The 57,671-nt window shown below is 73.5% G+C and carries 48 protein-coding genes (2 of these 48 only partly in view); 21 read left to right on the top strand and 27 right to left on the bottom strand.

Translation table 11 applies throughout. From position 1 onward, the window contains the following. The 3 genes from ACGFRB_RS03580 to ACGFRB_RS03570 all read right to left on the bottom strand — a co-directional run. Positions 1-1,363, bottom strand: partial view of a germacradienol/geosmin synthase gene (locus ACGFRB_RS03580; protein ID WP_393238457.1) — the 5' portion only. The gene continues 836 nt to the left of window position 1, outside the view; 1,363 of the gene's 2,199 nt are visible here — the first part of the coding sequence; its start codon is at positions 1,361-1,363; its stop codon lies beyond the left edge, outside the window. Between the two features lie 197 nt (positions 1,364-1,560). After that, a complete protein-coding gene (locus ACGFRB_RS03575; RefSeq protein ID WP_393238454.1) occupies positions 1,561-3,438 on the bottom strand; it encodes an N-acetylmuramoyl-L-alanine amidase in 1,878 nt (625 codons plus the stop codon). Between the two features lie 422 nt (positions 3,439-3,860). Further along, positions 3,861-4,994, bottom strand: a complete 1,134-nt coding sequence (locus ACGFRB_RS03570; protein WP_363008120.1) for an aminoglycoside phosphotransferase family protein — start codon at positions 4,992-4,994, stop codon at positions 3,861-3,863. Positions 4,995-5,232: 238 nt separating this feature from the next. Between ACGFRB_RS03570 and ACGFRB_RS03565 the strand changes: the two genes are divergently transcribed. Continuing rightward, positions 5,233-6,723, top strand: a complete 1,491-nt coding sequence (locus ACGFRB_RS03565; protein ID WP_363008279.1) for a hypothetical protein — start codon at positions 5,233-5,235, stop codon at positions 6,721-6,723. A 145-nt stretch (positions 6,724-6,868) separates the two neighbouring features. Here the strand turns inward: ACGFRB_RS03565 and ACGFRB_RS03560 are convergent, their stop codons facing one another. Next, complete coding sequence (locus ACGFRB_RS03560) at positions 6,869-8,317, bottom strand: PP2C family protein-serine/threonine phosphatase (protein ID WP_393238451.1); 1,449 nt, start codon at positions 8,315-8,317, stop codon at positions 6,869-6,871. 205 nt (positions 8,318-8,522) lie between these two features. Between ACGFRB_RS03560 and ACGFRB_RS03555 the strand changes: the two genes are divergently transcribed. Together ACGFRB_RS03555 and ACGFRB_RS03550 are read left to right on the top strand one after the other, a co-directional pair. Next, on the top strand, positions 8,523-10,367 hold the full coding sequence (locus ACGFRB_RS03555; RefSeq protein ID WP_393238448.1) for a hypothetical protein: 1,845 nt from the start codon (positions 8,523-8,525) through the stop codon (positions 10,365-10,367). Between the two features lie 110 nt (positions 10,368-10,477). After that, positions 10,478-10,993 (top strand): GNAT family N-acetyltransferase, encoded by a 516-nt coding sequence (locus ACGFRB_RS03550; RefSeq protein WP_393238445.1) that lies wholly within the window; start codon positions 10,478-10,480, stop codon positions 10,991-10,993. A gap of 76 nt (positions 10,994-11,069) precedes the next feature. Here the strand turns inward: ACGFRB_RS03550 and ACGFRB_RS03545 are convergent, their stop codons facing one another. The 4 genes from ACGFRB_RS03545 to ACGFRB_RS03530 form a co-directional block, all read right to left on the bottom strand. Beyond that, entirely contained in the window at positions 11,070-11,429 is a 360-nt protein-coding gene (locus tag ACGFRB_RS03545; RefSeq protein ID WP_363008128.1) for an SPW repeat protein, read from the bottom strand. A gap of 304 nt (positions 11,430-11,733) precedes the next feature. Next, positions 11,734-12,111, bottom strand: coding sequence for a VOC family protein (locus ACGFRB_RS03540; protein WP_393238442.1), 378 nt, complete (start codon positions 12,109-12,111; stop codon positions 11,734-11,736). A 393-nt stretch (positions 12,112-12,504) separates the two neighbouring features. Next, complete coding sequence (locus tag ACGFRB_RS03535) at positions 12,505-12,879, bottom strand: hypothetical protein (protein ID WP_363008132.1); 375 nt, start codon at positions 12,877-12,879, stop codon at positions 12,505-12,507. An 88-nt stretch (positions 12,880-12,967) separates the two neighbouring features. Beyond that, a complete protein-coding gene (locus ACGFRB_RS03530) occupies positions 12,968-13,414 on the bottom strand; it encodes an OsmC family protein (protein ID WP_393238439.1) in 447 nt (148 codons plus the stop codon). A gap of 152 nt (positions 13,415-13,566) precedes the next feature. Here ACGFRB_RS03530 and ACGFRB_RS03525 point away from each other — a divergent pair, with 152 nt between their 5' ends. From ACGFRB_RS03525 to ACGFRB_RS03485, 9 genes are all read left to right on the top strand, one after another. Beyond that, positions 13,567-14,337: a methyltransferase domain-containing protein gene (locus ACGFRB_RS03525; protein ID WP_393238436.1), complete on the top strand. Its 771-nt coding sequence runs from the start codon at positions 13,567-13,569 to the stop codon at positions 14,335-14,337. A 133-nt stretch (positions 14,338-14,470) separates the two neighbouring features. Continuing rightward, positions 14,471-14,878 carry a hypothetical protein gene (locus ACGFRB_RS03520; RefSeq protein WP_393238433.1) on the top strand — a complete coding sequence of 136 codons (408 nt, stop codon included), beginning with the start codon at positions 14,471-14,473 and terminating at the stop codon, positions 14,876-14,878. Between the two features lie 274 nt (positions 14,879-15,152). Beyond that, a complete protein-coding gene (locus ACGFRB_RS03515; RefSeq protein ID WP_393238430.1) occupies positions 15,153-17,558 on the top strand; it encodes a molybdopterin cofactor-binding domain-containing protein in 2,406 nt (801 codons plus the stop codon). Between the two features lie 55 nt (positions 17,559-17,613). After that, positions 17,614-18,093 carry a (2Fe-2S)-binding protein gene (locus tag ACGFRB_RS03510; protein ID WP_363008142.1) on the top strand — a complete coding sequence of 160 codons (480 nt, stop codon included), beginning with the start codon at positions 17,614-17,616 and terminating at the stop codon, positions 18,091-18,093. Positions 18,094-18,141: 48 nt separating this feature from the next. Next, the gene (locus ACGFRB_RS03505) at positions 18,142-18,735 is read left to right on the top strand and encodes a dihydrofolate reductase family protein (RefSeq protein WP_393238427.1); all 594 of its coding nucleotides are present in this window, start codon (positions 18,142-18,144) and stop codon (positions 18,733-18,735) included. Between the two features lie 243 nt (positions 18,736-18,978). Further along, positions 18,979-19,977 (top strand): alpha/beta hydrolase, encoded by a 999-nt coding sequence (locus ACGFRB_RS03500; RefSeq protein ID WP_393238424.1) that lies wholly within the window; start codon positions 18,979-18,981, stop codon positions 19,975-19,977. Continuing rightward, complete coding sequence (locus ACGFRB_RS03495; RefSeq protein ID WP_393238421.1) at positions 19,970-21,202, top strand: acyltransferase; 1,233 nt, start codon at positions 19,970-19,972, stop codon at positions 21,200-21,202. Before ACGFRB_RS03500 ends, ACGFRB_RS03495 begins: the two co-directional genes overlap by 8 nt. 40 nt (positions 21,203-21,242) lie before the next feature. After that, positions 21,243-22,565 carry a sensor histidine kinase gene (locus tag ACGFRB_RS03490; protein ID WP_393238418.1) on the top strand — a complete coding sequence of 441 codons (1,323 nt, stop codon included), beginning with the start codon at positions 21,243-21,245 and terminating at the stop codon, positions 22,563-22,565. Further along, positions 22,562-23,239, top strand: a complete 678-nt coding sequence (locus tag ACGFRB_RS03485; protein ID WP_393238415.1) for a response regulator — start codon at positions 22,562-22,564, stop codon at positions 23,237-23,239. The genes ACGFRB_RS03490 and ACGFRB_RS03485 overlap by 4 nt, the downstream gene beginning before the upstream one ends. 271 nt (positions 23,240-23,510) lie before the next feature. Here ACGFRB_RS03485 and ACGFRB_RS03480 read toward each other — a convergent pair whose 3' ends face one another. Continuing rightward, positions 23,511-24,362, bottom strand: a complete 852-nt coding sequence (locus ACGFRB_RS03480) for a hypothetical protein (RefSeq protein ID WP_393239418.1) — start codon at positions 24,360-24,362, stop codon at positions 23,511-23,513. Positions 24,363-24,397: 35 nt separating this feature from the next. Next, complete coding sequence (locus tag ACGFRB_RS03475) at positions 24,398-25,696, bottom strand: VWA domain-containing protein (protein ID WP_393238412.1); 1,299 nt, start codon at positions 25,694-25,696, stop codon at positions 24,398-24,400. A gap of 332 nt (positions 25,697-26,028) precedes the next feature. On the opposite strand from ACGFRB_RS03475, the gene ACGFRB_RS03470 reads away from it, so the two are divergent. Further along, entirely contained in the window at positions 26,029-26,703 is a 675-nt protein-coding gene (locus tag ACGFRB_RS03470; protein ID WP_393238410.1) for a GntR family transcriptional regulator, read from the top strand. A 124-nt stretch (positions 26,704-26,827) separates the two neighbouring features. Here the strand turns inward: ACGFRB_RS03470 and ACGFRB_RS03465 are convergent, their stop codons facing one another. The 3 genes from ACGFRB_RS03465 to ACGFRB_RS03455 form a co-directional block, all read right to left on the bottom strand. After that, entirely contained in the window at positions 26,828-27,544 is a 717-nt protein-coding gene (locus ACGFRB_RS03465; protein WP_393238407.1) for a flavodoxin family protein, read from the bottom strand. A gap of 249 nt (positions 27,545-27,793) precedes the next feature. Beyond that, entirely contained in the window at positions 27,794-29,302 is a 1,509-nt protein-coding gene (locus tag ACGFRB_RS03460) for a hydrolase (protein ID WP_393238404.1), read from the bottom strand. A 356-nt stretch (positions 29,303-29,658) separates the two neighbouring features. Further along, the gene (locus tag ACGFRB_RS03455) at positions 29,659-30,114 is read right to left on the bottom strand and encodes an Lrp/AsnC family transcriptional regulator (RefSeq protein WP_363008281.1); all 456 of its coding nucleotides are present in this window, start codon (positions 30,112-30,114) and stop codon (positions 29,659-29,661) included. Positions 30,115-30,223: 109 nt separating this feature from the next. Between ACGFRB_RS03455 and ACGFRB_RS03450 the strand changes: the two genes are divergently transcribed. The 4 genes from ACGFRB_RS03450 (at position 30,224) to ACGFRB_RS03435 (ending at position 34,809) form a co-directional block, all read left to right on the top strand. Further along, entirely contained in the window at positions 30,224-31,267 is a 1,044-nt protein-coding gene (locus ACGFRB_RS03450; RefSeq protein WP_393238401.1) for an asparaginase, read from the top strand. 85 nt (positions 31,268-31,352) lie between these two features. After that, complete coding sequence (locus tag ACGFRB_RS03445; RefSeq protein WP_393238398.1) at positions 31,353-32,096, top strand: hypothetical protein; 744 nt, start codon at positions 31,353-31,355, stop codon at positions 32,094-32,096. 140 nt (positions 32,097-32,236) lie between these two features. Next, entirely contained in the window at positions 32,237-33,367 is a 1,131-nt protein-coding gene (locus ACGFRB_RS03440) for a CapA family protein (protein WP_393238395.1), read from the top strand. Between the two features lie 158 nt (positions 33,368-33,525). Further along, a complete protein-coding gene (locus ACGFRB_RS03435; protein WP_393238392.1) occupies positions 33,526-34,809 on the top strand; it encodes a phosphoribosyltransferase family protein in 1,284 nt (427 codons plus the stop codon). A 93-nt stretch (positions 34,810-34,902) separates the two neighbouring features. Here ACGFRB_RS03435 and ACGFRB_RS03430 read toward each other — a convergent pair whose 3' ends face one another. Then, positions 34,903-35,553 (bottom strand): TetR/AcrR family transcriptional regulator, encoded by a 651-nt coding sequence (locus ACGFRB_RS03430; RefSeq protein ID WP_393238389.1) that lies wholly within the window; start codon positions 35,551-35,553, stop codon positions 34,903-34,905. 406 nt (positions 35,554-35,959) lie between these two features. Here ACGFRB_RS03430 and ACGFRB_RS03425 point away from each other — a divergent pair, with 406 nt between their 5' ends. Then, positions 35,960-38,395, top strand: coding sequence for a glycosyl hydrolase family 18 protein (locus tag ACGFRB_RS03425; RefSeq protein ID WP_393238386.1), 2,436 nt, complete (start codon positions 35,960-35,962; stop codon positions 38,393-38,395). A 20-nt stretch (positions 38,396-38,415) separates the two neighbouring features. Here the strand turns inward: ACGFRB_RS03425 and ACGFRB_RS03420 are convergent, their stop codons facing one another. The 6 genes from ACGFRB_RS03420 to ACGFRB_RS03395 form a co-directional block, all read right to left on the bottom strand. Beyond that, entirely contained in the window at positions 38,416-38,826 is a 411-nt protein-coding gene (locus ACGFRB_RS03420) for a VOC family protein (protein WP_363008176.1), read from the bottom strand. Positions 38,827-38,942: 116 nt separating this feature from the next. Further along, entirely contained in the window at positions 38,943-39,305 is a 363-nt protein-coding gene (locus tag ACGFRB_RS03415) for a hypothetical protein (RefSeq protein WP_393238383.1), read from the bottom strand. Between the two features lie 193 nt (positions 39,306-39,498). Continuing rightward, positions 39,499-40,857, bottom strand: a complete 1,359-nt coding sequence (locus ACGFRB_RS03410) for a rhodanese-like domain-containing protein (RefSeq protein WP_393238380.1) — start codon at positions 40,855-40,857, stop codon at positions 39,499-39,501. A gap of 140 nt (positions 40,858-40,997) precedes the next feature. Then, positions 40,998-41,294, bottom strand: a complete 297-nt coding sequence (locus ACGFRB_RS03405) for a metal-sensitive transcriptional regulator (protein ID WP_363008182.1) — start codon at positions 41,292-41,294, stop codon at positions 40,998-41,000. A gap of 96 nt (positions 41,295-41,390) precedes the next feature. Then, positions 41,391-44,462 carry a SpoIIE family protein phosphatase gene (locus tag ACGFRB_RS03400; RefSeq protein ID WP_393238377.1) on the bottom strand — a complete coding sequence of 1,024 codons (3,072 nt, stop codon included), beginning with the start codon at positions 44,460-44,462 and terminating at the stop codon, positions 41,391-41,393. A 174-nt stretch (positions 44,463-44,636) separates the two neighbouring features. Then, positions 44,637-45,260 carry an SRPBCC family protein gene (locus ACGFRB_RS03395; protein ID WP_393238374.1) on the bottom strand — a complete coding sequence of 208 codons (624 nt, stop codon included), beginning with the start codon at positions 45,258-45,260 and terminating at the stop codon, positions 44,637-44,639. A 139-nt stretch (positions 45,261-45,399) separates the two neighbouring features. On the opposite strand from ACGFRB_RS03395, the gene ACGFRB_RS03390 reads away from it, so the two are divergent. Continuing rightward, positions 45,400-46,482: an enoyl-CoA hydratase/isomerase family protein gene (locus ACGFRB_RS03390; RefSeq protein ID WP_393238371.1), complete on the top strand. Its 1,083-nt coding sequence runs from the start codon at positions 45,400-45,402 to the stop codon at positions 46,480-46,482. A 150-nt stretch (positions 46,483-46,632) separates the two neighbouring features. Here the strand turns inward: ACGFRB_RS03390 and ACGFRB_RS03385 are convergent, their stop codons facing one another. Next, positions 46,633-47,430, bottom strand: a complete 798-nt coding sequence (locus ACGFRB_RS03385; protein ID WP_393238368.1) for a VOC family protein — start codon at positions 47,428-47,430, stop codon at positions 46,633-46,635. A 254-nt stretch (positions 47,431-47,684) separates the two neighbouring features. On the opposite strand from ACGFRB_RS03385, the gene ACGFRB_RS03380 reads away from it, so the two are divergent. After that, entirely contained in the window at positions 47,685-48,608 is a 924-nt protein-coding gene (locus ACGFRB_RS03380) for a glutaminase (protein WP_363008192.1), read from the top strand. 141 nt (positions 48,609-48,749) lie between these two features. On the opposite strand, the gene ACGFRB_RS03375 is transcribed toward ACGFRB_RS03380, so the two are convergent. From ACGFRB_RS03375 to ACGFRB_RS03355, 5 genes are all read right to left on the bottom strand, one after another. Beyond that, the gene (locus ACGFRB_RS03375) at positions 48,750-49,454 is read right to left on the bottom strand and encodes a 1,4-alpha-glucan branching protein (RefSeq protein WP_393238364.1); all 705 of its coding nucleotides are present in this window, start codon (positions 49,452-49,454) and stop codon (positions 48,750-48,752) included. Positions 49,455-49,571: 117 nt separating this feature from the next. Next, entirely contained in the window at positions 49,572-51,011 is a 1,440-nt protein-coding gene (locus ACGFRB_RS03370; RefSeq protein WP_393238361.1) for a GH1 family beta-glucosidase, read from the bottom strand. A gap of 61 nt (positions 51,012-51,072) precedes the next feature. After that, a complete protein-coding gene (locus ACGFRB_RS03365) occupies positions 51,073-51,930 on the bottom strand; it encodes a carbohydrate ABC transporter permease (protein WP_363008198.1) in 858 nt (285 codons plus the stop codon). A gap of 3 nt (positions 51,931-51,933) precedes the next feature. Next, positions 51,934-52,935 (bottom strand): carbohydrate ABC transporter permease, encoded by a 1,002-nt coding sequence (locus ACGFRB_RS03360; RefSeq protein ID WP_393238358.1) that lies wholly within the window; start codon positions 52,933-52,935, stop codon positions 51,934-51,936. 121 nt (positions 52,936-53,056) lie between these two features. Then, positions 53,057-54,376: an ABC transporter substrate-binding protein gene (locus tag ACGFRB_RS03355; RefSeq protein ID WP_393238355.1), complete on the bottom strand. Its 1,320-nt coding sequence runs from the start codon at positions 54,374-54,376 to the stop codon at positions 53,057-53,059. 273 nt (positions 54,377-54,649) lie between these two features. Between ACGFRB_RS03355 and ACGFRB_RS03350 the strand changes: the two genes are divergently transcribed. Beyond that, positions 54,650-55,717: a LacI family DNA-binding transcriptional regulator gene (locus tag ACGFRB_RS03350; RefSeq protein WP_363008283.1), complete on the top strand. Its 1,068-nt coding sequence runs from the start codon at positions 54,650-54,652 to the stop codon at positions 55,715-55,717. Between the two features lie 237 nt (positions 55,718-55,954). Here the strand turns inward: ACGFRB_RS03350 and ACGFRB_RS03345 are convergent, their stop codons facing one another. Continuing rightward, on the bottom strand, positions 55,955-57,671 hold the 3' portion of the coding sequence (locus ACGFRB_RS03345) for a glycoside hydrolase family 6 protein (RefSeq protein WP_393238352.1). It continues 32 nt past the right edge of the window; only the last 1,717 of its 1,749 coding nucleotides appear in the window; its start codon lies off the right edge, out of view; the stop codon is at positions 55,955-55,957.

The following is a 57,671-nucleotide window of genomic DNA, read 5'->3' as shown; positions in this document are numbered from 1 at the left end:
AGTCGTCCGCGTAGGTGCCCCAGGTCAGCCAGGTGGCGCTCGATTCCAGCTCCTCCACGGTGGCGTCCGGATCCAGCCCGGCGGCGCACAGCGCGAAGTCGAAGCCCTCCAGCATCGGCCGGTCCCAGATGTCGCGGAGCAGTCCCATCCGCTCGGCCCACTCCACCGAACGGCGCTTGGCCTCCTCATGGTGGGGGCTGAGGTGGAGCGGATAGGGCAGGTCGAACTCCGGCAGCAGTGACGGGCCCACCTTCTCGTGTGGTGTGTGGGTGAGCGTGCGCAGCCGGACGGCGGCGGGGCGCCCGAACAGGGTGCGGATGTCGAGCGCGGAAGTCCCGATCGCCCTGTCGGGGAGTGAACTCCCCTTCACCAGGCCCTCGTTCATATAGCGGCTGGAGCGCAGATGCCACTCGTGGCCGCCGGACTGCCAGTCCTGGAGGCCCTTGGTGTACGCGGCGACGGCCGCCGCCTCGGCCGGGCCGAGGCCCTGCTCCAGGCAGAGCGGCGGAACCTCGGTCAGGGCCGTGTTCTCGAACTGCTGGAGCCGTGAGGTCAGCAGGTCGTTGACGGTGTCCGCGGCCTCCTGCGGGGTGCAGTCGAGGAACCGCTCCAGGACGAGGACACCATTGCTGTTCTCGCCCTCGTCCTCCACCTCGCGCTGGTAGGAGAAGAGGTCGTTGCGCAGATGGACGGCGTCGGAGAAGGAGTCCCGCAGGACGCGCAGCGGCCGTGCGGCGGCCACCCGCTCCGGCACCTCGGCGCCCGCCGCGAACTCGACGAGCCCCGCCGACCAGGGCGCTCCGCCCACCTTGCGGCGCATCTCGATGTACTCGACCGGGTTGGCCACCCGGCCCTCGTCGATGTTGTCGAGCTCCCACAGGGACGCGTACAGCAGATGCCGGGTCGCTTCCGCGAACCTGACCCGCCATGCCTCCGACATCGAGGGCACGGTCCGCCGCCACAGATCGGCGAGCCCCGCCTCGACCGGGTTGACCGGACCGGGCAGGTCGGCCGCCGGATCGGCCGGCATGAACGGCGGCAGCCGGTCCAGGTACGCCTTCCCGCCCGCCCGGTCCTGGGAGCGCTTGAAGGTCTCCAGGAAGTGGTCGTCGAAGAAGAACACCCAGGTGTACCAGTCGGTGACGAGGTTCAGCGTCTCCGCGTCGCAGTCCGGATGGGTGTACGCGCACAGCAGCGCGTAGTCGTGGGCCTGGAGGTCCGCCTCCTCCCAGATGCCGGAGCCCTCCAGCATGCCCATGGCCCGTGCCCAGTCGCGGGTGTGGCCGCGGGCCGTCTCCACATGGGGATTGAGCCGTGCCGGGTACGGAACGTAGAAGTCCGGCAGAACGAAGGGCTGAGCCATGCCTGGGTGGCCTCTCGGTGAGTGTGGCGGAAGGTCGGACGGCCAGCATGACCTGCCGGACCCCGGATCCACCGGAACCCTGAAATAGTCATATGGAATGACGAAAGGTGCCGCGAGGCCGGGGAGTTCACCCCGGTCCCGCGACACCTCCGTCCCGCACCCGGGGCCCGGCCGCGAAGGCAGGCCCCCAATCCGCCTCAGGACTCGGAGACTCGCACGTCGGCGGCCTTCACGAAGGCCACCCGATGCCCGAACTGGATCTCGTAGTACTCCTCCTGGCCCCGGACCACCGTGTGACCCGTGACGTCGAACGTCGGAGAGTAGAAGTACTCACCGGGCGTGTGCCCGCCCACCACGTACCGCTGCCCGGCGAGCAGCTTGTACGGCAGCGGCGAGACCGACTGCACCGGCACCCCCGCCGGATAGGCCGAGGCCTCCGGATAGGCCCGCCCGTACACCGGCACCGACGTCAGACCCTCGCGCGGGGTCAGCACCCGGCCGCGCGCGTTCACCGCCGTCGGCTCGGCCTTGGGGTTGTGGAACCAGGCCTTCTGGCCGAGGTACCAGATCGCCGTCCAGTCGCCCTGACGCTCCGCCACCGCGAAGCTCTGGCCGGTGGTGGCGCGCGCCCCCAGGTCGTTCACCCCTGTGGTGGAGTTCTGGCCGCCCGGCCGCAGACCGATGTCCTTCACCAGCGGCGCGTCGGCGCTCGGCGCCGTGTGCAGCCGCACCGCCCCGCTCCCGTGCGGCGCGCAGGCCTGGCCGGCCTTCTCGCACCCCGTGTACACCGGCTGGTTCGACGCGTAGTCCGGACGGATCGTCACCACGCCCGCGTGCGGGCCGGCGCTCGGTGTGATCGGACGGCCGAGCAGCTGGAAGTAGTGCGCCCAGTCCCAGTACGGACCCGGGTCGGTGTGCATGCCCGGGATGCCGGACGTGGTCGTCGCCGGCACGGTGTCGTGCCCGAGGATGTGCTGACGGTCCAGCGGAATGTCGAACCGCTTCGCCAGATAACGCACCAGCCGCGCCGACGAACGGTACATCGCCTCCGTGTACCAGGAGTCCGGCGAGGTCAGGAAGCCCTCGTGCTCCAGGCCCACCGACTTGGCGTTCACGAACCAGTTGCCCGCGTGCCAGCCCACGTCCTTCAGCGCCAGGTGCTGCGCGATCCGGCCGTCCGAGGAGCGCAGCGTGTACTGCCACGAGACGTACGTCGGATCCTGCACCAGCTTCAGGGTGGTGGCCCAGCTTCCCTCGGTGTCGTGGATCACGATGTAGTCGACCGACTGGGACTCCGGCCGGTTCCCCTTGTCGTGGTTGCCGTAGTCGCCGTCCCCGAACTCCTCGTACGGGGCCGGGATCCACTCGCACGCCACGGTCGGCGGGCATTCCACCGGGCCCTTCGCGGGCGCCCGCAGCCCCAGCCCCGCCACCTGCCCCGTGGCCGGCGCGACCCCGGGATCGGCGGCCAGCGTGACCAGCTGACCGCTGTCCGTGGTCCGCGACTCGCCCGTGCGGATCACGTCGAAGACGTCGTCGGCGTACCGCGACGCCGTCGCCGTGTCGTCCGCGCCCGAGTAGCGGGCCACCGCCCCGTACCAGTCCGCGGGATCCGAGCTCGCCGGCAGCCCGGCGTCCCGCTGCGCCTCGGCGAGCAGGGCGGCGCCGCCCTCGATGTTCGCCGCGGTGCTCGTCCGCAGCTCCTCGGCGGGCAGCCCCGACAGCGTGGCGGCCCGCTCCAGCGTCCGCAGCCCCGCGGGCGGCGCGCTCGGCTCCGGCAGCGGGGTGTCGGCGCCGGACCGGACCGGCCGGGCGTCGTCGCCGCGCGCGTCCTCCGCCGGGTCCGAGTGATGCGGCGCCTCGGCGAGGGCCGTCACGGCGTCCGTCAGATGCATGGGGCCGTAGCCGCCGGTGACACTCGGCGCGCCGCCGTGCGCGTCCCAGCGGGACTGGAGGTACGACACGGCGAGCAGCACGCTCTGCGGCACACCGTGGTGCTCGGCCGCCACCGCGAACTGCTGCTGCAACGAGCCCGGCACGGGCGCCTCGGCGGTGGCCGACGGCGTGGCGGACACGGACAGCAGCGGAAGGAGCAGCACGGCCGGTGCGACACGTCTCAGTGACGTGGATCGGAGCAAGGCAGCCTCCAGGGCAAGGGGAGAGTACGGGGACGTGCGGGACCGGACCCGTACAGGGGTAGCGGCTTGTGAACGATCCGTCAATCACGCCTCACGCATGGCGATTTACCACGTCAGAACGGCCCGAGGGGCCGGCGGCCGGGAGTTTCGCGCGGGCGGCCCGCCCGCCTGCGCCGCGTCAGTGGAGTGGACCAATGAGGGGGCGCGGGGGAGTGGCGGAGCCGGGCGCGAAAACGACGGAGCCGCGCCCCCGGCACACCGGCACCGGGAACGCGGCTCCGTCACCCCGTCACGGGGCCGGACCACGAAGGAACGAGGCTCGGGGCGCGGGAATCGTGGGCGCGCCCCGGCCGGCCCGCTCAGCGCGTGCCGACCGCCGCGCGTACGGCCCGCCGTGCCATGGCGCAGTCGTCGTGGAGCCGCCGCAGCAGCAGCCGCTGCTCCTCGCCGGGCGACAGCTCGCCCACCGGCATCGGAACCGACCCGGCCGGCGGCGCCTCCCGGATCGTGCGCTGCACCGCCGTCTCGTACGTCCGGATCTCACGCGTCAGTACGATCATCAGATTCACCAGGAACGCGTCCCGGGAAGCCGGGCCCGCCTGCTGGGCCAGCTGGCTGATCTGCCGCCGGGCGAGCGGCGCGTCCCCGAGCACCGACCACAGCGTCGCCAGGTCGTAGCCCGGCAGGTACCAGCCCGCGTGCTCCCAGTCCACGAACACCGGACCGGCGGGGGACAGAAGCATGTTGGAGAGCAGGGCGTCACCGTGACAGAACTGGCCCGTGCCGGCCCGCCCGCCCGCCTGCGCGATCCCGAGGAGCAGCTTCTGCAGGTCGTCCCGGTCCCGGTCGGTGAAGAAGCCCAGCTCGTGATAGCGCGCGATCCGCGCCCCGTAGTCGAGCGGCGCGTCGAAGGTCCCGGCCGGCGGCCGCCAGGCGTTCAGCCGGACCACGGCGCCGAGCGCGGCCCGCAGATCGGCGCGCGGCGGCGCCTCGACCGGATGGCGGGTCAGCGCCGCGGCCCGCCCCGGCATCCGCTCGACGACCAGCGCGCAGCTGTCCGGATCCGCCGCGATCAGCCGCGGCGCGCGGACCGGGGGGCGGTGCCGGACGAAGGAGCGGTACGACGCTATCTCGTGCCGGAACCGCTCGACCCAGGACGGCGAGTGGTCCAGTAAGCACTTCGCGACCACGGTCGCCCGGCCCGTCGTGCCCACGATCAGGGCGGAGCGGCCGCTGCGGCGCAGCACCTGCACCGCGTTGAAGTCCGGGCAGATCCGCTGGACGGACTTGAGCGCCACGCGCAGTTGGGCGCCGTGGGGGCCGGACAGATCGATCCTCCCGCTCGGCGCCTGGACGGTGCCGCCCGCCCAGCGCCTGGCCCGCGCCGCTCCACGCGCGGGGACGGGGGTGAGGTACGGGCCGGAGCCGGCCGCCAGGGCGGTGCGCGGAAGCGGCCGGGGCGGGGCGGTCACGGAGGACGATGCTGTGTACATGTGAGAAGACAGATCCCTTCGTGCGCCGACGAGTTGCGTGCGTCGCCCCGGCCGGCCGGCCGGACCGCACCCTGGGGAAAATGTGGGCCGGGCGGCGGGACGGGGTGGCGCGTTCCTACCTGACACCGGGGCGCGGGTGGCGGAACATCGGGCGCACCCTGGCGAACCCTGGCGAATAGTCGCCACACCCATACCGGAGGGTTACTGTCAACTCAGCCGAGAACCTGGGGGCTTGGACGTGACAGGGCAGACCAACACCCGTCTTTCGGACCTCTTCGGCCTGGCCGGGTGGTCCAAGGGCGAACTCGCGCGACTCGTGAACCGGCAGTCGGCGGCCATGGGCCACCCTCAGCTGGCGACCGACACCTCGCGGGTGCGGCGCTGGATCGACAAGGGGGAGATCCCCCGCGATCCCGTACCGAGGGTGCTGGCCGCGCTGTTCACCGAGCGACTCGGCCGTGTCGTGACCATCGAGGACCTCGGTCTGGTACGACGCGGGCGCGCCGGAACCCGGCGGGACGTCAGGAGTACGGACAACCCCGACGGGCTGCCGTGGCCGCCCGAGCGTACGGCGGCGGTCCTCACCGAATTCACGGGAATGGACCTCATGCTCAACCGACGCGGCCTGGTAGGCGCGGGCGCCGCGCTTGTCGCCGGCTCCGCACTCACCCACGCCATGCACGACTGGCTCCACACCAACCCCTCCCGGCCCGGGGCCGTTCCCCGCGCCGTCGATCCCCTGCACGCCGACCCGGCCGGATTCGACCGCTACGAGGCAGCCCCCATCGGATCGGAGGAGATCGAGGCGCTGGAGCACTCGGTGCAGGTCTTCCGCGCCTGGGACGCCTCGCGCGGCGGCGGCCTCCAGCGCAAGGCCGTGGTGGGCCAGCTCAACGAGGTGGGCGGCATGCTCGCCTACCACCACCCCGAGCAGCTCCAGCGCCGGCTGTGGGGCGTCGCCGCCAACCTGGCCGTCCTGGCCGGCTGGATGTCCCACGACGTGGGCCTCGAACCCACCGCCCAGAAGTACTTCGTGATCGCCGCGCACGCGGCACGCGAGGGCGGCGACCGGCCCCGGGCCGGCGAGGCGCTGTCCCGCGCCGCCCGCCAGATGGTCCATCTCGGCCGGCCGGACGAGGCGCTCGACCTGATGAAGCTCGCCACCTCGGGTGGAGGGGAGCGGCTGCTGCCGCGCACCCGCGCCATGTTCCGCACCATCGAGGCGTGGGCGCAGGCGGCCATGGGCCAGGGGCAGGAGATGCGCCGTACGCTCGGCGAAGCCGAGGAACTCTTCGTCTCCGACCGGAGCGACGAGAAGCCGACCTGGATGCAGAACTTCGACGCGGCCGACCTGCACGGCATGCAGGCGCTCGCCTACCGCACTCTCGCGGACCACGACCCCGCCGCCGCGGCCCTGGCGCAGCACCACGCCCGGCTCGCGCTCCAACTGCGCGGCAAGGGGCACGACCGGTCGAAGCTCTTCGACCACATCTCCCTGGCCTCGGCCTACTTCATCGGCGACGACCCCGATCAGGCGGACAGCTACGCGCGGCTCGCCCTGCTCTCCATGGGCGACACCTCCTCGCACCGCACGTGGGACCGGCTGCACGAGATGTACCGGCTGACCGGCCAGTACGCGAGCTACAGCAAGATCGCCGAGCTGCGGGAGGAGATCGAGGTGGCCCTGCCCAAGTCGCCGTCCGACAAGCCGCGGACCGGGGACGCGTGAGTGCCCGGCTTCTCCGTACGGCAGCACGGGCACTGAACCCGAACGACGCGGCAGCGTGCCGGGGGACACCCCGGGGCGGTGCGACGCCGTGCGTCCGGGGCGATCACCCCTGCCCGGCCGCCGGTCCTCCCGGCCGGCCTTGCTGTCAGCTCCCGCCTCCCACACGGACGGCCATCACACAGGCGTCGTCCGCGCGCGGTCCGTCGCCGAACTCCGCCACCACCGCCCTGACGCACTCCTGCGCGTCCCGAGCGGTGGCGAGTCGCGGCGCGAGGGCCAGCAGACGGTCCCTCCCGGTGGTGTCGTCCGGTGTGCCGCCGGACCGGGCGAGCCCGTCGGTGTGCAGCAGGAGCAGGTCGCCGGGGAGCAGGGGCGTCTCGGCCTCCTCGTACACGGCCCCGCCGGTGGCGCCGAGCAGCATGCCGTCCGGCCGGCTCAGCGCGCGTCCTTCCCCCGCGCGGAACAGCAGCGGCGCGGGGTGGCCCGCCTGGGCCCAGGAGAGGGTGCGGGCGGTGGGGTCGTAGCGGCAGCACAGCGCACTGCCGAGGGCGGGCTGCGCGGCGGTCTCCAGGAGCTGGTTCAGATGCCCCATCAGGGCACCGGGCCGGATCCCGGCGACCGCCATGCCGCGCAGCGCGCCCAGGAGCATCGCCATCGACGACGTGGCGGCGACCCCGTGTCCGGTCAGGTCGCCGACGGTGAGCAGCGCGTCCCCGTCCGGCAGGGTCAGCGCGTCGTACCAGTCGCCGCCGATCAGCCCGGTCGAGGCGGCCGGCAGATAGAGCGCCGCCACGTCGAGCGGGGCCGGTCCCTCGTGGGCGAACCGCAACGAGCCGCGCCAGGGCGGCAGTACGGCTTCCTGGAGTTCGACGGCGGCCCGCCGCTCGGCGTGGGCGATCCGCTGGTGCTGGTGCAGGCTGTCCCGGCTCTCGCGGACCGCCCGTTCGCTGCGTCGCAGTTCACTGACATCGCGCAGCACCGCCCACATCGACGCGGTGCCGCCGGTGTCGTCGAGCACCGGCTCGCCGGTCATGTGCACGGTACGGACCCGGCCGTCGCTGCGGACGATCCGGAACTCGCCGTCGATCGGCTTCCCGTCGATGAGGCACTCCGTCACCATCGCCTGGAGAAGCGGCTGGTCCTCGGCGAAGACCAGCGACGGCAGTTCGTCGAGGGACAGGGGGCCGGTCTGCCGGGGGCGGCCGAAGATCCGGAACAGCTCCTCGGACCAGTGCACCTCGTCGGTGAGCAGGTCCCACTCGGCGCTGCCCACCCGGGACAAGAGCGAGCCGGGGGAGCGGGGTGCGTCCGGGCCGGGCGGTGGGGCGTACGCGGCGGAGGAATCGACTGCCCGCTCGTCCGGAAGGCCCGCCTTGAGCTGGCCCAAGTGCGCGCCGAGGTCGTCGAGTTGGTGGACGGCGAGATCGCACAGGGCGCGCTGCCAGCGGTGGTGCGGGCCGTCCTCGCCGGCGACGGCGTCCCGGCGTACCGCGTCCACGTCCCCGCGCAGACGGCGTGTCCGCGTGATGAGAGCGTCCACCGCGCCCGGCTCGGGCGGTTGGGCGGAACGGTCCGCGAAGAGGGGGGACGGCATGTCGTACTCCGATGCAGGCGACGTGGCACGGCCAGGTCTGGTGGGGAGAAGCCCGAGTACGACTTTCGCACAGCGGGATAGCCCCCGTAAGCGAATTGGCAACACTCGATACGGTGGTGCTTGTGGCATATGCCAAAGGCCCAGAAGGGTTCCGGACATGCTCCAACGGCATTTCGGCCACACCCGCACGGGTTACGGTGCAGGGGTGGTGAGGAACGACGTGATGAACACGGTGGGTACGGCGGTGCTGCTGGCGGCGGCACCGGCCGGACGGGGTCGGGCGATGGACGCGGCGTCGGCGCTGCCCGTACTCGCGGCGGTGCCCGCGGGCGTCCTGGCGGGCACGCACATGGCGACTGTCGTCGAACTGGCGGACCCGCTCGATCCGCAGAGCGTGCTCACCCGGCTGCGCGCCGCGGCCGCCACGCCCGGCCCGCTCGCCCTCTATCTTGCGGGTCAGCTCCAACTCGACCGCCGCCAGCGGCTGCCGCACCTGGCACTGGCCCGCAGCACGCCGTCGACCCTGCGCTACACGGGACTTCCCTGGCACTGGCTCGCCGGCGAACTCGCCCCGCGCCGCCAGGGAACCACCACGGTCGTCGCGGACCTCGCCGTCGACCCCGAACTCTGGCAGCGCCTCGGCGACACGCCCGACACGCTCCAACTGGGGCCCGCCGTCGCGCTCTTCGCCCATCTCACGCCCTTCCCGCGGCGCGGTGTCCTGTTGACCCCCGACTATCTGCGGCACTTCGCCACGACCTGGCGCGCCGGCGTCCGGCCGCCGCTGCCGCTGCTCCACGAGGAAGCGGCGGCGGCCGCCCGGGCGGCGGGACACGAAGGAGCGATCCTGCTGAGCCCCGGGCTGCCCGGCGGTGCGTTCGGCGCCGCGCAGACGGCGGACACCCGGGCGATAGGCGGCGCACCGGGGCCGTCCGCACCACCGGCTCTGGACACACACCCCGGGGCCGGTCCCGCCGGTGGGCCCGGCGCGCCGGACGCGGGCCCCGGCGCCTGGAGCGGCGCGCCGGGCGGGTCGCCCGCAGGGCCGGACGCGCGGGCCCGGAGCGAGCAGCCGCGGGGGCCCGGGCCGTACGGGCAGGAGGCGGCGGGACCCGCTCCGGCACCTCCCGCGGGCCGTGCCGACGCCACCCACACCCGGACCCCGGCGGAAGCCACGGGCCCGCACGGTGTGTCGCACCCTCCGGCCCCCGGCGCGCCGGAGGCACCGAGGCCACCGCACGACCGGGAGCGGACGACGCAGCCGACCGGGTCGGCGGACGCGCGGGAGACGACCCCCGAGCCCGCCGCCGCGACTCCTTCGATCCCCTCCACTCCTTCGGCCCCTGCGGGCCCCGTGGTGCCCGCTCCGTCCGTTCCGCCCGTTCCCGCCCCGCCCCGCGACGCGGGCGCGCCGGCGGTGAACGGACCGGCCCAGGCCTCCGAGCCGCCGGGCTCCGAGAGTCCGGCGCCGGCGACACCCGTGGCACCGGCGGCAGCAGCCGGACCCGAGGGCACCGCCCTCCGTACCGGGTCGCGGACGTCGCCGCCCCCGCCCCCATCGGCTCCCGGCACCGGCCTTCCGCCCCGGCCGCCGCACATGCCCGCCGAGCCGCCCGCGGATAGACCGCCGACACCAGGCAGCGGAATCGACCCGCACCCCGCGATCCTGGCCGCGGCCCGGTCCGGCCGGCACGGCGAGGCGGCCGCCATGGCCGCCGCCTGGGAGAGCGACGCCCTGCGGCGGTACGGCCCGCGTTCGAGTGAGGCCGTGCACTGGGTGGAGGTACGGGCGGACCTGGCGCGGCTCGCGGGAGAACCGGCCCGCAGCTGCGAACTGTGGATCACCGCCGCGCAGGCCCGCCTGGGGCTGCGCCAGAGCCCCGACGAACCGGACGTCGAAGGTGCCGTCGACCGTGCCCACCACCAGTGGGAACAGATCGCGGACCCGGACCGGGCGCGCGCCCTCGGGCCCGCGCTCATCGAACTGCGCCGTCGCGTCCCGGGCCGTCACGCGGGCGCCCTCGCCGCGCTGCGGCGCAAGATGGGCTGAACTCCCGGCCGAGCCTCCGAGCATCCGAGGCCTGAGCACCGAGCACCGGGGCAGAGGGGTCCGAGCCCGGCCCCCGGTCGGCCTGCACCGGGGCCTGACATCATCGGAGTATGCCCGCCTCCGCCACCCCGTCCGTCGCTTCGGCCCCGATCGCCACGAAGCGGCTGGTCCTGCGCCCCGTACGCACCCGGGACCTCCCGGCGGTGACCCGGCTGTGGACCGACCCGGAGGTCCGGCGCCACTTGGGCGGCCCGGTGACGGACACGGTCGTCCGGATCCGGCAGCGCCGGATCGTCGGCGCCCCGGGCCGCCTCGCCGTCGAGCGGACCCTGGACGGTGCCGTGCTCGGACTGGTCACGGTGGACCAGGACGGGCGCGGCGGCGAGACGGAGGTGTCGTACCAGTTCCTCCCCGAGTACTGGGGGCAGGGGTACGCCCGTGAGGCCGTCGCGGCGGCCGTGGCCAGCGCGCTGGAGGACGTGCCGAGCGTCGTCGCCGTCACCCAGGAGGCCAATACCCGCTCCCGGCGCCTGCTGGAGACGGTCGGAATGGTCCACGCGGAGTCGTTCGTGGAGTGGGACGCCCATCAGGTGCTGTACCGCCGCAGCTCGCCCGGAAAGGGGTGAGCGGCACCCGCCTTCCGGGCCGGCGGGGCACGGAGAGCGGATGCCGCTTCGGATGTTCCGGCCGGGGCCGGATCCGTCATGTCCTCCTCTTGCTCATGATCATGCCGCCCGCTACCAGGGCGAACAGGCAGACGCAGGCGCCGGTGATCACATTGCTGAGAACCATGCCCATGTCCGGTCCCCGGGCGACCACCCACGGGGAGACGATCAGCCAGGCACCGAGGAGCAGCACCACGAAGTTGAGGTCCTGTGCCCGCTCGGGGGCCATCGACATGCACAGGCCGAGGACCGCGATCGCGATGCCCGCGATCAGGTTGCTGATGGCCAGCTGCGGACTGGTGGCCGCGAAGTGGACCGTCCATGCGGAGATCGCGGCGTAGATACCGCCGATGATCACCAGTTCCTCGACCGCCGCCACGCCTCGCGTCTCGAGCATTCGGGCGTAACGGTCCCGCATTTCCGGAGCGTCAGGGTGTCCCCTGAGGTCACCTGGGCGGTGGTGGACGTCGGCCATGTGACTCGCCTCCTTCGGCGTCTCGCGTGTCCGGCCGCGCGTGCGGCAAGGGATTCCGCCGTTCCATTGTGCTCTTATCTGACCTTTATGTGTAGTTCTGGCCGGAAAGGAATCCCGGAAGGGGGCGGAGGCCGGTGTGCCGCGCCACCGCGCCACCGCGCGCCTCGCGGCGCGTGCGACGGCGCGGCACGGCTGCCGGGCCGGGGACCCGGCGCCGTCCGGCTGGTCAGCGGCTGTACGAGCGGGTCAGGATCTCCATGTTGTGCCCGGACGGGTCGTCGAAGTAGGCGCCCCGGCCGCCGAAGAGGGTGTTGATCCGGCCGGGCTCGGTGTGCCCCGGATCGGCGAAGTGCGTCACCCGCATCCGCTCCAGGCGGTCGATCATCGCGTCGAACTCCTCGTCCGGCACGAGGAACGCGTAATGACCGGGGGTGAAGTCCCCTGTCGCCTGGTAGTAGTCGAGCGTGACGCCGTTGCCGGTGTCGACCGGCAGGAACGGACCGAAGGGGGCGCCGACCGTCAGGCCGAGTACTTCGGCCAGGAATACGGCGGAGACGTGCCGGTCATGGGCGTGGACGACGGTGTGATCGAGCCGGATGGCCACGGAGGGGTCCTTTCACGGGAGGTCGAGCGGGATGCGCGTACGGCGGTGTTCCCTCGCTCCGCGAACGCGCCGCGGTGCGGGACGCCCCGCCGCGGCGGCTCCCGTGCCCGTGGGCCGACGGCGCTCACGCCATGGCCGGGCGCCTCTCTCGATCACGGCGCATGGCCGACCCGGCAGTCATGGCGCCACGCTAGCCCGCCCCGAGCGCCCCCGGCAAACACAACGCCTGCCGTGAACGACAGGCCGGACTCTCGCCTGCCGGGCGCGGGGCCCCACTCGGGCGGGCGCTCACGGAGCTTCCAACTACCCTGTTCACACCTGATGGCGACGGTGTCGCCGCGCCCGCGTGCCTCCCGGCCGGCCGCGTCCGACCGGACGGGGCGTGAAGAACCGCTACGGGATGGGGCTGTAGGCGTCCGTCACGGTGTCCGCCGAGCGGCCCTGGCGCTCGTACACCTCACGCAGGGCCGCCGCCGCGTGCGCCCGGTCGACCTCCTCATAGCCGAACCGCTCGTGCGCGAGCCGGACGACGTCCTCGACGGTCACGATCGCCGGCTCGCCCCGGCCCGCCCCGCGCCGGGCGACGGCGACCGCCAGTTCGGCGGACCGGGCCAGCGCACGAACGTACGCGCGCCAGGCGAGATTACGGGCCCGCCGGGGCGCGATCGGGCGCACCGACCGGCCCTTCCAACGGGCGCCGGCCGCCATGAGGACGGCGCCGAACAGGAAGACCAGGGAACCGAGCAGGATGTCGGGACTCACGTTCACACCGCCTCCCCTTCCCCCATCCGGACCGCCTCGAACCGCGCGGACCCGGGCGACGTGGCGTGCCGGCCCGGCGCTCCGGCCCGGCCGCTCATTCTTCCGACCGGAAACCGGTCGTGCCGTCCGGGAGGATCGCCTCGACCCCGGCGCCGTGCTCCACCGTCCGGCTCACCGTGCAGTACTTCTCGTGCGTGAGGCGCACGCCCCGCGCGAACACCTCCGCAGCCCGCGGGTTGCTCTCCGGCAGCTCGAACTCGTAACTCACCTTGATCCGCCCGATCCTGCCGTCGTCCCCGGGGCCCGAGGCGCCCTCCACCACGATCCGCAGCCCGTCGAGATCGACCGCCCGTGCCGTCCGGTCGATCACCAGCCCGCCGCAGCCGCCCATCGCCGCGAGGAGCAGTTCGACCGGGGTGAACGACGGCTGCGCGTCCGCGTCGTCGTCGGCGGCGATCCGTACCTCCGCGCCCCGGTCGTTGCGGGCGGTCCAGGTGCGGTACCCGGTGCGGACGGTCTCGATCCGGTACTCGTCGGCCATGGCGGCTTGCACTCCTCGCGATCGGCTCGGGCACGCGCGCGCGTGCCCCTGCGCCATCCCATCACCCCCGGGCCGCCGGGGCGCAACGGGCACGCCCCGCGCGCCCCTTCGCTCCCTGGCGGACGCCGGCACCGGGGTGTCGACTGTCCGGCATGACGACGCGGGGAGCGGCCCGGCCGGATCAAGGCGCCTACATGTTGCGGACGGCGGCTATGGACGCGGGACGCGCGTACAAGGAGGAACTGCTCCGGCTCCTCGACCCGAAGCCCGGTGGCACCGTGCTCGACGTGGGCTGCGGCCCCGGCACCGATCTGCCCGCGCTCGCCGCCCACGTGGGCCCCGAGGGGGTGGTCATCGGTGTCGACCGGGACCCCGCGATGGTGGCCGAGGCACGCCGGCGCACCGGGGATCTGCCCGGGGTGGAGGTACGCCAGGGCGACGCCCACGACCTGCCGGTGGCGCCCGGCTCGGTCGACCACGCCAAGGCCGACCGCGTCCTCCTGCACGTCGACGACCCGGCGGCCGTCCTGGCCGGGCTGTACACCGCGACCCGGCCGGGCGCCGTCGTCGGCCTCGTCGAACCCGACTGGGAGACGCTGATCGTGGACGCTCCCGACATCGCGACGACCCGCGCGTTCATCCGCTTCGTCCTCGGGCACACGGTCCGCAACCCCACCGTCGGCCGCGGCCTCGGACGGCTCGCCGCCCGGGCGGGCTTCACCGTGGAATCGGTGCACGCCACCACGCCGGTCCTGCGCGACGCCGAAGCCGCCGACCACACGCTCGGCCTCGGTCGCAACCTGGAACGCGCCGTCGCCGCGGGCCTGATCGGGGCGGACCGGGCCCACCGCTGGTTCGACGGGCTCATGGAAGGGCCGTTCCAGGCGTCCTTCACCCTGTTCACGGTGGTGGCCCGGCACTGAGGACCGCTCGCTCGGGCCGCGTCACCCAGGGGCGAATACGGATATGTCCCCACCAGGATTGAGTATCCCGAGCACGGACGGCTGAGTACGTGCTCCCATGTCCGAGGCCCGGCACCGCTGCTGGACTGGCCCCATGAGCTCCGAAGCCCCTCGCACCCGCATGCCCCGCCGCCGCCCGCTGCGGCGCCCGGACACCCGGCCCCGCCCCCGGCCGGGCACCCACCCCCGGCGCCGGGCGGCAGCCGCCACGGTCACCGCGACCGCCACCGCGACCGGTTCGGCGCTCGCCGCGGCCCTGTTGCCGGTCGTGGTCGGTGCGCTCCTGACCCGCTCGGCCGGCGGCGACCCGATGGCGTCGGTCAACGCGCTGATCGCCGGCGGCGGTCAGCGGGCCCGGCTGCCCCACGCGCGGCTGTCCGGCGCCCGACTGTCGGGCTGTGGCGGCCGGGTGGCCGCCCGGGCCCGCGGCGGGTGGGACCGTGCGCCCCTGCGCGCCCGGACGACGTTCCGGACGACGTCCCGGAGGACGCCCCGAGGGTGAGGCCCCGTCATTCGACGGCGTCCAGGCCCGTCTCGTGCCCCCGCAGGGCGCGAGACGGGCCTTCCGCCGTCCGGCCGCGTTCCCAGGCCCCGGCCGGAAATCCGGGACCACCCGGGCCTGGGAACGCGATGCCGAAGGTGAGGGCTTGGCACCCCCGCCGCGAAAAGCTGCGGCGTTCCACCCCCACGAACGGTCTGTTCGAGTGATGATCATCTAGTTACTCGTGGGGAACATGTCAGAGCCCCGCCATCCCATACGTCGAAAGGCAGCGCCGATGGACGCGCAGGACCGCGCCGCGCACCACGCACAGGAACCGCGACAGCGAGCGGAGCAACGCCCGTCGCGGGACGGGGACACGGACGCCCCGCCGTCGCGTGGCATCGGCCGGCGCCGGTTCCTCGGCTACGTCCTCGCGGCGCCGACCCTCACCGTCGCCGCGCGGCTTGGCGAGGAGGTGCTGGCCCCCACTCCCGCCGCCGCGGCCGTGGCGGCCGCCGTGGTGCCGTCGCTGCCCGGCCCCGCCGACATCTACGACCTCAACGACATGCTCACGCATGCCGCGCTGCCCACCGCGAACCTCATCACCATCCGCGTCGACGAGGACGGCATCGCCCACTTCGCGCTGCCGCGCGCCGAGGTGGGCCAGGGCATCACCACCTCCACCGCGATGCTCATCGCCGAGGAGCTGGACCTGCCGATCGACCGGGTCAGGGTCACCCTGGCCGACGCCCGTCCCGAGCTGCTCTTCAACCAGCTCACCGGCGGATCCAACACCACCATCTCCACCTACACCCCGGTCCGCGTCGCCGCCGCCGTCGCCCGCGGCCGGCTGCTGCGCGCCGCCGCGCTGGAACTGGGCCAGGCCGTCACCACCCTCACCGCCAAGGCCGGTGTCATCACCTCGGCCGCCGGAGTCCGGCTCACGTACGGCGAACTCGCCGTCAAGGCCGCCTCCCTGGCCGACATCCAGGTGTCGGTCGGCCTGAAGGAGCCGGGCCAGTTCCGGGTCATCGGCACCGACCAGCGCCGGATCGACGCCCTCGAAGCCGTCACCGGCCGCAAGAAGTTCGCCATGGACCTCCAGGTCCCCGGCGCGCTGCCCACCATGGTCTGCCGGCCGCCCACGATCAACGGCAAGGTCCGCTCCGTCGCGAACCTCGCCGAGGTACGGGCCATGCCCGGCATCACCGACGCCGTCACCGTCTCCACCGGCGTCGCCGTCCGCGGCCGCACCTTCGGCCAGTGCATCGACGCCGTCCGCGCCCTGAAGGTCACCTGGGGACCCGGCACCGCCGAGGGCGCCTCGGACGCCACCGTGCTCGCCGAGCTCCGCAAGGCCGAACTCCCTCTCGTCGTCCCGCCGCTGGACCTGGTCACCAAGTCCGTCGACACCCGCTTCACCTTCCAGTTCGCCAGCAACAGCGCCCTGGAGACCAACTGCGCCGTCGCCGACGTGCGCCCCGGCTCCGCGGAGATCTGGGCCAGTCTGAAGTCGCCGATCGTCGCCCAGGAGAAGATCGCCGCCCGGCTCGGGCTGCCGATCGGCGCGGTGAAGGTCCATGTCACCGAGGGCGGCGGCTCGTTCGGCCGCAAGCTGTTCCACGACGCGGCCGGCGAGGCCGCCGAGATCTCCCAGGCCATGGGCAAGCCCGTCCGCCTCATGTGGCACCGCACCGACGACTTCCGCCAGGGGCGTACGCACCCGATGGCCACCTCCCGGGTCCGCGCCACGTACGCCCTCGGCCAGGTCCTCAGCTACGAGCAGCGGCACACCTCCGTCGCCACCGACTTCGGGCACGGCCTCGGCGAGATCATCACCTCCGAAGTGGCGCAACTCCCGGTCGCGAACCTGACGTTCTCCGAGACGATGTATCAGCTCACCCAGTCGACGCCGTACCACTTCGGACTGACCACCCAGCTGCTCAACGAGGTCGACAACGGCTTCAACACCGGCTCCATGCGCGGCATCTACTCGCCGAACGTGCGCTGCGCGCAGGAACTCGTCGTCGACCAGCTCGCGGAGAAGATGGGCGAGGACCCGCTCGCGTTCCGCCGCCGCCACCTCAAGGACGAGCGGGCCCGCGCCGTCCTCGACAAGGTCGCCGAAGCCGGCTCCTGGGGACGGAAGATGGCGCCCGGCACCGCGCAGGGCATCGCCCTGCACCCCGAGTACCACGCCTTCGTCGCCGTCCTCGCCGAGATCGACTGCCGTCCGGAGACCACCGGACGCAAGGTCCCCGACGCCTACACCGGGCCGCGCGTCACCAAGATCGTGTGCGCCGTCGACGTCGGTCTCGCCGTCAACCCGCGGGGCCTGGAAGCCCAGATGATGGGCGGCATCATCGACGGCATCGCCACCGCCCTCACCTCCAGCCTGCACCTGAAGGACGGCCACTTCCTGGAGGGCAGCTGGGACAACTACTTCTACTCCCGGCAGTGGAACACCCCGCCCGAGCTCCAGATCATCGTCATGCCGCCGACCACCGGCAAGCCCGGCGGCGCCGGCGAACTGGCCGTCGGGGCCTCCATGGCCGCCGTCGCCTGCGCGTACGGCCGGGCCACCGGCACCCTGCCGACCACCTTCCCGGTCAACCACGGCGAGCCGCTCGCCTTCACGCCGCTGCCCACCACCCCGCCGATCCCCGCCTCCCCGACCGACGGCCGCGCCCGCACCCGCTGACCCACCGGACGGACCCCAGCCCGTTCATCCGGCAACACCATCACCAGGAGCCTTCGTGCCCCAGCACACCTTCATCCTCAACGGCAAGGCCGTCACCGCCGAGGTCGAGGACGACGTCCGCCTGCTCTGGGTGCTCCGGGACGTCCTCGGCGTCACCGGCCCCAAGTACGGCTGCGGCCTCGGCGTCTGTCAGGCCTGCACCAGCCACCTCAACGGCAAGGCGTTCAACCCCTGCACCGTCCCGGTGAAGGACATCGAGCCCACCGACGAGGTCACCACCATCGAGGGCCTGCCCGCCACCGTGGGCAAGGACCTGCACCCCATGCAGGAGGCCTGGCTCGACATCGACGTCGTCCAGTGCGGCTACTGCCAGCCCGGCCAGATCATGGCCGCCGTCGCCGCCGTACGGCGCGCGCACGAGGCCGGCCGGGAGGTCGACGAGGCCGACCTCGACCAGATCCGCAACATCTGCCGCTGCGGCACCTATAACCGTATCCGCGAGGCCATCAAGGAGGGCGCCCGCCGCATGCCGTGACCCGGCCCGCCCGGCGGCCCTCCGCACCGACCCCAGGGAGTGCCGCCGATGCCGGGAAAGATCGTCCTGTTCCTCTCCGTCTCCCTCGATGGTTACGTCGAGGGAGACCACCACGATCTCGGCTGGCAACGGGTCGGCGAGGAACTCCACCGGCACTTCAACGAGGAGCTGTCCGCCATGGGCGGCTTCCTCAGCGGGCGCCGTACCCACCAGATGATGGCGGAGTTCTGGCCGGCCGCCGACACCGCCCCGGACAGCACCCCCGCGATGCGCGAGTTCGCCGGAATCTGGCGCGACACCCCCAAGACGGTCTACTCCACGACTCTGTGGCGGGCCGACTGGAACACCACCGTGGTTCCCAGGGTGGACACGGCGGAGGTACGCGCCCTCGCCGCGTCCGCCACCGGCGACCTCGCCCTCGGCGGCGCCACGCTCGCCGCCGCCTTCCGCGAGCTCGACCTCATCGACGTCTACCAGCTCTACGTCCACCCGGCCCTCGTCGGCCGCGGCACCCGCCTCTTCCCACCCACCGACACCACGGCCGACCTGCGGCTCGACCGGACCCGGACCTTCCCCGACGGCGTGGTCATGCTCCGCTACGAGCGCGTCGCCGCACCGGCCGGGGCCGCTCCGGCCCGGTAGACGGGGCGTACGGGGCCGACGCGGCAGACCAGCGGACCGGGCGGCGCGAGCACGGCCGGCACAGCGCGGCCCCCCGCCCGGGCGCCGCCCGCACCCGGAGGCGACCTCACCCCGGGATCCGACATCCGGCTACCCGTCATACCTGAGAGCTACCCGCGAGGTTGGCTCTCCGGTGGGACGCCGACCACGAACCGCCCTTCCTACCTTCCTTCCGTGACACCACTCCGTTACGGAAGGACCCCCATGGCACCCCACCCGCGCGGCGAACGCCGCGCACCCGCCCGGACGCCCGGCCGACTGCGCCGTACCGCGCTCGCCGGACTCGTCAGTGCCATCGTGGCGGTGTCGGTGGTGGGAGCGGCCCGGCCCGCGGACGTGCCCGCTCCCGTGCCGCCCTCGGTCGCTCCGCTGACCCCGGCCGGGCCGGTCGCGCGGGCCCGGGAACTGACCGTCCGGTACGAGGCCGAGCGGCTGGCGCTGCGGGACGCCGAGCGGGCCGCGCGGGCCCACGGCGCCCGGCACCGGGCCGACGCCCTGCACGCGATGGCGGCGCCGGATCGCACCTTCCTCTCCTTCGACGGGCGCGACGGCGGGCGCGCCGTCGAGGTCGTCGGCGACCTGGCCGGCGCCGACCGGATCGCCGTACTCGTCCCCGGCGCCGACACCTCGGTCGACAGCCACGGCCGCCTCCGCAGCGGCGCGCTCGCCCTCCAGCACCAACTCGGCCCGCGCGGCGCCGTCGTCGCCTGGCTCGACTACCGCACCCCCGCCACCGGCAGCGCCGCCTCCCTCACCCCCGGCCGCGCCGACCAGGCCGCACCCCGGCTGCGCGCCTTCACCGGGGAACTGCGCCGCTTCCGGCCGCACGCCCGGATCACCCTCCTCGGGCACTCCTACGGCTCCGTCGTCTGCGCGCTGGCCGCCCCCGGCCTGCCCGCCGACGGCATCGTCCTGTTCGGTAGCCCCGGCACCGGCCTCGACCACGTCTCCGACCTGCGTACCCGTGCCACCGTCTGGGCCGGCCGGGCCGCCGGCGACTGGGTCGCCGACATCCCCCACGCCGACCTCCCGCTGCTGCCCGGAAGCCGGCTCGGTTTCGGCACCGACCCGATGGACCCCGCCTTCGGCGCCCGCCACTTCGCCGCGGGCGACGGCGGCCACAGCGACTACCTCGCCCCCGGCTCCGTACCCCTGCGCAACCTCGCCCGGATCGTCGACGGACAGGAGCCCGACCATGCCTGACACCCCGCGGCCCGACACCTCGCGCCGCCTCGCCGGCCTCGCCCACCGCGTCGACGCCGCCACCCCGCCCGGCCGCGACCGCGCCCTCGACGCGCTGCGGGCCCTCGCCATCCTCGGTGTCGTCCTCGGCCACTGGCTGGTCACCGCGCTCGTCGCCGACAGCGGCACCCTGCACGTCGAGAGCCCCCTCGGGCACCTGCCCGAACTCACCCCGGTCTCCTGGGTGTTCCAGACCCTCGCGGCGTTCTTCCTGGTCGGCGGTCTGGTCGCCGCCCGCGGCCACGCCGCCGCCCGCGCCCGTGGCGAGCGCGACAGCACCTGGATCGCCGCCCGGCTCCGCCGGCTGTTCCGGCCCGTCGTCCCGCTGCTCGCGGTCTGGCTCGTCGCCACCCTCGGCATGCTCGCCGCCGGAGTGCCCTGGCAGACCGTGTACACCCTCGGCAAGCTCGTCCTGTCCCCGCTCTGGTTCCTGCTCGTCCTCGCCGCCCTCACCGCCGCCACCCCGCTCGTCGCCCGCGTCCACCCGCTGTGGCCGCTGGCCGTCGTCGTCCACGTCGACCTCATACGCTTCGGATTCGACGGCCCCGACGCGCTCGGCTGGCTCAACCTGCCGGCCGGCTGGCTCGTCCCGTACTGCCTGGGCGCCCTCGTCGCCCGCGGCGGCCCGCTCACCCGCGCCGCCTCCTGGACCCTGCTCCTCGGCGGCGCCACCGTGACCGGGCTGCTCGTGGCCTTCGCCGGCTACCCCGGCTCCATGGTCGGCGTGCCCGGCGCCCCGGTCTCCAACCTCAACCCGCCGACCCTCGCCGCCGTCACCTTCGGCCTCGCCCAGTGCGGAGGCGCCCTGCTGCTCCTCGGGCCGCTGCGCAGGGTCCTGCGCAAACCGGTCGCCTGGGCGGGCGTCGCCCTGCTCAACCTCTGCGCCATGACCGTCTTCCTCTGGCACCAGACAGCCATGATCGCCGTCACCACCGGCGGACTTCTCGCGGCCGGCCGCCTCGGCCACGGCCCGCTCACCGGGCTGCACACCGTGCCCGACACCCCCGTCTGGATCCTCGCCCGGCTCGGCTGGCTCCCCGTCTTCGCGGGCGCGCTGCTGCTCTGCCTCGCGGCCTTCCACACGTACGAACGCGTCTCCCGCACCGGCCGCCGGAAGCCCGCCCCCGTAGCCACCGCCCCCGCCGTCCGCCGCCCCGACACCCGCATCGAGGTGCGACGTGCCTAATCTGTCCCCGGGCATCGAACACACGGGCGGGGGAAGCAAGATGGGGGCAACGATCGGCGGGGGACGGTGGCCGGCCGTCCCGCGGTCGGTCTGGGACGTGCTGCGCACCGACCTCGCCCCCGGCCGCCGGGACCCGCTGCCCCGCCACCGCTACCTCGGCCGGCTGCCCCACGGCCATTTGATCCTGCTCAGCGTGCTCATGGGCCTGTGGGAGCAAGGGGTGTACCAGCGCGGCGTACAGGAGCTGCCCGGCATACTTTCCCTGCTGATCGTCGTCCAGGCCGCCGCGCTCGTCCTCGCGCTCAGCCGTCCCGTCGCCGCCTGGTGGGTCTCCACCGCCATGCTCCTGTCCACCGGGGTGGCCGCGGCACCCGTCTGGGGGGCGCCGATGCCCTGGAGCGCCCCGGCGATCGTGCTCCACGGGTTCGTCCTGCTGCTGCTCGCCTTGCGGGTACGGCCCACCTCCGCCTCGGCGGCCCTCGTCCTGACCCTTCTCGTCGGCGTGATCGGTGTCGGCGGACCACGGCCCGCCGTGTCCCACCCGCCCGTGCTGGCGACCGGCGCGCTCGTCCTCACCGCCGCGGTCGTCGTCGGAGCCTCCCTGCGCGCCGTCCGGCTCTCCCGCACCCGGCTCGTCGAACAGGAAGGGCTCACCGCGGAGGAACGCGCCCGGCGCGCCCTGCTGGAGGAGCGCGGGCGGATCGCCCGCGAGCTGCACGACGTGGTCGCCCACCACATGTCCGTCATCTCCATCCAGGCCCAGGTCGCCCCGCACCTGGTCGCGGACCCGACGCCGGAACTGCGCGAGAACCTGGCCGGCATCCGGCAGAACGCCGTCGACGCCCTCACCGAACTCCGTCGTGTTCTCGGCGTGTTGCGCGGCGACGCCGACCCGGGCGACAGCGCCGCGGGCGTACGGCACGCCCCGCAGCCCACCCTCGAACGGCTCGGCGAACTCCTCGCCAACGTCCGCGCCGCCGGCCTCGACGTGACCGCCGGATCGCGCGGCGAACCCCGACCGCTGTCCCCGGGCACCGAACTCTCCGCCTACCGCATCGTGCAGGAGGCCCTGAGCAATGTGATGCGCCACGCCCCCGGCGCCCGCGCCACCGTCGAGACCCACTACCACCACGCGGGACTGACTCTGCGGATCACCAACACCGCGCCCGGCCGGCCCGCGCCCACCACTGCCCGCGGCGGCGCGCGCGAGCCGGGGCACGGGCTGCTCGGCATGCGCGAACGGACCGCCATGCTGGGCGGCGAACTCGTCGCCGGCCCCACCCCCGACGGCGGCTGGGACGTCACCGCCGTCCTGCCCGCCCCGCTCCCCGCCACCCCACCCCGCCCCGAGGACGGTTCATGAGCAGCGACGACATCAGGGTCCTGATCGCGGACGACCAGAGCATGGTCCGGCAGGGCTTCACCGTCCTGCTGAACGCCGAACCCGGCATCGAGGTCGTCGGCCAGGCCGTCGACGGCGCGGACGCCGTCGACCAGGCCGCCGCGCTCGCCCCCGACGTCGTCCTCATGGACGTCCGGATGCCCGGCATCGGCGGGATCGAGGCCACCCGGCGGCTCACCGCGCCCGCCGGGGCCACCGTGAAGGTCCTGATCCTCACCACCTTCGACCTGGACGAGTACGTGTACGAGGCGCTGCGCGCCGGTGCCTCCGGCTTCCTCCTCAAGGACGCGTCGGCCGAGGAACTCGCCCAGGCCGTACGGGTCGTGGCGCGCGGCGACGCGCTGCTCGCCCCGGGGGTCACCAAGCGGCTCATCGCCGAGTTCTCCCGGATCAGCCCCACGCCGCGCGCTCCGCTGATGGACCGCGTCGGCGCCCTGACCGAGCGCGAGACCGAGGTGCTCACGCTCATCGCGCAGGGTCTGTCCAACGCCGAGATCGCCACCCGGCTCGTCGTCGCCGAACAGACCGTGAAGACCTATGTCGGCCGGATCCTCGCCAAACTGTCGCTGCGCGACCGCACGCAGGCCGCCGTCCACGCGTACGAGACCGGCCTGGTCCGCCCCGGCGGCCTTTGATCCCGGCCCGTCTTGTGGAGCGGAAGGCGCCCTGTCGGTAGGGGAGTTCGCTGGGATCCGCGTAAGTCCTTCTGGTCGGAAGGGAGTTGTTCCGTACGGCGGAAGTCGCGCTGTGTGAAATGGGGTTGCCCCGTACGGCGGGAGCCGACTCGCGCCGCGTGCCACCCCGTACGACGGGACGGCCCCCGCCGCCGTGACCCGGATGGACCGGGCACGGCTACGGGGGCCGTCGTACGAGAGAGGCGAGGCGCGCGCCGGGGCGCGCCCGCTGTCAGTAGCCCGGCGGAACCCGGGACGGGCGGCCCGAGCCGCGCGTCAGCGCGTAGCCGCCGACACCCGCGAGGGCCGCGAGGACGCCGCCTATCGCGGTCCAGATCCATCGGTCGGACCACCAGCCGGAGGACCAGCCGCCCTCCGGGGCCCGTGCCCCGGCCGCCTCGGGCGTGTCGGCGCCCGGCACCAGCGGTACGGCGAGGGCGCCGTCCGTGGCGTACGCCCCGCCCGTGGAGCGCGAGGACGCCCCGACCCGGGCCGAGAACGGCTGGCCGAGGTCGTCCTCGGGCAGCCCGGTCACGGTCAGCCGGACGAAGTAGCTGCCGGGTAGCGGGTCGTTGGACCAGGTGTCGGCCGAGGCCCGCACCGGGCGCAGGACACAGGCCAGTTCCACCGTCGTGGCGTCCTTGGCCGCGGGCCGGGACTGCGTCCCGTACATGCACGGCTGGCGGCGGCGCAGCCCGTCGTACACGTCGATCCGCCAGGTGGAGGTGCCGTGCCGCAGCGCGGCGTCGGGCAGCGTGACGGCGGCGGTGACGGTGGGCCGCTCACCGGTGTCGGCCGGGAACGACCAGTACAGGTAGTCACCGGTGGACGCCTGCGCCGTGGCCTGCTGCCCCTGGCGGAAGAAGGTCGCGGTGCGGAAGGAGGTGCCGGCCTCGGTCGGCCCGCCCTCCTTCGCGTCCCCGCTCGCGCTGCCGCTCGGGACCGGGGTCGGGCTGTCGGCGAGGCCCGCCGGGGCGGCCGGGCCGAGCAGGGCGGCGCCGGCGAGCACCAGACCGGCCGTCGCCCGGCGCAGCGCGCCGGTGAGCGGCCGGCGCGGGGTGCCGGTGGCGCGGGCCGTGCGCATGCGTGCGCGGAGGTTCGATCCGTAGGTGGTACGCATCAGTTCGTCCTCCAGATGGCGAAGCGCCAGCGGGACAGCCAGCCCCAGATCAGACCTCCGAGGAACCCGGCGATCACCAGCGTGCCAAGCAGCCACCAGCCGCGGCCCAGACCGAAGGAGGCGATGTCGGAGGCCGAGGCGGGCCCGTCGACGATGTCGATGGCGAGCTCCACCGGCATGCCCGGGGTCGTCTTGACCGACGGGGGAGCGGAGAACGAGTTGGCGACCTCGAGGCAGACGGACTCGGCGGCGGGCTTGGAGCCGTCGTCCGACGCGCCCTTGTCGTCCTTCTTGGGGTAGCGCAGGCCCGTCGAGACGACGTCGGTGCGTCCGTCGCCCGCCTCGGAGCCGCGGACGATCTCCCGCCCGTGCGCGGTGACGGCCCTCAGGAGCACGCCGTAGTCGTTGTTCACCGCGCGGTCGGCGGAGATGCTCACCGAGGCGCGCAGCTCCTTGCCCGGCAGCACGTCGACCCGGTACCAGCGGTGCTTGCCGAACTCCTGGCGGTCGGTGTACACGCCTGGCTTGAGCTGCGGCGCGTCCACACAGCGTCCGGCGCCTTCGGCGGCCACCGGCGGGGCGACCGGGTCGGCCGCGCGGTCCACCAACTGCCGCACACGGCCGGACAGTTCCTCGGTGCGGTGCACGGAGGTGTAGGTGCCGCCGGTGGCCTCGGCGATACAGGTCAGCTGACGGCGGGTCTTGGCGTCCGGGACCAGACCGAGGGTGTCGACGACCAGATGGATGCCCCGGGCGGCGATGTCACGCGCCACCTCGCACGGGTCGAGCGGGGCGCAGGTGTCCTCGCCGTCGGTGATGAGCACGATCCGCTTGGTCGCCTCACCGCCCTTGAGGTCGTCGGCGGCGCCGAGGAGCGCCGGGCCGATGGGGGTCCAGCCGGTGGGGCTGAGGGTGGCGACGGCGGTCTTGGCCTCGGTGCGGTCGAGCGGGCCGACCGGGTAGAGCTGCCGGGTGTCCTTGCATCCGCGCTGCCGGTCCTCGCCGTGGTAGTCGGCGCCGAGGGTGCGGATGCCGAGCTGCACCTCCTGCGGGACCGCGTCCAGGACCTCGTTGAACGCCTGCTTGGCGGCGGCCATGCGGGACTGTCCGTCGATGTCGCGCTGGCGCATCGAGCCGCTGACGTCGAGCACCAGCTCGACCTTGGGTGATTCCTTGGGGGAGTCGGCGTCCGAACCCATCGGGCCGTCGTCCGCGGCCGCGAGGGCGGGGAGGAGCCCGACGGTCAGGGCGGCGAGTAGCGCGCAGGCCCCGGTCGCCAGCCGTTTTCTCGTGATCATCGGAGGATCGTAGGGAGGATCGTCCGACAATCCAAAACCGAGGTGGCTCTCACCTCCTGAGCACCGGTCAGTCCAGGACAGTCTCCGATCCGCCTCCGCACCGGCTCCGAGCCGGCTACGCGCCGGATCCGATCCGCCTCCGATCCGCCTCCGAATCGGCTGCACATCGCCCCTGACGGCCCCGAGCCGGTCCCGTCACGGTCCGTGCGCCGGACTCCCGTGGGCCGGACTTTCGTGCCCCGCCGCCGGGCCCGTCCGGCCGGATCGATACCGTGAGGTGAGCGACGCGGGCCGGGAGCGCGGGACGAGAAGCGGGACGACGGGGAGGACGCATGACGGGGGCGGGCACCGCGGCCGCCGGCGGGCCCGGGGACGGCCCGCTTCGGGACCTGGTGTGCGACGGGCTTCGCGAGCGGATCGCCACGGGCCGGCTCCGGCCCGGGGACCGGCTGGTGGAGCGCGAGATCGCCGCGGAGTTCGGCGTCTCCAGGGTCCCCGTCCGCGAGGCCATCCGTACCCTCCTCGTCGAGGGGCTGCTGCGGGCCGTCTCGCCGCGCCGGATCGTCGTCCGCGAGCTGGCCCGGAAAGACGTCGAGAACCTCTTCGACATGCGCGAGGCGCTGGAGGTGCTGGCCGTCCGCCGCGCCACCGAGTGCCGTACGGACATCGAACTGCGCACCCTCTCCCGGCTGCTCGCCGAATCCCGCGCCGCCGCCTCGGCCGGCGACCCCGAGCGCCTCGCACGCGCCGACGCCGCCTTCCACGCCCGGGTGGTGCGGATGTCGCGCAACGAACTGCTCGTGACGGCGCTTTGCACCCTGGAGGGCCGGCTGCGCTGGCTGTCCCGGCAGGTCGGCGAGCGCGGCGGGCCGGGGCCGCGATGGGAGGAGCACCGCATGCTGTACGAGGCGATCGGCACGGGCGACGCGGAGGCCGCCGCCCGGCTCGCCTTCGCGCGGGTGCGCCACTGCCGGAGGGTGACGCTCGCGGTGCTGTTCGACGTCTGACGGCCCGTGAACCGAAGCGGGCGGGCCCGAAGTCGGGAGGTTCGAAGCCGGCGGCCCGAAGCAGGCAGACCCGAGGCCGGGAGGCCCCAAGGCGCCGGGCCCCGGTACGACAGGGCCAGGAGGCTCAGCGGTGCTCGGGGTTGGCGAACTCCGGCCGGCAGCCCGCGTCCCACAGCGAGCGCTGGTTGCCGTGCGCGGGGATCCCGCCGGCCCGTTTGAGCAGGGCGCCCAGATGCATCAGGTTCCACGCCATGAACGAGGTGTTGCGGTTGGTGAAGTCGTTCTCCGGGCCGCCCGAGCCCGCGTCGAGGTACGACGGCCCCGGTCCCGCCTCGCCGATCCAGCCCGCGTCGGCCTGCGGAGGGATCGCGTACCCGAGGTGCTGGAGGCTGTAGAGCACGTTCATGGCGCAGTGCTTGACGCCGTCCTCGTTGCCGGTGATCAGACAGCCGGCGACCCGTCCGTAATACGCGTACTGACCCTCCTCGTTGAGGATCCCGGAGCAGGCGTAAAGCCGCTCGATCACCCGTTTCATCACCGAGCTGTTGTCACCGAGCCAGATCGGCCCGCACAGCACCAGGATGTCGGCGGACAGCACCCGCTCGTAGAGTCCCGGCCAGGCGTCGGACTCCCAGCCGTGTTCGGTCATGTCGGGCCAGACACCGGTCGCGATGTCGTGGTCCGCCGCCCGGACGAGCGAGGTCACGACGCCCTGCTCGGTCATCACCGCCCGGCTGCGCTCGATCAGGCCATCGGTGTTGCTCACCTCGGGGGAGCGTTTGAGCGTGCAGTTGATGTACAGCGCGCTGAGATCGTCGTAACGGTACGGGCTGGTGGGCATCGGCCGACTCCTCGCGCTCGGGCAGGGGCCCTCCCAGCCTGCGAGCGGCGGGCCGGGCGGGCCAGCGCGGCGCGGCCGAACGCGTGAGACGGGTGCGTGGGGGACCGGGCCGGGTACGGGGAGTGGGTGCCCGGGACGGAGACGCGGGACGCGGGACGCGGGACGCACGCCGGCCCACCGGGACCCGGTGGGGTCGCGGTGGGCCGGCGGGGTGGCGGGTGGCGCGGGTCGGCCGGAGACGGCCGGTGGTCAGCCGACGGTCAGCGAGGTGTCGTCGACGACGAAGGAGGTCTGGAGCTTGGAACCCTCCGTACCGGTGAACCGCAGGGTCACCGTCTGCCCCGCGTAGGCGGCGAGGCTGAAGCTCCGCTGCACGTAGCCGCTGGACGCGTTGAGGTTGGAGTAGGTGGCCAGGGTGGACAGAACCGTTCCGGCGCTGTTCACGACCTCGACCTTGAGCGTGTCGTACGCGGCGGTCGTGGTGGTCTCGGCGGTGTCGATCCGGGTGTAGAAGCCGAAGGTGGCCTGGGTGCAGCCGGCCGGGATCGTCACGCTCTGGGAGAGCGCGTCGGTGTGGGCGGCGCCGTAGCCGCTCAGCCACGCCTTGTACGAGCCGGTGCGCGCCGGGCGCGTGGTCTCGTTGGTGATGACGTCGGCCGAGCCGGTCCAGCCGGTGGCGCCGGACTCGTAGCCCGGGTTGGCGAGCAGCTGGCCCGCGGCGCAGGTGGTACCGCCGCCGCCACCGCTGCCACCGCCGGTGGTGGCCTTGGAGAGCCAGTCGGTGGCGTTCAGGGCGAGCGCCGCGTTGGTGCCGGCGGGGTCGTTCCAGCCGTCGTACAGCGTGTTCCCGCTCTGGCCGGTGCCGTCGTCGATCGGCGAGCTGTCGCCCCAGAACGCGACCCGGCCGTTGCCGAAGGAGCTGGTGGCGAAGAAGGCGCCGGTGTTGCCGGAGTAACCGGTGCGGTAGACCAGGCCCTTCACCGACGGGTTGTCGGCGGGCTTGAGGGTGGCCGTGGTGCCGCTGCGGATGATGCTTCCGGTGACCTTGCCGAAGGCGCCGTTGATGACCGGGTCGGTGGTGTCCGCGATGGCGCGCGGGTTGTCGGTCTGGATGTTGGCGACGTCGACGCTGAAGCCGAACGGGTCGTTGTTGTTCACCCCGTTGTCCGTCATCAGGTCGTTGATGATCGCCAGCGCGTCCCAGCCGTCGTTGTTGCGGTCGGCGATGTTGTGGTCGGAGACGAGGAAGAGACCGCCGCCGTTCTGGACGAACTTCATGACCGCGGTCTTCTCGCTCGCGCTGAGCCGGATGTTGGGCTCGGGCAGCACGAAGCTGTCGAAGTTCGACAGGTCGGTCGCGGCGGTGGTGCCGTAGGTGATGGTGCCGCCGGACGGCAGGGTCTTGAGCGAGTAGCGGCCGGTCTTCTGGAGCGCGACGCCCCAGGCGGACAGGGCCCCGGTCCAGTCCTTCTCGGTCTGCGGCGAGGGGTTCTGGGTGAGCGGGTCGGGCTGGCCGGTGCCGATGATCCAGTCGGCGTTGCCGGCGGTCTCCGCCTTGGAGTTGTCGAAGAGCACGCGCAGCGGAGCCGCGGCGGTCGCGGCTCCGGCGGCGGCGCCCTGCGACGCGGCGGCGGCGCCCTGCGGCGCGGCGACGGCGGTCGAGCCGAGCGCGGGCGCGGCGGTCGCGGCGGCGGCCAGCAGGGCGCCGCAGGCGGTCAGGGTGGCGAAGCGGCGGGTGGACCTTCCGAGTCCGGGCATCCGGCAGACCTCCGTGAGGTGGAGTGAGGGGGGAACGGCTGTGCGAGCGGCCACTCTTCGCGCGTAGAACATCGAATTCGGGACGCCCCGCACACGCGCGATTGAACGGTACATGACGAGATGGTGTCGATGGAACGCCCGACTCCGTGGGGGGATCGGGGAGTTGTGGTGTGCGGGTGGCGTGCGGGGCGGGTCCGGCGCGCGGCGGCGGGCCCCTTGTGTCCGGCGCCCCGGCGTGCGCGGCGTGCGCGGCGCCGAGTGGGCGACAGGTCTGCGCGAGGGCGCGCCGGGTGCGCGTACCCGGCGCGCGGCCCGGCGGTCGCCGGAGGGTGGTCACCGAGAGGCCGGCGAGTGGCTCAGCGGTCGACGGGCAGGCCGTTCGGCTCCTTGACCCGCTTCATGATGATCTGCGAGTTGACCTCGGTGACCCCCGCCAGCGTGGTCAGCCGCTCGATCCACAGCCGCTCGTACGCCGCGAGATCCGCGACCGCGATCCGCAGCAGGCATCCGGGACTGCCGAAGAGGCGGTACGCCTCGATCACGTCCGGGATGTCCTGGAGCGCCTCCTCGAACGCCTCCACCGTCTCCCGGTCCCGCCGCACCTCCACCGAGACCAGCACCTCGAAGCCGCGCCCCACCGCCTCCGGGTCGACGACCGCGCGATAGCCCTGGATCACGCCGTCCTGTTCCAGCTGGCGCACCCGGCGCAGACAGGGGGAGGGGCTGAGGCCCACGCGCTGGGCCAGCTCCTGGTTGCTCAGCCGGCCGTCCTGCTGGAGCTCGCGCAAGATATGGAGATCGATCCGGTCCATGACGCAATTCTCCACCATGAACCGAGCGAATCCGGGGTGAGTTCGCAATCGCATTGCGCGGTCCTTGACCTATCGTTGCCGCGCACCCCTCCAGGAAGGACGTATCCGTATGAACCGGTCGCGCGACGAGCGGACCCGCCGTGTCGTGGTCATCAGCACCGGCGGCACCATCGCCAGCCGCTGGACCGGCAGCGGATACGCCGCCGACGCCTCCGGCGACGATGTCGTGGCCACCGCGGCCGTCCCCGACCAGGTGACCGTCGAGGTCGTCGACCTCTTCAACGTCAACAGCTCGCGGATGACCACCGGCCGCCAGCTGACCCTGCTGCGCGCCGTCCACGAGACGCTGGCCGATCCGGGCGTCGACGGCGTCGTCGTCACCCACGGCACCGACACCCTGGAGGAGTCGGCCTTCTTCGTGGACCTGCACCACGCGGACCCCCGCCCGGTGGTCTTCACCGGCGCCCAGCGCCCCTTCGGCGCGGGCAACGGCGACGGCCCGGCCAACCTCTACGACGCCCTCCAGGTCGCCGCCACCGTGCGCGGGCTCGGCGTCCTCGTCGTCTTCGACGGGCTGGTGCACGCGGCGCGCGGCACCGTCAAGACCAAGACGCTCGCCTCCGACCCGTTCGCCGACCCGTCCGGCGAGCGCGTCGGCCGCCTCGGCTTCGGGCGCGTCGACATCGACCGGGAGCCCGTGCGGCCCGCGCCGCTCCCGCTTCCCGCCGACGGTACGGACGCGCCCCGTGTCGACATCGTCGCGCACCACTCCGACGGCGACCCTGTCCTCTTCGACGCCGCCGTCGCCGCCGGCGCGCGCGGCATCGTCCTCGTCGGCACCGGGGCCGGCAACGCCACCCCGGAGATCGCCGAGGCCGTGGCCCGGGCCGTCGCGCGGGGCGTCCATGTCGTCCTGTCGACCCGGGTCGCCGCCGGCCCCGTCGCCGAGGTGTACACCGGCGGGGGCGCCGTCGACCTGGCCGCCGCCGGAGCGGTCCTGGCCGGCACCCTGCGCCCCGGTCAGGCGCGGATCGCCCTGCTGGCGGCCCTGCTCGCCGACGTACCGTCGCCGGAGCGGCGGACGGTCCTGCTGCGCACCCTTCTCGCGGGCCCGCCGGGATACGCGCCGACGCCCGCCCCCGCGGAGCGGTGACGCGGCGAGCCCGGCGGTGACACGGCGGGCTGGGGGGAGAGCTCAAGGTTGCGGTGAGTAAATCCGATATTCATCCCAAAAGAGGATGAAATCGAATGAGGAAGCCGCCTCCATGATGCCGACCGCCACCACCCCCGTCGCCCCCACCACTCCCTACACTCCCGCCCCCGGTGCGCCCGAGGCGTCCGACGCCCTCGACCGGGAAGCGGCCGCCCTCTTCGACACAGCGGTGTGGCAGGAGACCCTGACCCGCTGGGCCGGACCGCCGCCGTCCCCCACCCCCGCGCGGGAAGCGCCCGGGCCCCCCGACTGGCGGCGGCTGCTGTCCGTTCCCGTCGACCGGCTGGTGACCGACGCCCTCGCCGCCGCAGGTGAACGGACCGGGGCCGGAGCCCCGGCCCCGCCCGTACTCCAGCCGGGCGAGCCGGGGGAGCCGGGCGAACGCCCGCTCCCGGGCCGCCTCGGCGCGATCCTCCCCGACCGGCTCCATCTCTGGCGCCGCCTCGGCAGGCCCGATGTGCTCCCCTCGGTCCACCTGGCGTACGCCCGGCGCGTGCTCACCGAATGGGGCTGGCAGAACACCCCGTACCGACTCCGCGACGCACGCGGCGCCCGCTGCGTCTGCGGCGCCATGGTCGCCGCCCACCGGCTCGGCTACGGCAGCGCCGCCACCCTCGACGAGGCCGGGAACTGGATGCTGGAAGAACTGGGCTGCCGTGGCTGGAACGGACTGGTGGGGCCCTGGAACCGCGCCCCGGGCCGCACCGCCGCCGACGCCCTCGACCTGGTCGACGCCACCATCCGCCGCGCGGCCCGCGCGGGGCGCTGAGACGGGGCCGATACGGGTGCCGATACGGGTGCCGATACGGGCCCGGCAGGGGCCGGGCAGGCACCCTCGGGCGGGGCGGGCCGGGGCCGCGCCCGTCGTCCGGAGAGGAACCTTTCCGGCCACCGCACTAGCCTGAAGGTATGGGCAGCGGTGGTCTGACCGGGGTGTTCCTCTGCGGAGACGTGATGCTCGGCCGGGGAATCGACCAGATCCTCCCTCATCCGCTCGACCCCGTCCTCACCGAGCGGTACGTGCACGACGCCCGCGACTACGTCACCCTCGCCGAGGCGGTCTCCGGGCCCGTGCCCCGGCAGGTCGCGCCCGCCTACCCCTGGGGCGAGGCCCTGGCCGCGATCGCCGCCGCCGGGCCCGCCGCCCGCGTGGTCAACCTGGAGACCTCGGTGACCCGCCACGCCGTGCCCGTCCCCGGCAAGGCCGTCCACTACCGCATGGATCCGGCCAACCTGCCCGCGCTGACGGCCGTACACCCCGACGTCGTCGCCCTCGCCAACAACCACGTCCTCGATTACGGCCGGCGCGGACTCGACGACACGCTCACCGCGCTCGCCGGCGCCGGGCTGCGCGCTGCCGGGGCCGGCCCGGACCCCGAGACGGCCCGCCGCCCCGCGATCGTCCCGCTGCCCGGCGGGCGCCGGCTCGTCGTCCACGCGCTCGGGCTCGCGTCCAGCGGGGTGCCCCGGGACTGGGCCGCCACCGCCCGGCTCGGCGGTGTCCACTACGGTGCCGGGCCGCAGGGCGCCGCCGCGAACCGGCTGCTGGAGCGGCTGCGCGCCGAACGGCGCCCCGGCGATCTCGTCGTCGTATCGGTCCACTGGGGTTCCAACTGGGGCTATGCCCTCGCCCCCGACGAAGTCGCCTTCGGGCACGCCCTCGTCGACGCCGGGGCGGACCTCGTCCATGGCCACTCCTCGCACCATCCGAGGCCCCTGGAGGTGTACCGAGGCAGGCTCGTCCTGCACGGCTGCGGCGACCTCGTCAACGACTACGAGGGCATCAGCGGGCCCCTGGGCTACCGCGACGACCTGCGGCTTCTCTACTTCGTCAGCGTCCGCGACGAGGACGGCACCCTGGCGGAGGTACGGCTCGTCCCGCTGCGCAGCCGGCGGCTGCGCCTCGAGCGGGCGAAGGAACGCGACACCCACTGGCTCCACGAGACCCTCGACCGGATCAGCGGCCCCTACGGGATGCGGATCACCCTCGCGACCGGGAAGGACGGCGGCACACCGGCACTGACGGCCCGGCCCGCCTGAGGCCCCGTCCCCGGGACCGACCGCGCGGACGGAGACGGCGGCGGTGGAGACGGCGGCGGAGACGGACCGGCGGAGCGCCGGTCCACGAACGGCGGCCGGCGGCGAACAGGCGGCAGACCACCACAGGAAGCGGAACGCGACAGGAAGGCGAGCGGACCATGTACTTCACCGACCGCACCGACGCCGGCAGACAGCTCGCCGCGCGGCTCACCGGCCTCGAAGCCCACGACCCGGTGGTCCTCGGGCTGCCACGCGGGGGAGTTCCCGTCGCCGTCGAGGTCGCCGACGCACTCGGCGCGCCCCTCGACATCTGTCTCGTACGGAAGCTGGGCGTGCCCTACCAGCCGGAGCTGGCGATGGGCGCGATCGGGGAGAACGGGGTGCGTGTCCTCAACGACCAGGTGATCGCCCAGGCCGGGATCTCCGAGGACGACCTCGCCCGGGTCGAGGACCGCGAGCGGACCGTCCTGGCCGAACGGGCCCGGCGCTACCGGGGCGACCGTACCCCCGCCGATCTGGCCGGCCGTACGGCGGTCGTCGTCGACGACGGCTTCGCCACCGGCGCGACCGCGCTCGCCGCCTGTCAGGTGGTACGGGCCCGGGGCGCCGCCCGGATCGTGCTGGCCGTGCCGGTGGCGCCGCCCGGCTGGACGGCCCGGGTCGCCGGGATCGCGGACGAGACGTACTGCGTCCGCGAACCGGAACTCTTCTCCGCGATCGGCCAGTTCTACCGCGACTTCGCGCAGACCACCGACGAGGAGGTCGTGGCCGGACTGCGGCGACGCGGTGGCATCCCGGAGACGGACGACGAGGTACGGATCCCGCTCGGCGCCGGAGGCACCGGCGAACCGGAGGTGGGCGGACGGCTCACCGTGCCCGCCGGGGCCACCGGCGTCGTCCTGTTCGCGCACGGCAGCGGCAGCAGCCGGCACAGCCCCCGCAACCGGGCCGTCGCCGCCGCCCTCAACCGGGCCGGACTCGGCACGCTTCTGTTCGACCTGCTGACCGAGGACGAGGCCGCCGACCGGAACAACGTCTTCGACACCCCACTGCTCGCCCTGCGGCTGCGCCGGGCAACGGAGTGGCTCGCCGGGCGGCCCGGCACCGCGGGGCTGAACACCGGTTACTTCGGGGCGAGTACGGGCGCCGCCGCCGCGCTGTGGGCGGCCGCCGAGTCCGGCGACAGGGTGGCCGCGGTGGTCTCCCGGGGCGGCCGGCCCGACCTCGCCGGGGAACGCCTCTCCGAAGTCACCGCCCCGACCCTGCTCATCGTCGGCAGCGCCGACCCCCAGGTCCTCGACCTCAACCGGCGGGCCGAGGCGATGCTGCGCTGCGAGCACCGGCTGGTGACCGTGCCGGGGGCCGGACACCTCTTCGAGGAGCCGGGCACCCTGGAGCGGGTGGGGGAGTTGGCGGCCGACTGGTTCGCCGGCCGGCTGTGACCGTCCGGGGCGCCGGGCCGTGAACCGGCCCCTCGGCGGCGTTGAGCGTCAGGACCTCCGCACGCGTCCGGTCCGCGTCCGGATCGGACTGGCTCAGGCCGGATCGAGGTCCGGATCGGGGCCGGGCCCCGGGCGGGACGCGGCGCGGTCGGCCGTACTCCCGGTGGTGCTGCCGCCGACGATCCGGTCCACCGCCGCGGCGATCAGGGCCTCGCGCTCCTCCTTCGGGAAGACCTCCGGCAGCGTGAGCTGTTCGACGATCAGCCAGTTGAAGGCGAGCATCAGCAGTTTGACGGCGGTCGCGTCGCCGGGCAGCCCCGACCGTTCGTGGTAGGCGAGGTTCGCCTCGACGTCGGCGCGGACCCGCTCGGTCAGGACGGTGCGCAGCGCGGGGCGCCGGGTGGCTTCCAGGCGCAGTTCGAGCAGGGCCAGATAGCCGGTGCGGAACGAGCTGACCCGGTCGACGAGTTCGCGCATCAGCGTCGTGTACGTCGCCCGGTCGGAGCCCGCCGCGCGCTGCCGGGCGATGGTCGCCTCGTCCGGCAGCAGCCGTTCGTAGACCCGGCCGCCCGCCTGGGTGAGCAGGTCGTCGCGGTTGGCGAAGTAGTTGGAGGCGGTTCCGGGCGGGACGGCCGCCTCGGTGTCCACGGCGCGGAAGGTGAGTCCGCGCGCGCCTTCGCGGGCGAGCACCTCGATCGCCGCGTCGACGAGCGCCGCCCGGCGCTCCGGGTTGCTGCGGGCCATCGTCATCGCTCCCGTCGGCCGGACGTGCTTGGCGTTGTCGGCTCAGACTACTACGGGTGGAGTGGACGGCGATGGGAAGTAGCGCTTGCGGTCAGGGGGCGGGAGGTGTCGGAACCGGCCGCCCCGGGTGCGGGGCGGCCGGGGTGTGCACACACGGTCCTGCATGAACGGTGGTGCGGTCCGCGGTGGCGCCGGCCCACACCGGCCCCGCCCGGACTTGCCCCTCACGGTGGAGTAGACCACTCGAAGGCGTCAAGCGTCATGCGTGGCGTTGACTGAAAGGTCTGGACCAACTACCTTGCGGATGGCCCTCGTTCGGCGGTCCCACAGCCGCGGTTCCGGACCCGGGCCCCCACACGGTCCCGCGACGCGTCCTTCACCCCTCATACGCGTCCCAGGGAGTCCCATGGACACCGGAAGCACCGTCAGCCCCATCCGAAGAAGCCCGTTCCGAAGAGGCCGGCTCCGGAGAGACCCGTCCTCCACGAACCGCCCGTCCTCCACGAACCGCCCGTCCTCTGCGCGCCGCCCGTTCTCCGCGCGTCGCCCGGCCGGCGCCCGGCGGCACACCGGCGGTAGGGCCCTGCTCGTCCTGCTCGCCGCCCTGCTGCTCCCGCTCGCCGCGCTCACCGGCCCGGCCGCCGCCCCCGCCCGCGCCGCGGGCACGCTCACCGCCGAGTTCCACGCCGAGGACAACGGCAGCTGGTGGCGCGGCGTCCTCGTCGTCCGCAACGGCACCGCCACCGCCCTCGCCGGCTGGACCCTCGAATTCGACCTGCCCGCCGGCGTCACCGTCACCTCCCACTACAACGGCGACGCCACCGTCACCGGCAGGCATGTCACCGTCCGCAACGCCCATTACAACGCCGCCGTCCCCGCCGGTGGAACCACCGAGCCGTACAGCTACTGGTTCCTCGCCACCGGCCCCGTCGCCGCCCCCACCGGCTGCACCATCCAGGGCGGCAAGTGCGACGGCAGCCCCGACGTCCCGCCCGCCGCGCCCGGCACCCCGCACGCCACCGCCGTCACCGTGCGCACCGCCACCCTCGACTGGACCCCCGCCACGGCCGGCGACCACCCCGTGACCGGCTACGAGATCCTCTCCCGGGGCGCCGTCGTCGCCACCGCCCCCTCGGCTCCGGGCACCGTCACCGGCCTCGCCCCGGCCACCGCGTACACCTTCACCGTCCGCGCCAAGGACACCCGGGGCAACACCGGGCCCGAGAGCCCGCCCGTCACTGTGACCACGGTCGACCCGGCGAGCGACCCGAACCCGCCCACCGCGCCCGCGAATCTGCGCTCCGCCGGCGTCACCTCCTCCAGCGTGAGCCTGGCCTGGAACGCCGCCACCGACGACAAGGGCGTGGTCGCCTACGACGTTTACCAGGGCGGCACTCTCGTCCGTACCGTGCCCGGCGACACCACGAGCGTTACCGTCGGCGGACTCGGCCCGGCCAACCCGTACACCTTCACCGTCCGCGCCCGTGATGCCGCCGACAACGCCTCACCGCCGTCGAACGCGCTCACCGTCACCACCGCAGACCTGGCCGAAGGACGTCATCTGAAGGTCGGCTACTTCGCCCAGTGGGGTATCTACGGCCGCCAGTACTTCGTCAGGAACCTCGACACCTCCGGTGCCGCCGCCTCCCTCGACGTCGTCAACTACGCCTTCGAGAACATCGACCCGGTCAATCTGACCTGTCTCGGCGGTGTCACCAAGGGCGTCGGCACCGACCCGCAGGACCCCGACCAGGGCACCGGCGCGGGCGACGCGGACGCCGACTACGCCCGCCCGATCAGCGCCGCCCAGTCCGTCGACGGGGTCGCCGACGACGGCTGGGGCAAGCTGCGCGGCAACTTCAACCAGCTCAGGAAACTCAAGGCCAAGTACCCCAAGCTGAAGGTGCTCGTCTCCCTCGGCGGCTGGACCTACTCCAAGTACTTCTCCGACGCCGCCGCCACCCCGGCGTCCCGGCAGAAGTTCGTCCGCTCCTGCGTCGACCTGTGGATCAAGGGCAATCTGCCCGTCTACAACGGGGCGGGCGGCGAAGGCGCCGCCGCCGGCGTCTTCGACGGCATCGACCTCGACTGGGAATGGCCCGGTTCACCCGACGGCCATCCCGGCAATCACTACAGTGCCCAGGACAAGGCGAACAACGCCGCCCTGGTCGCCGAGTTCCGCAAGCAGCTCGACGAACTCGGCGGCGAACACCGGCTGCTGACCGCCTTCACCCCCGCCGACCCGGTCAAGATCGGACAGGGCTGGGACCTCGGCACCGTCGGCACCGCCCTCGACTACGCCATGGTCCAGGGGTACGACTTCCACGGCGCGGGCAGCGACAACTCCTGGGAGCCGAACCGCACCGGCCACCAGGCGAACCTCGCCACCGACGCCCAGGACCCGTACGGCTTCCACTTCAGCGTCGACGCCGCCGTCAAGCCGTACCTGGACGCCGGTGTCAGCCCGCGCAAGATCACCATCGGCATCCCGTTCTACGGACGGGGCTGGCAGGGCGTCACCGACGGTGGCGCGGCGGGCGAATGGCAGAGCGCGACCGGCGCCGCGCCCGGCCAGTTCGCCGAGGAGGCGGGCGTGCGCGGCTACTCCAACCTGATCGCCTCGGTGCCGAACCTCACCGTCCGCCACGACGAACAGTCCGGCGCCACCTACGGGTACACCGGACCCGGCGGCCAGTGGTGGAGCTTCGACGACGCCTGGTCCATCGGCCGCAAGACCGACTGGCTGAAGTCGAAGGGCCTGCTCGGCGTCTTCATCTGGGAGATGTCCGGCGACACCACCGGCGGCACCCTGATGAACGCCCTTCGCACCGGCCTCGGCTGACCGGCGCCGAGAGGCGGGCCCTACTCCCCGGACACGACGAGTTCCACCTCGAACCCGTCGGCGTCCTCCAGATAGGCGGCACAGCTCTGTTCCCCGCCCGCGTGCGGATGCAGGTCGGGGAACAGCAGCCGCCATCCGGCGCGTACGGCCTCGTCGACCAGCCGGTCGAACTCGGCCCGCGTCGCCACATGGAACGCCAGATGGTTCAGCCCCGGGCGCAGCCGGTCATGGGCGGCGGCGCTGAGCGCCGGCGATTCCTCGAACACCAGGTACGTGGCCCCGAGCCGCCAGCTGCGGCCCCGGTCCCAGCGCTGGAACGAGGTGTAACCGAGCGCTTCGAGCAGCGGCCCGAATGAGGCGCCGGCGCGCTCGATGTCGGGCACCCATATCTCCACATGGTGCAGGGCGCCGGTGACACGGGGGGCGATCACACTTCTCCTCAAGGGCCGTTCAGGGGAATCCGCCCCGAGCATAGGCTCCGCCCCGGGCACGGGCCCCATTCAGCCCATGGGGCCGGCCCCGGCCACGGGCCACGCCCCGAGCCGGTTCAGCATTTGATGTACTCCCAGGTCAGCGATTTCACGGTGGCTCCGGAGGGGGCCACGATACGGACGGTGGCCTTGGTGCCCTTGCCGGTGGCCCAGTTGCTGTCGCCGACACTGCCGTTGGTGAAATGGGCACGGACGAAGGGGCAGCGGCCGTCCGCCTTGGTGTCGTGGACGGTGCCGGTGACCTTGGTGAGCCCGTTCTCGTAACAGCCGTTGGCGTATCCCTCGCCGCCGGACAGGTCCCAGTTCTGCTCACAGGCCGGGGGAGCGGCGGGCATCGCGCCCGCGGGCGCGATGCCCAGGGGAAGGGTCAGAGCCGCGACGGCCGATGCCGAAATCGCCGCCTTCTTGAGCCTGCTCATATGCACTCCTGTCCTGGTGACGGGCGTTGGCGCCCAGGACCCGAGTGTGGCGGCCACATCACGCCGGCCGATACGGGATGGCGAGAAGGCGCCAACCCGGCGTGGCAGGTGGCGCCGCCCTCTTCGGCCCGCCCTCTTCGGCCCGCCCCCTTCGGCCCGCTCGCCCGGCGGCTCGCGCGGCCGTTCGCGTGGCTCAGGCGGTGATCACGGGCAGACCCGAGGCGAGGGCGGAGTCCCAGCCGTCGTCCACGGCCACCACGTTCCGGCCGGCCGCGTCCAGCAACGACGCGCCGATCCCGGCCCGCATCCCGCCCGCGCAGTGCACCCACACCCGGCCCGCCGGGATCTCGCCGATCCGCCGGTGCAGTTCGTGGATCGGGATGTGCACGGAACCCTCGATGTATCCGGCGGCGCGCTCGGCGGTGCGGCGCACGTCGAGCACGACGACCCCGTCCGTACCCCGCTCTGCCAGGCCCGTGAAGGTGGACCGGGGGAAGGACGCGAGCGCGCCGCCGTCCGCCGCCCACTGGCGCGGGCTGCCGGTCGCGGCGGCCGCGGGCCGGTCGATGCCGACCCGTACCAGCTCCCGCTGGGCGGCGGCCAGCTGCTCGGGGGACTCGGCGAGCAGGGTCACCGGCTTGCCCCACGGGATCAGCCAGGCGAGGTAGGTGGCGAGCAGGCCGTCCGCCTCGAAGTTGAACGTTCCCGCCACATGGCCCTCGGCGAACGCGACACGGTTGCGCAGATCCACGACCCACTCGCCCGCCGCGAGCCGCGCGGCGATCGCGGCTGGGTCCGCGACGGCAGGCGGCGTCAGGTCGACCGGCGCGGGTCCGGCCGCGTTGGCCGGGCCCATGTGCGCGTAGTAGGCGGGGATGTCGTCGAGCCCGGCCAGCAGACCGGTCACGAAGGAGTCGACGTCCGTCGTCAGTGCGGTGTTGACGGACTTCTCCCTGCCGATGGTGGTGGCGTCGCCCTCGGCCTGCGCGGAGGAGCAGAAACTGCCGAAGCCGTGGGTGGGCAGGACAGAGGTCTCGTCGGGCAGTTCGGCCGCCAGCCGGTGCGCGGAGGCGTGCTGGGCACGGGCCAGCTCCTCGGTCAGCCGCGGTTCCACCAGGTCGGGGCGGCCCACCGTGCCGATCAGGAGCGAGCCGCCGGTGAAGGCGGCCACCGGGATGCCGCTCTCCCGGAGGACGTACGCGGTGTGGTGCGGGGTGTGCCCCGGGGTGGCGACGGCCCGCAGGGTCAGTTCGTCGTCGACCGGGACGGTGTCCCCGTCGGCCACCGGGACCCGCGCGAACGACACCCGCGCACCGGCCGGCACCAGATAGGCGGCGCCCGTCAGACGGGCCAGCTCCAGGCCGCCGGTGATGTAGTCGTTGTGGACGTGCGTCTCCACGACATGGGTGATCCGCACGCCCCGCCGGGCGGCCGCCGCCAGGATCCGGTCGACGTCACGCGGCGGGTCGACGGCCACGGCCGTGTGCCGGCCGCCGGCCAGGTAGTGACGGTTGCCGAGACCTTCGAGCTCGATGGTGTCGATGAAGAACACGGTGACGTTCCCTTCCGCACGCTGCCCCGGGTATGTGTACCCCTGACAACACGAATACCCCTGGGGGTATTCCGAGGTCCGGCTTCCGATTTCGTGCCGCCCCTCGGCGCGGCGCGGCGCCGCGCCGGCGCCGCGTGCCCTCAGGCCAGCGACAGGAAGAGCCGCTCCAGGCGCGAGCGCATCTGCTCGCCGGTCTCCCCGCTCCCGCCGTTGGTCCGGGCGCTGTCGATGTCGGTCACGCACTGCTGCAGCCCGGTGGCGATGATGGCGAAACCGGCCCGGTCCAGGGCGCGGGACGCCGCGGAAAGCTGAGTGACCACGTCCTCGCAGTCGCGGCCCTCCTCGATCATCTTGATCACGCCGGAGATCTGGCCCTGCGCCCGGCGCAGGCGGTTCAGTACGGCCTTGAGGTCCGAGCCTTCGAGTTCCAGTTCCACGATCACTCCTCGATCCTGTCGAAAATACCCCCTGGGGTACTAGAGTACGTCCCGTTTCGACCGAGTGCCGGATCCCGCGTCTTTGTGCCGGGGCCGTCACCCGGTGAGGTCGTCCAGGGAGCCGGGGGGGGGGGGGGGGGGGGGGGGGGGGGGGGGGGCGGGCGGCCCGGCCGCGCCCCCCCCGCCGCGCGGCCGCCCCGCCCCCCCCCCCCCCCCGCCCCCCCCCCCCGCCCCGGCGCCGGCGTGCGGGGCGGCGCCCCCCGCCCGCCGGGCGCGCGGCCGCCCCGCGCCCCCCCCCCCCCCCCCCCCCCCCCCCCCCCCCCCCCCCCCGCCGATCGGGCCCGTCCCGCCCGGCGAGACCGCCAGCTCGGCCCAGATCGTCTTCCCCCGGCGCGCGTACCGGGTGCCCCAGCGCTGTGCCAGCTGGGCCACCAGGAACAGGCCGCGGCCACCCTCGTCGGTGTCCGCCGCGTGCCGCAGATGCGGGGAGGTGCTGCTGCCGTCGGACACCTCGCAGATCAGCACCCGGTCGTACACCAGCCGCACCCGCACCGGCGGCCGGCCGTACCGGATCGCGTTCGTGATCAGCTCGCTGAGCACCAGTTCCGCCGTGAACCCGATCTCCTCCAGCCCCCAGGCGGCCAGCCGCCGCGCCGCCGCGGTGCGGACCGGGGACACCTCCGACGGATCGCTGGGCACCTCCCACTCCGCGATCCGCTCCGGATCGACCCGGTGGGTCCGGGCCACCAGCAGCGCGATGTCGTCGGACGGCACCGGGAACAGCAGCTCGGCCAGGACGTCCGCGCAGGTCTGCTCCGCCGAGCGGCCCGGTCGGGCCAGTGCTGTGCGCAGCAGCGCGAGCCCGGTGTCGAAGTCCCGGTTCCGGTCCTCCACCAGCCCGTCCGTGAAAAGGACCAGTTTGCTGCCCGGCTCCAGTTTCAGCCGCACCGAGGCGAACGGCCGGGTCCCCAGACCGATGCCCAGCGGCAGCCCCGGCGGCACCGAGGGGAACTCCACGCTCCCGTCGGGCCGCACCAGCGCGGGCCCGGGGTGCCCGGCGCTCGACATCGTGCAGACGCCGGAGGTCGGGTCGTAGATCACGTACAGGCAGGTCGCGCCCGTGACCCGCGGCGCGCCGCCACCCCCGCTCCCCTCGCCGTCACCCCTGTCGCCGGACCCGGACCCGCTCTCGCCCTCGTCGCCGCCTTCGGCAGAGCCCTCGTCCCCGCTCTCGCCGCCGGCCAGGTCCCCGGCCCCGCCGTTGCTCGCCGGACCGCTCCTCGGCCCGGCCGGCTCGTTCTCCTCGCCCAGCCGGTCGAGCAGCTCGTCCAGATGCCCGAGCAGTTCGTCCGGCGGAAGATCCAGCGCGGAGAAGTTCCCCACCGCCGTCCGCAGCCGTCCCATCGTCGCCGCCGCGTGCACCCCGTGCCCCACCACGTCGCCGACCACCAGCGCCACCCGCGCGCCCGGCAGCGGGATCACGTCGAACCAGTCGCCGCCCACCCCCGCCTGCGCGGGCAGATAGCGGAACGCCACGGTCACCGCGCTCTGCTCCGGCAGCACCCGGGGCAGCAGACTGCGCTGCAACGACACCGCCATCGAGTGCTCCCGGGTGAACCGCCGGGCGTTGTCGATCGCCAGCGCCGCCCGCGCCGCCAGCTCCTCCGCGAACGACAGGTCCTCCTCCCCGAACGGCTCCGGGGTGTCCGGCCCGCGCCAGAAATTGACCAGGCCCAGCACCACCCCGCGGGCCAGCAGCGGTGCCGAGACCAGTGAGTGCAGCCCGCTGGCGAGGACCCGCTCCCCGCCGTCGGGGTCCTGCGCCCGCCAGTCGCGCGACGCGGAGAGGTCCGCCCGGAACACCGCCCGGCCCGCGTGCAGCGCCGTCGCCATCGGCGTCCCGGGTACCACGTACCGGATGAGATCGCCCACCGGCTGGAACGGGTTCTCCGTCCCCGTCCCGCTCACCGCCGTCCGGCGCATCCGGGTGTACGCGCCCGACGGCTCCTCGCCCCGCACCACCGGATCCAGCAGTTCCACCGTCACCTGGTCGGCGAACCGGGGCACCGCCACCTCCGCCAGCTCCTCCGCCGTCCGTACGACGTCCAGGGTGGTCCCGATCCGCGTCCCCGCCTCGTACAGCAGCCGCAGCCGGCCCCGCGCCACCTCGGCCCGTCCGGTCAGCGAGGCGAGTTCGGTGGTGTCGCGCATCGTCATCACACAGCCGCCGTCGGGCGCCTCGTCCCCGGTCGGCCGGACGTTCACCGCGATCAGCCGGTCGCCGGCCAGATGCACCTCGTCCGTCGCCGTCCGCCCGGACAGCAGCAGCGAGACCGTACGGGGCTCCAGGCCCAGCTCGCGGACATCGCGCCGCTCCGCGTCCTCGGGCAGCTTCAGCAGCCGGCGCGCCTCGTCGTTGGCCAGCAGCAGCCGCCCGTCGGCCGCGACGATGAGTACCCCCTCCTTCACGGCGTGCAGGACCGCCTCGTGGTGCTCCTTGAGCCGGGTCATCTCCGCCGGCCCGAGGCCGTGCGTCTGCCGCCGCAGCCGGGCGCTCACCAGCCCCGCGCCGCCCACCGCGAGGATCACGCCGACCGCTCCCGCGATCAGCAGCAGCGGCACCCGGCCCTCGACCGACTTGCCGACCGTCTGCACCTCGATGCCACTGGTCACCACCCCGACGACGGTCCCGTGCGCGTCCCGCACCGGGACCAGCGCGCGCACCGAGTCGCGCGGCGCGCCGCGGTAGATCTCGGTGAAGGACGCGCCGGCCCGGGCCCGCGCGAGGTTGCCGGAGACCCGGCGTCCGATCAGCGAGGGATCGGAGTCCGTGTACCGGGTGCCGTCGGGGGACAGCACGGCGATGTAGTCGACGCCCGAGCCGCGCCGGGCCGCCTCGGCGCGCGGCTGGAGGGCCGCCGTCGGGTCGTGGGAGCGCAGCGCGTCGGCGATCCCGGGCGCGTGGGCGAAGGCCGCGGCGACGGCGAGGGAGCGATTGCGGGCGTCGCGTTCGGCGTCGCCGCGGCCCTGGATCACCAGGGCCAGCGCGGCCGCCAGGACGATCAGCAGGGCGATGAGCGCCTGAAGCGCGAAGACCTGTCCCGCGACGCTCCGTAGCCCGGTGGGCCGCCGCGTTCCACCGGCGGACCGGTCCACGCGTCGCGTCACGGTGCGCTCCTTCCCGCCCCGCGGACCCGCTCCGGGTCGCCGCCGGGGGCGCCTCCTCCCATGCTGCACCGTCCCCCCACGCACGGGAAACGCAGCGAAGGCGCCCGGACGGACGCCGGGCCCGGCCGGAGCGGGGCGGGAGGAGGAGCCGGGGAGGGGCTGTTACGCGGCTGGTCAGGCGGGCCGGGCGGCCTCGCGCGCGAGCCGGGCGAGCGTGGTGCGCATCCCGGCCCGGTTGACTCCGATGCGCCGCTCGGGGGACACGCCGGTGAAGACCCGGCCCAGCACGACCGCGAAGCCCGCGCCGCGGCCCGTCCGCAGGTCCTGCCAGGTTTCGGTGACGCGGGTCCCGGGCCGGGCCGCGGTGTCGTCCGGGCCGTTGCCGTCGGGGCCGTCGCCGTCCGTGCCGTCGCCCTTCGAGCCGCTGGAGACGTCTGCCGCTCCCGCCTCGCCGGTCCCGTCGGTCTTGTCGGCCCCTTCTGTCCCGTACGCCTCGAAGCGGTACCCCCAGCGCGCGATCGGCAGCCCGAACACCCCGGCGTCGAAGACGAAGGCCTCACCCGGCACCGCCTCGACGACCCGGCAGGTGGTGAACCAGACGAACGGCCCGCGCCGGTTGAAGCCGATGAACCGGCTGCCCGCGCGCAGCGCGGCCCCCGGCGCCCACACCCCGCGGCATTCCGGACTCCACCGGCCCATGTTCCGTACCTCGGCCACCAGGCCGTACAGCTCCCCGGGGCCGGCCCCCGGCACCCGTATCGACTCCGTCAGACTCCGCTGCCGCACCGTGCCTGCCACGTCCGCTCCCCTCGGTAGGTCGGGTTACCCGCGGGTACGGTAGCGGACCGGAGGGCCTGTGCGTGCGGCCTCCGGTTGGTTACGGTGGGCGGAAGATCAATTTCTCGCAGGCCGTTCCCGCACGCCGGAAGGAACCCGCATGTCGGTCACCACCGCCCTCCCCGCCGAGCCCGACGTCCTCGTGCGCACCGAGGGCCGCGCCGGCATCCTCACCCTGAACCGTCCCCGCGCCATCAACGCCCTCACCCACGCGATGGTCCGCCGCATCGACGAGGCGCTCACCGTCTGGGAGGACGACCCCGCGGTGACGACCGTCGTCATCCAGGGCGCGGGGGAACGGGGCATGTGCGCCGGCGGCGACATCCGCGCCATCCACGCCGACGCGCGCGCCGGCGGCACCGCAACGATCGGCTTCTGGCGCGACGAGTACCGGCTCAACGCCCGGATCGCCCGCTACCCCAAGCCCTACGTCGCCCTCATGGACGGCATCGTCATGGGCGGCGGCGTCGGCGTCTCCGGCCACGGCTCCGTGCGGGTGGTCACCGAACGCTCCCGGATCGCCATGCCGGAGACCGGCATCGGCTTCGTCCCCGACGTCGGCGGCACCTGGCTGCTCGGCCGCGCCCCCGGCCGCCTCGGCATCCACCTCGCCCTCACCGGTGCGCAGGCCGGAGCGGCCGACGCGATCCTCGCCGGCCTCGCCGACCACTACGTCCCCAGCGCCGATCTGCCCGCGCTGACCGCCGCGCTCACCCGGCTGCCCGCGGCCGAGGCCGTCGCCCGCTTCGCCCGCCCGGCCCCGCCCGGCGCACTCGCCGGCCGGCGCGAATGGATCGACGACTGTTACGCCGGCGCCACCGTCGAGGACATCGTCCAGCGGCTGACCGACTCCGGGATCCCGGAGGCCAAGGAAACCGCGACCGTGCTGCTCGGCCGCGCCCCCACCGCGCTCAAGGCCGCTCTCACGGCCGTCCGCGGGGTCCGGCACCTCGACAGCCTGGAAGCGGCGCTGAACATCGAGTTCCGCCTCTCCTGCGGGGCCTTCGCCTCGCCCGACCTGGTCGAGGGCATCCGCGCCCAGGTCGTCGACAAGGACCGCGAGCCGCGCTGGAGGCCGCCGACCCTCGGCGGGGTCGCGGACGAGGACGTGGCCCGCTGGTTCGCCGCCCCGGACACGGGAGACCTGGGTCTGTCCGCGCCGGACGGTGGCCGGGAAGGCTGAGCGGCAGGCGGCGGCCGGGGGGCGTCCGGCTGCGGCGCGCGGTGCGCGGTGCGCCGATCCGCGCCGGAGTTCTCATACGGATCGGACCGGGGCCCTTCCCGTACGGACCCGGGGGACCGCCTCGGGCCGCCTCGGGGAGCCCCCGGTCCCTCAACCCGCCTCGTCCTGCCACTCCTCCAGGGTGAACAGTCCGCCCTGGGGGTCACGCACGGTGGCCCGCCGTGCCTCCGGAGTACGCCAGCCGTCGTCCGCCTCCGGCACCAGCGAGCCGCCGCGCGCGCGGACGGCGGCGGTCGCCCGGTCCAGGTCCGGCACCCGGAAGTGCACCAGCCAGCGCGGCCGCAGCTGCGGCTTGGCCGAGGCGGCCTCCACCGGGCCGCTGTTCAGCCGGGCGACCGCCTCGCCGTGCCGGCGCAGCACCACCTGCTCGTCCTCGTACGACACCTCGAAACGGTCCGCCGAATCCCCGTCGACCCACTGGAAGACACCCCCGTAGAAGACGGCGGCGTCGAACGCGTTGCGCGCGTGGAGCTCCAGCCACACCGGGGCGCGCCGCTCGCCGAGCCGCCAGCGCGAACTGACCCGGCCCTCCCACACCCCGAAGGCCGCGCCCTCCAGATCCGTGGCCAGAGCGGCCCGGCCACGGGGCGGGAAGGCCACCGGCCCGACCCCGACCGTGCCACCGCGCTCGCGGATACGGGCCACCGCGGCGTCGGCGTCGCCGACCGCCCAGTACGCGGTCCACGCCACCGGCACCCCCATCCGCTCGGCCACGTCGCCGATCCCGGCCACCGGGACCCCGTCCCGCTCGCCGACCGAGAAACCGGGGCCCAGCGGGCCGCGCCGGAAGGTCCAGCCGAGCACGGCCCCGTAGAAATCCTCCGCCGCGCCGAGATCGTGCGTCGCCAGACTCAGCCAGCAGGGCGCACCCGGCTCATCCGCGCTCAACGGCACCCGGCTCTCCTCACACTCGTCACACGGCCACGCGGGTCACGCGGGTCATACGAACCGCACGGTCCACGCGCCTCTCGGCACCCGTACACACCCCCACGGCCACCCTGGCCCGTACGGCCCGCCTCCGCCACTCGGCCCCCTGCTCGCGCCGATAGCGCCGAGCCGTGTCGAGCGGTGCCGTGTCGAGCGGTATCAGGCGGTACCGGGGCGGTGCCGCGCCTGCCGCCGGGGCCGGGCGGCGGCATCATGTGAACGTGCTGCTGACGTTCGAACCCGTCCTTGCCCGGATCGCCGAGGAGCTGGAGGACCTCACGGACCGCGGCCGGCCCGCCGACTACATCCCGGCCCTCGCCGTCGCCGACCCCGGCCGCTTCGGCATGGCGGTCGCCGAACTCGACGGCACCGTGTACGGGGTGGGGGAGTGGCGTGAGCCGTTCTCCACCCAGTCCGTCACCAAGGTCTTCTCGCTCGCCCTCGCCCTGGCCCGCAAGGGCGACGCGCTGTGGGACCACGTGGGTCTCGAACCGTCCGGCAATCCCTTCAACTCGCTCATCCAGCTGGAGTACGAGAACGGCATCCCGCGCAACCCCTTCATCAACGCGGGCGCCCTCGTCGTCACCGACCAGCTCCACCGGATCACCGGCGACGCCTCCGGTGTCACCCTCGACTTCCTGCGCGCCGAGAGCGGAAACCCGGACCTCGCCATCGACGGGGAGGTGGCCGCGTCCGAGACCGCGCACGGCGACCGCAACGCCGCCCTCGCCCACTTCATGGCCTCGTGCGACAACATCGCCAACCCCGTGCCCACCCTGCTGCGCGAATACTTCCGCCAGTGCGCGATCCGGGCCTCCTGCGCCGATCTGGCGCTCGCCACCACCGTCCTCGCCCGGCACGGCGTCCGCGCCGACGGCACCCGACTGCTCAGCCGCAGCCAGGCCAAGCAGATCAACGCCGTCATGCTCACCTGTGGCGCGTACGACGCGGCCGGCGACTTCGCCCACCGGGTCGGGCTGCCCGGCAAGAGCGGCGTCGGCGGCGGCATCATCGCCGTCGTTCCCGGTCGTTGCGGCGTGTGCGTCTGGGGACCTGGCCTCGACGCACGCGGCAACTCGGTGGTGGGGGTCGCCGCGCTCGACCGCTTCACCACCCTCACCGGCCTGTCCGTCTTCTGAAGCGCGGCCCCACCTGATCGTGGACGGCACTCCGTCCGCGAGGCCGCGCTCCGGGCCTGACCCGAAAGGCCCGTGGTGACGGTGTCCGGTGCGGCGGACACCGTCACCACGGGCCTTCGACGGCCTTGCCGGCCGCGGGACTCAGCTCGCGGCCGGCAGGACCACGACGAAGGGGGCGCGCCGCGTCACGCCGTCGCCGGCGTGCCACTCGGCCGACACCGTACCGAGCGCGCCCGCCGGCTCCGCGTCGCTCTCCCCGTCCAGAACCCGGCACAGACACAGCACCGGCTCGCCCGGGCCGAAGGCGAGGAGCGTCGCGTCCGCGCCGTCCGTCACCATGACCGCCGTACCGGCCGCCCAGGCGCCGTCCGGCACCGAGCCGTCCGCGAGCGCCGCCCGCACCGAGGGATCGGGCGTGTGGGAGACGCTCTGCATCTGCGGCTCGGCCTTCCCGCGCAGCAGAGCCGCCAACTGGCCCGCCAGCACCGGGTCGTGGGCCCCGTCGTACAGCCAGCGCTTGCCCAGTACCCCGTGCTCCGAGGTGCCGATCAGCGCCTCCTCGGCGCCCGGGAGCGGAGCCGCGCGATAGGTCATCGGCACCAGATAGCTCCGCGGCCCGTCCCCAATCCCGGCTCCACCGCCGGCCCCGCTCCCGGCTCCGGCGGAGTCCGTCACCACCAGGAACTCGATGCCGACCTCGCCTTCCGGGTCGTCCAGCCGGAAACCTCCGGTCCGCTCCAGCTCCGGCGCCCCGCCGGCCGCCGTGTACCAGGGGCGGGTGGGCAACCAGGCCGTGAGCAGCTCCAGTTTGGTCGGGGCCATTGTGGTGCGGTGGATGACGGACATCGGGTCTGTTCCTCCTCGGTGACGTCTGCGGCTCCCGGAACGCCGGGCCGCCCCGTCACCGTAACGCGCCCGCCCCGGCGCCCGCGTGGCGGGACACCGGGGCGGAACCCATGGCAACTAGACGCCAGGAGGCAGCAGTTCGCCCGCGCGAGCCACCCGTGCGTACCAGTGCGCGCTGGACTTCGGGGTCCGCCGCAGCGTGTCGTAGTCCACGCGCACGATGCCGAAGCGCTTCTCGTACCCGTACGCCCACTCGAAGTTGTCGAGCAACGACCACAAGAAGTAGCCGGCCACGTTCGCCCCGTCCTCGACCGCGCGGTGCACGGCGGCCAGGTGCGCGTGGATGTACTCCGCGCGCCGCGGGTCGTGCACCGAGCCGTCCTCGGCCGGTACGTCCTCGTACGCCGCGCCGTTCTCGCTGACGACCAGTTCGAGCCCGGGGAAGCGGGCGGACAGCCCGGTCAGCAGGGCGTACAGCCCGGACGGGTCGACCGGCCAGCCCATCGCCGTCCGCTCCCCTTCCGCCTGGTGGAAGGCCACGTTGTCGGCGCCCGGCCACGGCGAGTACGGGCTGTCGCCGTGCCCGTCGTCCTGGGACCGCTTGGTGCCCTCGGGGACCTGCGAGACCACCGTCGGCGTGTAGTAGTTGACGCCCAGCCAGTCCAGCGGCGCTCCGGCCGCGGCCTCGTCGCCGTCCTGGACGAATCCCCAGTCCGTCAGGTGCGCCGTGTCCTCGAACAGCTCCCGCGGATAGCCGCCCTCCAGCATCGGGCCGAGCCACACCCGGTTGCCGACGGTGTCGATCCGGCGCGCCGCCTCGCGGTCCTCGGGCGAGTCGGTCAGCGGACGCACCTCGTGCAGATTGAGCGAGACCGCCAGCCGGGCCGTGGCCGGCAGCGCGGCGCGCAGCGCCTGGACGGCCAGCCCGTGTCCGAGGTTCAGATGGTGCGCGGCCCGCAGCGCGTCCACCGGGTCGGTCCGGCCCGGGGCGTGCACCCCGGAGCCGTAGCCGAGGAAGGCCGAGCACCAGGGCTCGTTGAGGGTGGTCCAGCGGTCCACCCGGTCGCCGAGCGCGTCGGCCATCAGGCCCGCGTACTCGGCGAACCGCTCGGCCGTCTCCCGCTCCGGCCAGCCGCCCGCGTCCTCCAGCTCCTGCGGCAGATCCCAGTGGTAGAGCGTGAGCGCCGGCTCGATCCCGGCCGCGAGCAGCTCGTCGACCAGGCGCCGGTAGAAGTCCAGGCCCTGCTGGGACGCCGGCCCCCGCCCGGTCGGCTGGACCCGGGACCAGGAGACCGAGAACCGATAGGCGTTCAGGCCGAGTTCGGACATCAGGGCGACGTCCTCGCCGACCCGGTGGTAGTGGTCCACGGCGACATCGCCGTGATGTCCCTCGAAGGTCTTCCCCGGGGTGTGCGAGAAGGTGTCCCAGATCGAGGGGGTACGGCCGTCCTTCGCCGCCGCGCCCTCGATCTGGTACGCGGCGGTCGCGGCTCCCCACAGGAAGCCGGCCGGGAATCGCGGCGGGGCGGTGAGCGGCCGGGTCTCGGACGCGGTCATGGAACGCTCCCAACTCGGAAGATGTGAAAGGAAGGAGAGCAAGTGCACCGGGCGCGGGCCGTCAGCTCTTGACGGCGCCCGCGGTGATCCCGCCGACGATGTGCTTGCCGAGGAAGGCGAACACCAGCAGCAGCGGCACGGTCGAGATCAGCGCACCGGTCAGCACCACCGCGTGGTCCACGGTGTGGTTGCCCGCTCCGAGGCCCGCCAGGGCCACCTGGAGCGTGGGATTGCCCTCGGAGGTGAGGGCGATGAACGGCCAGAAGAAGTCGTTCCAGGCCTGGACGAAGATCAGCATGCCGAGGACGGCCATCGCGGGCCGTGCCACGGGGAAGACCACGTGCCACACGATCCGCAGCGAGTGGGCGCCGTCGACCCGGGCCGCCTCCACCAGCTCCACCGGCAGCGCCTCGACGAGATACTGACGCATGAAGAACACGCCGAACGCGGCCACCAGCGAGGGCAGGACGACCGACTGGAGCTGGTCGAACCAGCCGAGGTCGGTGATGATCCGGTAGAGCGGGATGACGCTGAGCTGCGGCGGGATCGTCATCGTCGCGACCACCAGGGTCAGCAGTACCGAGCGGCCCTTGAACGGCAGCTTGGCGAAGGCGAATCCGGCGAGCGTGGCGAACACGACGGTGGACAGGGCCACCAGGCTCGCCACGATCGTGGTGTTGATCAGCGCCTCGCCCATGTTCACCTGGTTCCAGGCGAAGGACAGGTTGTCGAGGAGCTTCGGACCGGGCAGCAGCGGCGCGGGCGCCGAGACGACCCGCTTGCCGGAGTGCGAGGCGGCGACGAAGTTCCAGTACAGCGGGAAGAGCGAGACGAGCGTGGCCACGCCGAGCAGCACATAGGTGAGCGGACCGGCGTGCAGTGGCCGGCCGGCCGTGGACGGACGGGTTCGGGTGCGCAACGGTCAGTCCTCCAGCTTCGTACGGCGGACACGGGCGACGAGCACGCGGCCGGCGCCGAGGAGCAGCAGGAGCAGCAGCATTACCCAGGCGATCGCCGACGCCTGGCCGAGGGCGCCGGTCACCCAGCCCTTCTCGTACATGAGCAGGCTCAGGGTCTGGTACTGGTTGCCGCTGCCGCCCGAGATGCCCACGCTGCCGCCGTACAGCATCGGTTCGCCGAACAGCTGGGTGGAGCCGATGGTGGACACGACGATGGTGAACAGGATCGTGGGCCGGATGGAGGGGATCGTCACACTGATGAACTGGCGCCAGCGCGACGCCCCGTCGAGGGCGGCCGCCTCGTACAGATCGTGCGGGACGGCCTGCATCGCGGCCAGATAGATGAGCGCGTTGTAGCCGGTCCACCGCCAGATCACGATCACCGAAATGGCGATCTGCGCGGGCCACTTGGAGGTCTCCCAGTCGACCGGGCCCAGACCCGCCCAGCCGAGGCCCGAGTTGATCAGCCCGTAGTCGGTGTTGAAGAGCTGGGCGAAGACCAGGGTGGCGGCGGCGATGGACGTCGCGTACGGGGCGAGGATCGCGACCCGGAAGAAACCCCGGCCCCGCAGCCGGGTGTTGAGCAGCTGCGCCAGGCCGAGCGCCATCATCAGCTGCGGCACGGTCGAGATGACGCCGATGGTGAAGGTGTTGAGCAGCGCGTTCCAGAAGAACTCGCTGGTCGCCAGGTCGGTGTAGTTCTCCAGTCCCTTCCACTGCGGATCGCCGCCCAGCTCCACCCGGTTGAGCGAGAGCCAGCCGGTGTACACCAGGGGGAAGAGGCCGAACGCGGCGAAGGTGAGGAAGAAGGGGGTGATGAAGACGTACGGGGCCGCCTTCACGTCCCAGCGGTGCAGTCGGCCGCGGCGCCGGTCGGCACCGCCGGACCGGACCGGCCGCGGACGGGAATCGGGCGCGCCGGGTGACGGGGGGCCGTCGTCCCGCGCGGATACGGAGGTGGCCACGGGGGCGTCCTTCCGGGTCGGTGCGTACGGACCACAGGGGTCAAGGGGCAAGGAGTCAGGAGGCAAGGTGCGGCGCGGGGGCGGGGCTCCGGCCTCGAAGGAGGAGCCCCGCCGCCGCCCGCTACTGGTCGATCTTGTCGTCGATCAGCTTGCGCACGTTGTCCCAGGCCTTCGCCGGGTCGGTGCCGCGCTGCTCGATGTCGAGAATGCCGTTGTCCGTGACGAAGGTCTTCACCTGGCCGTCGTAGCGGCTGATCGGCGCGGGCCGGATGCCCGCCGCGGCGTTGGCGTAGATCTGTCCGACCGGCGTGTCGCCGAAGTACGGCATCTTGGCGCCGGTCACCTCGGTCGAGGTGAGCGTGTCCTTGGCGGACGGAATGTTTCCGTTGACCTTGAACACCTTGGCGGCCTGTGTGGGAGCGGTCAGCCAGGCGGCCAGCTCGGCGGCCTCCTTGGTGTGCTTGCCCGACTTCGGAACGGCGAGGAAGGAGCCGCCCCAGTTGCCCGCGACCGGTGGTGCGGCGATGTCCCACTTGCCCTGGTTGGAGGGCCCGGCCTGGTCCTTGATGATGCCGGTCATCCAGCTCGGGCAGGCGACCGTCGCGAACTTGGAGTTCTTGAAGCCGGCGTTCCAGGTGCCCTTCTCGTCGAACTGGCGCAGCTTGGCGGTGATGCCGCTCTGCGCCGCCGCGACGGCGGTGTTCCACGCCTTCTTCACGCCGGGGCTGGTCTCCCAGATGAGCTGCCCCTTCTCGTCCGCGTACTGCACGGGCTCGCTGTTGACGACGGCGTTGAACAGGCCGCTCGCCGAGTCGTGGAAGAACGTGCCCTTGGGAGCCTTCTTCTGGTAGTCCTTGCCGGCCTGCAGGAACTTGCCCCAGTCGCCCGCCCACAGCTTGCCGACCTGCTCGCGGTCGGTGGGCAGTCCGGCCTTGGCGAACAGGTCCTTGTTGTAACAGACCGCCATCGGCCCTATGTCGGTGCCGAGCCCGATCACCGCACCGTCGGGGGTGGTGGCCTGCTTGACCTTCCAGTCCAGGAAGGCGCCGATGTCGGATCCGCCGTTCTTGGACAGGTCGACCCACTTGTTCGCCATCGTGGGGCTGGTCGCCTCCGCGATGTACCCCACCTCGATCGCCTGGACGTCGGCCAGACCGCTGTTGCGCGAGAGTCGCAGCTTCAGGGTGTCCCAGTACTTCTGGCCGTCGGAGACGTTCGACTCCACGATCTTGATCTTCGGATGCGACCGCTCGTACTCGGCGTAGAGCTTCGCGCCGGTCTTGTCGTCGAATCCGAACGAGCCATAGGTCCCGACCCTCAGCGTGATCGTCCCGTCGGCGGCCTCGCCGTCGTCGTCGCTGCCGCAGCCCGTGAGCAGGGCTGTCCCGGCCGCCAGTGCGGCCAGGGTGGCCAGAGCCCGTCTGCCGCTGGTTGTGCGCATGCCACTCTCCTCGTCCCGATGCCAGGGGTGGTGCTTGCCGTACGTTGGTGGGAGCGCTCCCACATCGCCGTAGCCGGAAGGTTCCTGCCTGTCGGGCGGCAGTGTCAAGATGTGCACGCGGATTCGTCGTGACGGATCGTCGAAGGCGCCCGGCGCCTTGACGGAAAGGGTGTGGGAGCGCTCCCATGGTGTGGGTCGCCGACCGGTACCGTGTGCGACGGGGTCGGGGGCGTGGCCTATCTTGACCTGATCGCCGCACGGATCTCGGGGGCGATGCCGCACGAGGGGAGTACGAGGGTCGTGAGCGGACGGCACAGGAGCAGGCCGACACTGGAACAGGTCGCGGCCCGGGCCGGCGTCGGCCGGGGAACGGTGTCCCGGGTCATCAACGGCTCGCCCCGGGTGAGCGATCAGGCCCGTGAGGCCGTCGGGCGGGCCATCGCCGAGCTGGGCTACGTACCCAACCAGGCGGCCCGCGCGCTCGCGGGCAGCCGCACCGACGCCGTCGCCCTGGTCATCCCCGAGACCGAGGCCCGGCTGTTCGCCGAGCCCTACTTCCTGGACATCATCCGTGGCATCAGCGCCGAACTCGGGGAATCCGACAAGCAGTTGCTACTGACCCTGGTCCGCACCGAGCGGGAGCGGCAGCGGTTCGAGCAGTACCTCGCCGCCCAGCGCGTCGACGGAGTGCTGCTCGCCTCGGTGCACGCCGACGACCCGCTGCCCGAGCGCGTACGCGAACTCGGTCTGCCCGTGGTCCTCAACGGCCGGCGCGGCGCGGACGAGTCCGCCGCCTGGGTCGACTCCGACAACACCGGCGCGGGCCGGACGGCCGTCGCCCACCTGGCCGAACGCGGCCGCCGCCGGATAGCCACCATCAGCGGCCCCCTGGACATGTACGTGGCCCGCGCCCGGCTCGACGGCTATCACGAGGGCATCGCGGCGGCGGGGCTCGAACCCGACGGACTTCTCGTCGCCACCGGCGACTTCACGGAGGAGGGCGGCCGGCGCGCGATGCGGGTCCTGCTGGAGCGGGCGCCCGATCTGGACGCCGTCTTCGCCGCCTCCGACGTCATGGCCGCGGGTGCGCGCGGAGTGCTGCGCGAGTGCGGCCGGCGCGTCCCCGAGGACGTCGCGCTCGTCGGCGTCGACGACTCGGCCGTCGCCCGGCTGATGGACCCGCCGCTCACCAGCGTGCGCCAGCCGATAGCCGAGATGGGCCGGACCATGGCCCGCATGCTGCTCCGGGAGCTCGGCGCGGGACCCGACGGCCCGTCGGCGGACGGGCCCGGGGAGAACCGGGTGCTGCCGACGGAGCTGGTGGTCCGGGAGTCCTCCTGAGGAATCGCCGCGTTCTAGGCGTCCCGGTTTCCATGTGTCCCGTGCGTCCCGGTTTCCGGGCGTCCAGGCTTCGGGGCTTGCCGCGCTTCCCCGTGGTCCGCGCTTCCGTGGATTTCGTGTTCCTGTGTTCCTGTGTTCCGTGAAGGCGCGGGGTGTGGCCGGGCGGGCCGCAGCCGCGTACGGCTCCGGCCCGCCCGGCCCCCTCGAAGGCCCCCCACGGGCCCGCTCAGTGGCGCGTCACAGCGCCGGGTAGGCGTTCTTCATCAGCTCCTGGAACTGGGCCGAGAACCACTTGCCCGAGACCGGCGCGTCCGGGAGCGCCCCCGACGGGTTGTTGCCGTTGCGGATGTTGCCGGTGTACGTCGGGTCGCACATCCGGTCGAAGCCCTTCCCCTCGTTGTTGGGGATCTCCTTGCTGGAGCCGTCGGACTCGCCCGGGGGCTTCATCCACACGTAGGCGTCGATGCCCGCGGCCGGCGCCGCCTTGGGCCGTTCGCCGAGGCCCGCCCCGGCCTGGTTGCACCAGTTGCCGGTGTGGACCCGCCGGTCGTACTTCCCGCCGTTCACATACGTGTCGACGCTGGTGGTCGCCCCCGGGCCGGTCGGCCGCGCGGTGCCGCCCCAGCCGTTGCGGGAGGTGTCGATCAGCATGCCGATCTTCGAGTCGAAGCCGATCGAGATCAGCTTGTCGCGCAAGCCCTGGGCGTACGACAGCTCGTCGACGTAGCGGTTCCAGTCCACCCACTTCGACTGGCGCACGGAGACTCCGTTCACCGTGTCGTCGATCTTGAAGTTGTCCTCCTTCAGGGTGTTGAAGTTGGCCGTGTTGACGATGAAGCCCTGGACGTTGGCGAGGGTCGAGCCCTCGGCGGTCGCCGCGGTCTTGAACATCTCCGCCGACGGCCCCAGGTTGTCGTCCCAGCCCAGCCAGCCGTGGTGGCCGGCGTCCAGGTAGTTGTAGACGTTCTTGATCGCGCCGAACTTGGCCAGCGCGTAGCCGACGCCCTTGACGTAGTTGCCGTTCGCCTTCATGGTGTCGCAGGCCGCGACCGCCGTGTCACGGCCCGAGACATTGGTGACGAGGTTCGGCAGCGAGTCGACCTCGACCGTGGTGACGATGCGCAGACCCGCGTACTTCGCGTCGCCGAGGATCGCCGCGATCGGGTCGATGTACTGGGTCTTGTACTTGTCGATCTCCGTCGGGCCGAGCTCGCCGTTGGAGGCGAGCGCGGAGCAGTCCCGGCCGGGCAGGTCGTAGATGACCAGCTGGACGACCAGCTCGCCGCTGCCCTTCTGCTTCAGCGCCTCGTCGAGGTGGGCCCGCAGACCCATGGAGGTGGACGAGCCCTCGATGGCGGCGATCCGGTCCAGCCACACACCGGTGGGCTGGTTCGACACCCGGCTGCCGCCCGGCTCGGCCGCCGCGTGGGCGGCCCACTCCGGGTTCACGTACATCTTCGCCCCGGCGTAGGGGTTGTCCACCTTGCTGCCCGCGGGCGGCGGCGTGGTCGGCGGGGTGGTGGGAGGTGTCGTCGGCGGGGTGGTCGGGGGGGTGGTCGGGGTCGTGCCGTTGCAGGTGACCCCGTTCAGCTTGAAGCTCGCCGGTATCGCGTTGGTCCCGGAGTACGACGCGTTGAAGCCGAAGGACGTCGAACCGCCGGTGCCGAGCGACCCGTTGTACGAGGCGTTCTTCGCGGTCACGTTGGTGCCCGACTGGGTGAGCGTGGTGCTCCAGCTCTGGGTGACCTGCTGGTTCCCGGCGAAGGTCCACTCCAGGGTCCAGGCGGTGAGCGGGTCGCCGGTGTTGGTGACGGTCACGTTGGCGCCGAAGCCGGCGTCCCACTGGCTGGCGATCTGGTAGTCGACCCGGCAGCCCGGGGAGGCGGCGCCCGCGGTGGTCGCGCCGATGACGGTCGCCGTGGCGCCGGTCGCCGTGATCAGGCCGAGGGCCGCG

This window comes from Streptomyces sp. NPDC048718 (assembly GCF_043198875.1).
GTDB lineage: Bacteria > Actinomycetota > Actinomycetes > Streptomycetales > Streptomycetaceae > Streptomyces.
The sequence above is the reverse complement of the archived record's forward strand: the minus strand, read 5'-3'. Positions and strand labels throughout refer to the sequence as shown.

Bases quoted from the DNA above. Each gene is read 5' to 3' on its own strand.
- ACGFRB_RS03550 (WP_393238445.1), top strand. From the start codon at position 10,478: ATGCCCGCCTCCGCCACCCCGTCCGTCGCTTCGGCCCCGATCGCCACG.
- ACGFRB_RS03480 (WP_393239418.1), bottom strand. From the start codon at position 24,362: ATGCGCACGGCCCGCGCCACCGGCACCCCGCGCCGGCCGCTCACCGGC.
- ACGFRB_RS03430 (WP_393238389.1), bottom strand. From the start codon at position 35,553: ATGGCCCGCAGCAACCCGGAGCGCCGGGCGGCGCTCGTCGACGCGGCG.
- ACGFRB_RS03370 (WP_393238361.1), bottom strand. From the start codon at position 51,011: ATGACCGCGTCCGAGACCCGGCCGCTCACCGCCCCGCCGCGATTCCCG.
- ACGFRB_RS03355 (WP_393238355.1), bottom strand. From the start codon at position 54,376: ATGCGCACAACCAGCGGCAGACGGGCTCTGGCCACCCTGGCCGCACTG.
- ACGFRB_RS03560 (WP_393238451.1), bottom strand. From the start codon at position 8,317: ATGCCGTCCCCCCTCTTCGCGGACCGTTCCGCCCAACCGCCCGAGCCG.
- ACGFRB_RS03450 (WP_393238401.1), top strand. From the start codon at position 30,224: ATGAACCGGTCGCGCGACGAGCGGACCCGCCGTGTCGTGGTCATCAGC.
- ACGFRB_RS03485 (WP_393238415.1), top strand. From the start codon at position 22,562: ATGAGCAGCGACGACATCAGGGTCCTGATCGCGGACGACCAGAGCATG.
- ACGFRB_RS03465 (WP_393238407.1), bottom strand. From the start codon at position 27,544: ATGCCCACCAGCCCGTACCGTTACGACGATCTCAGCGCGCTGTACATC.
- ACGFRB_RS03435 (WP_393238392.1), top strand. From the start codon at position 33,526: ATGTACTTCACCGACCGCACCGACGCCGGCAGACAGCTCGCCGCGCGG.
- ACGFRB_RS03425 (WP_393238386.1), top strand. From the start codon at position 35,960: ATGGACACCGGAAGCACCGTCAGCCCCATCCGAAGAAGCCCGTTCCGA.
- ACGFRB_RS03490 (WP_393238418.1), top strand. From the start codon at position 21,243: ATGGGGGCAACGATCGGCGGGGGACGGTGGCCGGCCGTCCCGCGGTCG.
- ACGFRB_RS03470 (WP_393238410.1), top strand. From the start codon at position 26,029: ATGACGGGGGCGGGCACCGCGGCCGCCGGCGGGCCCGGGGACGGCCCG.
- ACGFRB_RS03475 (WP_393238412.1), bottom strand. From the start codon at position 25,696: ATGATCACGAGAAAACGGCTGGCGACCGGGGCCTGCGCGCTACTCGCC.
- ACGFRB_RS03350 (WP_363008283.1), top strand. From the start codon at position 54,650: ATGCCGCACGAGGGGAGTACGAGGGTCGTGAGCGGACGGCACAGGAGC.
- ACGFRB_RS03390 (WP_393238371.1), top strand. From the start codon at position 45,400: ATGTCGGTCACCACCGCCCTCCCCGCCGAGCCCGACGTCCTCGTGCGC.
- ACGFRB_RS03505 (WP_393238427.1), top strand. From the start codon at position 18,142: ATGCCGGGAAAGATCGTCCTGTTCCTCTCCGTCTCCCTCGATGGTTAC.
- ACGFRB_RS03525 (WP_393238436.1), top strand. From the start codon at position 13,567: ATGACGACGCGGGGAGCGGCCCGGCCGGATCAAGGCGCCTACATGTTG.
- ACGFRB_RS03415 (WP_393238383.1), bottom strand. From the start codon at position 39,305: ATGAGCAGGCTCAAGAAGGCGGCGATTTCGGCATCGGCCGTCGCGGCT.
- ACGFRB_RS03375 (WP_393238364.1), bottom strand. From the start codon at position 49,454: ATGTCCGTCATCCACCGCACCACAATGGCCCCGACCAAACTGGAGCTG.
- ACGFRB_RS03530 (WP_393238439.1), bottom strand. From the start codon at position 13,414: ATGGCCGACGAGTACCGGATCGAGACCGTCCGCACCGGGTACCGCACC.
- ACGFRB_RS03515 (WP_393238430.1), top strand. From the start codon at position 15,153: ATGGACGCGCAGGACCGCGCCGCGCACCACGCACAGGAACCGCGACAG.
- ACGFRB_RS03545 (WP_363008128.1), bottom strand. From the start codon at position 11,429: ATGCTCGAGACGCGAGGCGTGGCGGCGGTCGAGGAACTGGTGATCATC.
- ACGFRB_RS03520 (WP_393238433.1), top strand. From the start codon at position 14,471: ATGAGCTCCGAAGCCCCTCGCACCCGCATGCCCCGCCGCCGCCCGCTG.
- ACGFRB_RS03500 (WP_393238424.1), top strand. From the start codon at position 18,979: ATGGCACCCCACCCGCGCGGCGAACGCCGCGCACCCGCCCGGACGCCC.
- ACGFRB_RS03495 (WP_393238421.1), top strand. From the start codon at position 19,970: ATGCCTGACACCCCGCGGCCCGACACCTCGCGCCGCCTCGCCGGCCTC.
- ACGFRB_RS03570 (WP_363008120.1), bottom strand. From the start codon at position 4,994: ATGTACACAGCATCGTCCTCCGTGACCGCCCCGCCCCGGCCGCTTCCG.
- ACGFRB_RS03440 (WP_393238395.1), top strand. From the start codon at position 32,237: ATGGGCAGCGGTGGTCTGACCGGGGTGTTCCTCTGCGGAGACGTGATG.
- ACGFRB_RS03445 (WP_393238398.1), top strand. From the start codon at position 31,353: ATGAAATCGAATGAGGAAGCCGCCTCCATGATGCCGACCGCCACCACC.
- ACGFRB_RS03460 (WP_393238404.1), bottom strand. From the start codon at position 29,302: ATGCCCGGACTCGGAAGGTCCACCCGCCGCTTCGCCACCCTGACCGCC.
- ACGFRB_RS03455 (WP_363008281.1), bottom strand. From the start codon at position 30,114: ATGGACCGGATCGATCTCCATATCTTGCGCGAGCTCCAGCAGGACGGC.